The 56,130-nt window shown below is 68.9% G+C and carries 56 protein-coding genes and 1 pseudogene (2 of these 57 running past the window's edge); 8 read left to right on the top strand and 49 right to left on the bottom strand.

Annotated elements, in window-relative coordinates; translation table 11 throughout:
- The 3 genes from VS93_RS03915 to VS93_RS27630 form a co-directional block, all read right to left on the bottom strand.
- Positions 1 to 1,205, bottom strand: partial view of a geranylgeranyl reductase family protein gene (locus tag VS93_RS03915; RefSeq protein WP_046468639.1) — the 5' portion only. 100 nt of this gene lie to the left of the window's left edge; 1,205 of the gene's 1,305 nt are visible here — the first part of the coding sequence; the start codon lies at positions 1,203 to 1,205; its stop codon lies off the left edge, out of view.
- Positions 1,206 to 1,531: 326 nt separating this feature from the next.
- Positions 1,532 to 2,242: a demethylmenaquinone methyltransferase gene (locus tag VS93_RS03910; protein ID WP_046468638.1), complete on the bottom strand. Its 711-nt coding sequence runs from the start codon at positions 2,240 to 2,242 to the stop codon at positions 1,532 to 1,534.
- 48 nt (positions 2,243 to 2,290) lie between these two features.
- Positions 2,291 to 2,674 carry a DUF4229 domain-containing protein gene (locus VS93_RS27630; RefSeq protein WP_046468637.1) on the bottom strand — a complete coding sequence of 128 codons (384 nt, stop codon included), beginning with the start codon at positions 2,672 to 2,674 and terminating at the stop codon, positions 2,291 to 2,293.
- A gap of 404 nt (positions 2,675 to 3,078) precedes the next feature.
- Between VS93_RS27630 and VS93_RS27625 the strand changes: the two genes are divergently transcribed.
- Complete coding sequence (locus VS93_RS27625; protein WP_046468636.1) at positions 3,079 to 3,279, top strand: BldC family transcriptional regulator; 201 nt, start codon at positions 3,079 to 3,081, stop codon at positions 3,277 to 3,279.
- Positions 3,280 to 3,389: 110 nt separating this feature from the next.
- Positions 3,390 to 3,739: pseudogene (locus VS93_RS27620) on the top strand (PLD nuclease N-terminal domain-containing protein).
- 91 nt (positions 3,740 to 3,830) lie between these two features.
- Here VS93_RS27620 and ccsB read toward each other — a convergent pair.
- The 11 genes from ccsB to VS93_RS03845 all read right to left on the bottom strand — a co-directional run bounded on the left by ccsB (position 3,831) and on the right by VS93_RS03845 (position 14,419).
- Positions 3,831 to 4,865, bottom strand: a complete 1,035-nt coding sequence (ccsB, locus tag VS93_RS03895) for a c-type cytochrome biogenesis protein CcsB (protein ID WP_046468635.1) — start codon at positions 4,863 to 4,865, stop codon at positions 3,831 to 3,833.
- Between the two features lie 3 nt (positions 4,866 to 4,868).
- Entirely contained in the window at positions 4,869 to 6,503 is a 1,635-nt protein-coding gene (gene resB / locus VS93_RS03890; RefSeq protein WP_082126598.1) for a cytochrome c biogenesis protein ResB, read from the bottom strand.
- Positions 6,473 to 7,315 (bottom strand): cytochrome c biogenesis CcdA family protein, encoded by an 843-nt coding sequence (locus VS93_RS03885; protein WP_046468633.1) that lies wholly within the window; start codon positions 7,313 to 7,315, stop codon positions 6,473 to 6,475. Before VS93_RS03885 ends, resB begins: the two co-directional genes overlap by 31 nt.
- Positions 7,312 to 7,932 (bottom strand): TlpA family protein disulfide reductase, encoded by a 621-nt coding sequence (locus tag VS93_RS03880; RefSeq protein WP_173434250.1) that lies wholly within the window; start codon positions 7,930 to 7,932, stop codon positions 7,312 to 7,314. The genes VS93_RS03885 and VS93_RS03880 overlap by 4 nt, the downstream gene beginning before the upstream one ends.
- 435 nt (positions 7,933 to 8,367) lie before the next feature.
- Positions 8,368 to 8,571 carry a helix-turn-helix domain-containing protein gene (locus VS93_RS03875; protein WP_046468631.1) on the bottom strand — a complete coding sequence of 68 codons (204 nt, stop codon included), beginning with the start codon at positions 8,569 to 8,571 and terminating at the stop codon, positions 8,368 to 8,370.
- A 271-nt stretch (positions 8,572 to 8,842) separates the two neighbouring features.
- Positions 8,843 to 9,640, bottom strand: a complete 798-nt coding sequence (locus tag VS93_RS03870) for a phosphatase (RefSeq protein WP_046468630.1) — start codon at positions 9,638 to 9,640, stop codon at positions 8,843 to 8,845.
- 66 nt (positions 9,641 to 9,706) lie between these two features.
- On the bottom strand, positions 9,707 to 10,867 hold the full coding sequence (locus tag VS93_RS03865) for an acetoin utilization protein AcuC (RefSeq protein ID WP_046468629.1): 1,161 nt from the start codon (positions 10,865 to 10,867) through the stop codon (positions 9,707 to 9,709).
- A gap of 132 nt (positions 10,868 to 10,999) precedes the next feature.
- Positions 11,000 to 11,794 carry a pyrroline-5-carboxylate reductase gene (proC, locus tag VS93_RS03860; RefSeq protein WP_046468628.1) on the bottom strand — a complete coding sequence of 265 codons (795 nt, stop codon included), beginning with the start codon at positions 11,792 to 11,794 and terminating at the stop codon, positions 11,000 to 11,002.
- 65 nt (positions 11,795 to 11,859) lie between these two features.
- Complete coding sequence (locus tag VS93_RS03855) at positions 11,860 to 12,792, bottom strand: proline dehydrogenase family protein (protein ID WP_046468627.1); 933 nt, start codon at positions 12,790 to 12,792, stop codon at positions 11,860 to 11,862.
- A gap of 124 nt (positions 12,793 to 12,916) precedes the next feature.
- On the bottom strand, positions 12,917 to 13,495 hold the full coding sequence (locus VS93_RS03850) for a TetR/AcrR family transcriptional regulator (protein WP_046468626.1): 579 nt from the start codon (positions 13,493 to 13,495) through the stop codon (positions 12,917 to 12,919).
- 9 nt (positions 13,496 to 13,504) lie between these two features.
- Positions 13,505 to 14,419, bottom strand: a complete 915-nt coding sequence (locus tag VS93_RS03845; RefSeq protein WP_046468625.1) for a sugar phosphate isomerase/epimerase family protein — start codon at positions 14,417 to 14,419, stop codon at positions 13,505 to 13,507.
- A gap of 80 nt (positions 14,420 to 14,499) precedes the next feature.
- Between VS93_RS03845 and VS93_RS03840 the strand changes: the two genes are divergently transcribed.
- A complete protein-coding gene (locus tag VS93_RS03840) occupies positions 14,500 to 15,186 on the top strand; it encodes a class I SAM-dependent methyltransferase (protein ID WP_082126601.1) in 687 nt (228 codons plus the stop codon).
- 21 nt (positions 15,187 to 15,207) lie between these two features.
- On the opposite strand, the gene VS93_RS03835 is transcribed toward VS93_RS03840, so the two are convergent.
- From VS93_RS03835 to VS93_RS03825, 3 genes are all read right to left on the bottom strand, one after another.
- Positions 15,208 to 15,900, bottom strand: coding sequence for a hypothetical protein (locus VS93_RS03835; protein WP_046468624.1), 693 nt, complete (start codon positions 15,898 to 15,900; stop codon positions 15,208 to 15,210).
- Between the two features lie 440 nt (positions 15,901 to 16,340).
- Entirely contained in the window at positions 16,341 to 17,039 is a 699-nt protein-coding gene (locus VS93_RS03830; RefSeq protein ID WP_046468623.1) for a hypothetical protein, read from the bottom strand.
- A 260-nt stretch (positions 17,040 to 17,299) separates the two neighbouring features.
- Positions 17,300 to 18,226 (bottom strand): SGNH/GDSL hydrolase family protein, encoded by a 927-nt coding sequence (locus tag VS93_RS03825; RefSeq protein WP_052745504.1) that lies wholly within the window; start codon positions 18,224 to 18,226, stop codon positions 17,300 to 17,302.
- A gap of 220 nt (positions 18,227 to 18,446) precedes the next feature.
- Here VS93_RS03825 and radA point away from each other — a divergent pair, with 220 nt between their 5' ends.
- Positions 18,447 to 19,805 (top strand): DNA repair protein RadA, encoded by a 1,359-nt coding sequence (gene radA / locus VS93_RS03820; protein WP_046468622.1) that lies wholly within the window; start codon positions 18,447 to 18,449, stop codon positions 19,803 to 19,805.
- Between the two features lie 26 nt (positions 19,806 to 19,831).
- On the opposite strand, the gene VS93_RS03815 is transcribed toward radA, so the two are convergent.
- A complete protein-coding gene (locus tag VS93_RS03815) occupies positions 19,832 to 20,569 on the bottom strand; it encodes a hypothetical protein (RefSeq protein WP_173434249.1) in 738 nt (245 codons plus the stop codon).
- 97 nt (positions 20,570 to 20,666) lie between these two features.
- On the opposite strand from VS93_RS03815, the gene VS93_RS03810 reads away from it, so the two are divergent.
- Complete coding sequence (locus tag VS93_RS03810; protein ID WP_046468620.1) at positions 20,667 to 21,542, top strand: HhH-GPD family protein; 876 nt, start codon at positions 20,667 to 20,669, stop codon at positions 21,540 to 21,542.
- 75 nt (positions 21,543 to 21,617) lie between these two features.
- On the opposite strand, the gene VS93_RS03805 is transcribed toward VS93_RS03810, so the two are convergent.
- The 13 genes from VS93_RS03805 to VS93_RS03755 all read right to left on the bottom strand — a co-directional run bounded on the left by VS93_RS03805 (position 21,618) and on the right by VS93_RS03755 (position 37,986).
- Entirely contained in the window at positions 21,618 to 24,137 is a 2,520-nt protein-coding gene (locus VS93_RS03805; protein WP_046468619.1) for an ATP-dependent Clp protease ATP-binding subunit, read from the bottom strand.
- Between the two features lie 637 nt (positions 24,138 to 24,774).
- Positions 24,775 to 25,107 carry a histone-like nucleoid-structuring protein Lsr2 gene (locus VS93_RS03800; protein WP_046468618.1) on the bottom strand — a complete coding sequence of 111 codons (333 nt, stop codon included), beginning with the start codon at positions 25,105 to 25,107 and terminating at the stop codon, positions 24,775 to 24,777.
- A 218-nt stretch (positions 25,108 to 25,325) separates the two neighbouring features.
- On the bottom strand, positions 25,326 to 25,607 hold the full coding sequence (locus tag VS93_RS27615; RefSeq protein WP_082126599.1) for a hypothetical protein: 282 nt from the start codon (positions 25,605 to 25,607) through the stop codon (positions 25,326 to 25,328).
- Positions 25,608 to 26,647: 1,040 nt separating this feature from the next.
- Positions 26,648 to 27,178 (bottom strand): amino-acid N-acetyltransferase, encoded by a 531-nt coding sequence (locus VS93_RS03795; protein WP_046468617.1) that lies wholly within the window; start codon positions 27,176 to 27,178, stop codon positions 26,648 to 26,650.
- A 107-nt stretch (positions 27,179 to 27,285) separates the two neighbouring features.
- Positions 27,286 to 27,528, bottom strand: coding sequence for a LuxR family transcriptional regulator (locus VS93_RS03790; protein WP_236700331.1), 243 nt, complete (start codon positions 27,526 to 27,528; stop codon positions 27,286 to 27,288).
- Between the two features lie 718 nt (positions 27,529 to 28,246).
- The gene (lysX, locus tag VS93_RS03785) at positions 28,247 to 29,743 is read right to left on the bottom strand and encodes a bifunctional lysylphosphatidylglycerol synthetase/lysine--tRNA ligase LysX (RefSeq protein WP_046468615.1); all 1,497 of its coding nucleotides are present in this window, start codon (positions 29,741 to 29,743) and stop codon (positions 28,247 to 28,249) included.
- A 95-nt stretch (positions 29,744 to 29,838) separates the two neighbouring features.
- Positions 29,839 to 30,621: a type III pantothenate kinase gene (locus VS93_RS03780; protein WP_046468614.1), complete on the bottom strand. Its 783-nt coding sequence runs from the start codon at positions 30,619 to 30,621 to the stop codon at positions 29,839 to 29,841.
- Positions 30,622 to 30,668: 47 nt separating this feature from the next.
- Complete coding sequence (locus tag VS93_RS03775; RefSeq protein WP_046468613.1) at positions 30,669 to 33,263, bottom strand: L-aspartate oxidase; 2,595 nt, start codon at positions 33,261 to 33,263, stop codon at positions 30,669 to 30,671.
- Positions 33,264 to 33,300: 37 nt separating this feature from the next.
- Positions 33,301 to 34,173 (bottom strand): pantoate--beta-alanine ligase, encoded by an 873-nt coding sequence (gene panC, locus VS93_RS03770; RefSeq protein ID WP_046468612.1) that lies wholly within the window; start codon positions 34,171 to 34,173, stop codon positions 33,301 to 33,303.
- A gap of 29 nt (positions 34,174 to 34,202) precedes the next feature.
- Positions 34,203 to 35,096, bottom strand: a complete 894-nt coding sequence (locus tag VS93_RS03765; RefSeq protein WP_046468655.1) for a Rossmann-like and DUF2520 domain-containing protein — start codon at positions 35,094 to 35,096, stop codon at positions 34,203 to 34,205.
- A gap of 113 nt (positions 35,097 to 35,209) precedes the next feature.
- A complete protein-coding gene (locus tag VS93_RS33230; RefSeq protein WP_394298788.1) occupies positions 35,210 to 35,908 on the bottom strand; it encodes a PH domain-containing protein in 699 nt (232 codons plus the stop codon).
- Between the two features lie 32 nt (positions 35,909 to 35,940).
- Complete coding sequence (locus VS93_RS33225; protein WP_394298787.1) at positions 35,941 to 37,449, bottom strand: PH domain-containing protein; 1,509 nt, start codon at positions 37,447 to 37,449, stop codon at positions 35,941 to 35,943.
- A gap of 3 nt (positions 37,450 to 37,452) precedes the next feature.
- On the bottom strand, positions 37,453 to 37,986 hold the full coding sequence (locus VS93_RS03755; protein ID WP_236700329.1) for a PH domain-containing protein: 534 nt from the start codon (positions 37,984 to 37,986) through the stop codon (positions 37,453 to 37,455).
- 275 nt (positions 37,987 to 38,261) lie between these two features.
- On the opposite strand from VS93_RS03755, the gene VS93_RS03750 reads away from it, so the two are divergent.
- Entirely contained in the window at positions 38,262 to 38,816 is a 555-nt protein-coding gene (locus tag VS93_RS03750) for a CGNR zinc finger domain-containing protein (protein WP_046468654.1), read from the top strand.
- Between the two features lie 86 nt (positions 38,817 to 38,902).
- Here the strand turns inward: VS93_RS03750 and VS93_RS03745 are convergent, their stop codons facing one another.
- From VS93_RS03745 to dacB, 14 genes are all read right to left on the bottom strand, one after another.
- A complete protein-coding gene (locus VS93_RS03745; RefSeq protein ID WP_046468610.1) occupies positions 38,903 to 39,394 on the bottom strand; it encodes a DUF3180 domain-containing protein in 492 nt (163 codons plus the stop codon).
- A 30-nt stretch (positions 39,395 to 39,424) separates the two neighbouring features.
- Positions 39,425 to 39,946 carry a 2-amino-4-hydroxy-6-hydroxymethyldihydropteridine diphosphokinase gene (folK, locus tag VS93_RS03740; protein ID WP_046468609.1) on the bottom strand — a complete coding sequence of 174 codons (522 nt, stop codon included), beginning with the start codon at positions 39,944 to 39,946 and terminating at the stop codon, positions 39,425 to 39,427.
- Positions 39,943 to 40,332, bottom strand: a complete 390-nt coding sequence (folB, locus tag VS93_RS03735; RefSeq protein WP_236700328.1) for a dihydroneopterin aldolase — start codon at positions 40,330 to 40,332, stop codon at positions 39,943 to 39,945. Before folB ends, folK begins: the two co-directional genes overlap by 4 nt.
- A 1-nt stretch (position 40,333) precedes the next feature.
- Positions 40,334 to 40,771, bottom strand: coding sequence for a nuclear transport factor 2 family protein (locus VS93_RS03730; protein ID WP_046468608.1), 438 nt, complete (start codon positions 40,769 to 40,771; stop codon positions 40,334 to 40,336).
- Positions 40,768 to 41,673, bottom strand: a complete 906-nt coding sequence (gene folP / locus VS93_RS03725; protein ID WP_046468607.1) for a dihydropteroate synthase — start codon at positions 41,671 to 41,673, stop codon at positions 40,768 to 40,770. Before folP ends, VS93_RS03730 begins: the two co-directional genes overlap by 4 nt.
- 48 nt (positions 41,674 to 41,721) lie before the next feature.
- The gene (folE, locus tag VS93_RS03720; protein WP_046468652.1) at positions 41,722 to 42,309 is read right to left on the bottom strand and encodes a GTP cyclohydrolase I FolE; all 588 of its coding nucleotides are present in this window, start codon (positions 42,307 to 42,309) and stop codon (positions 41,722 to 41,724) included.
- A gap of 35 nt (positions 42,310 to 42,344) precedes the next feature.
- Positions 42,345 to 44,381: an ATP-dependent zinc metalloprotease FtsH gene (gene ftsH, locus VS93_RS03715; RefSeq protein WP_046468606.1), complete on the bottom strand. Its 2,037-nt coding sequence runs from the start codon at positions 44,379 to 44,381 to the stop codon at positions 42,345 to 42,347.
- Positions 44,382 to 44,734: 353 nt separating this feature from the next.
- On the bottom strand, positions 44,735 to 45,289 hold the full coding sequence (hpt, locus tag VS93_RS03710; protein WP_046468605.1) for a hypoxanthine phosphoribosyltransferase: 555 nt from the start codon (positions 45,287 to 45,289) through the stop codon (positions 44,735 to 44,737).
- Between the two features lie 101 nt (positions 45,290 to 45,390).
- Positions 45,391 to 46,362 (bottom strand): tRNA lysidine(34) synthetase TilS, encoded by a 972-nt coding sequence (tilS, locus tag VS93_RS03705; RefSeq protein ID WP_046468604.1) that lies wholly within the window; start codon positions 46,360 to 46,362, stop codon positions 45,391 to 45,393.
- A 46-nt stretch (positions 46,363 to 46,408) separates the two neighbouring features.
- Positions 46,409 to 47,542, bottom strand: coding sequence for a zinc-dependent metalloprotease (locus VS93_RS03700; protein ID WP_046468651.1), 1,134 nt, complete (start codon positions 47,540 to 47,542; stop codon positions 46,409 to 46,411).
- 92 nt (positions 47,543 to 47,634) lie between these two features.
- Positions 47,635 to 48,333: an anti-sigma factor gene (locus tag VS93_RS03695; RefSeq protein ID WP_046468603.1), complete on the bottom strand. Its 699-nt coding sequence runs from the start codon at positions 48,331 to 48,333 to the stop codon at positions 47,635 to 47,637.
- Complete coding sequence (locus tag VS93_RS03690) at positions 48,330 to 48,881, bottom strand: sigma-70 family RNA polymerase sigma factor (protein ID WP_046468602.1); 552 nt, start codon at positions 48,879 to 48,881, stop codon at positions 48,330 to 48,332. Before VS93_RS03690 ends, VS93_RS03695 begins: the two co-directional genes overlap by 4 nt.
- Before the next feature lie 380 nt (positions 48,882 to 49,261).
- Complete coding sequence (locus VS93_RS03685) at positions 49,262 to 50,590, bottom strand: hypothetical protein (RefSeq protein WP_082126597.1); 1,329 nt, start codon at positions 50,588 to 50,590, stop codon at positions 49,262 to 49,264.
- A gap of 172 nt (positions 50,591 to 50,762) precedes the next feature.
- The gene (dacB, locus tag VS93_RS03680; RefSeq protein WP_338022667.1) at positions 50,763 to 52,112 is read right to left on the bottom strand and encodes a D-alanyl-D-alanine carboxypeptidase/D-alanyl-D-alanine endopeptidase; all 1,350 of its coding nucleotides are present in this window, start codon (positions 52,110 to 52,112) and stop codon (positions 50,763 to 50,765) included.
- A gap of 95 nt (positions 52,113 to 52,207) precedes the next feature.
- Between dacB and VS93_RS03675 the strand changes: the two genes are divergently transcribed.
- Entirely contained in the window at positions 52,208 to 52,726 is a 519-nt protein-coding gene (locus VS93_RS03675; RefSeq protein ID WP_046468600.1) for an inorganic diphosphatase, read from the top strand.
- A gap of 128 nt (positions 52,727 to 52,854) precedes the next feature.
- Here the strand turns inward: VS93_RS03675 and VS93_RS03670 are convergent, their stop codons facing one another.
- Positions 52,855 to 53,457, bottom strand: coding sequence for an RNA polymerase sigma factor (locus VS93_RS03670; protein ID WP_046468599.1), 603 nt, complete (start codon positions 53,455 to 53,457; stop codon positions 52,855 to 52,857).
- A 171-nt stretch (positions 53,458 to 53,628) separates the two neighbouring features.
- Positions 53,629 to 54,291: a hypothetical protein gene (locus VS93_RS03665; RefSeq protein WP_236700327.1), complete on the bottom strand. Its 663-nt coding sequence runs from the start codon at positions 54,289 to 54,291 to the stop codon at positions 53,629 to 53,631.
- Positions 54,292 to 54,926: 635 nt separating this feature from the next.
- Between VS93_RS03665 and VS93_RS03660 the strand changes: the two genes are divergently transcribed.
- Positions 54,927 to 55,502, top strand: coding sequence for a hypothetical protein (locus VS93_RS03660; protein ID WP_236700326.1), 576 nt, complete (start codon positions 54,927 to 54,929; stop codon positions 55,500 to 55,502).
- A gap of 5 nt (positions 55,503 to 55,507) precedes the next feature.
- Here the strand turns inward: VS93_RS03660 and VS93_RS03655 are convergent, their stop codons facing one another.
- Positions 55,508 to 55,885, bottom strand: coding sequence for a hypothetical protein (locus VS93_RS03655; protein WP_046468598.1), 378 nt, complete (start codon positions 55,883 to 55,885; stop codon positions 55,508 to 55,510).
- A 154-nt stretch (positions 55,886 to 56,039) separates the two neighbouring features.
- Positions 56,040 to 56,130, bottom strand: the 3' portion of a protein-coding gene (locus VS93_RS03650; RefSeq protein ID WP_046468597.1) for a hypothetical protein. It continues 131 nt past the right edge of the window; 91 of the gene's 222 nt are visible here — the last part of the coding sequence; the start codon falls outside the window, past its right edge; its stop codon occupies positions 56,040 to 56,042.

Genomic DNA, 56,130 nt, shown 5'->3' with positions numbered 1-56,130 from the left:
TTCATGAGGGTGCGCTGCGGCAGCCCGTACTTGGTCGCGTACTTCATGAATTCCGGATTGCCGATCATCTTCACGAAGTAGCGGCCCATCGTGTAATAGCCGCCATAGGTGTCGGAGAGGATCTGCGGGTAGCGCAGCAGCACGCGCTCACGTTCCTGCTGGGTGGTCCGGGCGAGCGCCTGGGTGACGACGTCGGCGGCGATCTGTCCGGCCTCCATCGCATAGGCGATGCCCTCGCCGTTGAACGGGTTGATCATGCCGCCGGCGTCGCCGACCAGCATCAGCCCGCGCGAGTAGTGCGGTGTCCGGTTGAAGCCCATGGGCAGCGCCGCGCCCCGAATCGGACCGCGCTGGTTCTCCTCGGTGTAGCCCCATTCCGGGGGCATGCTCTCGGTCCAGCGCCGCAGCAGTTTGCGGTAGTCGACATCGCGGAACGACGAGGTGGAGTTCAGGATGCCCAGCCCGACGTTGCTGGTGCCGTCGCCCACCCCGAAGACCCAGCCGTACCCCGGGAGCAGCACGTTCCTGTCGCCGCTCCTGTCCCAGAGTTCCAGCCACGACTCCAGGTAGTCGTCGTCGTGCCGCGGACTCGTGAAATAGGTGCGTACCGCCACCCCCATGGGGCGGTCGTCGCGCTTGCGGATCCCCATGGCCACGGACAGCCGCGAGGAGTTGCCGTCGGCCGCGACCACCAGCGGCGCACGGTAGCTGACCGGTTCCCCGTCGGGATCCTTGGCGCGTACCCCGACGACGCGGTTGCTCCGCGGATCGATGATCGGCTCGGAGACGCTGGTGCGCTCCAGCAGCCGCGCCCCGGCCCGTATCGCCTGGTCGACGAGGATCTGGTCGAAGTCGTAGCGCGTGCGTACCAGGCCGAAACTCGGGTACTCGGCGAGGTCCGGCCAGGGAAGCTCCAACCGCACACCGCCCCCGATGATGCGCAGTCCGTGGTTGCGGATCCATCCCTCGTCCTCGAAGGAGATCCCCATGGCCGTGAGCTGTTTGACCGCGCGCGGGGTGAGACCGTCGCCGCAGACCTTCTCCCGGGGGAAGGAGGTCTTCTCCAGTAGCAGAACGTCGAGCCCTGCCTGGGCGAGGTAGTAGGCGGTCGTGGATCCGGACGGGCCGGCTCCGACGACGATGACGTCGGCCTCGTCTCGGGAACGCTCTTGGTCGGGCAGTGGGCTCGGTGCCGTCTCGCTCACGAGTGGTCCTTGTACTTCCGCGCGGCTCTGCGCTTGGGGGTGCGCCTTGTAGGCGCTTGTGCAGCTGGTTCCTGTAATACGTGCCTCGTACGCTTGTGAAGTCCTTCACAAGGTTCTATTCCGAAGTCTAGACCTTTCACGATGTAGGGGCGACCCCCGGGGGTGTCGTTCACCGTGGCCGCCGGCGCGCGCAACGACCAAGAATCCCATACACCACCTCTGCGACATGTCGAAACCCGCGAGAAACCAGGCTTCAGCGACCTGCAACGGCGACGGCCGCCAGTGCGCCGGACACGACGGCGGCCTCCGCACCGGCCGCCCGTACGCTAGGAGCGTCGCACACCGCGGTGCAGCGCGACCACCCCGAACGTGAGGTTGCGCCATTCGACACCGGCCCAGCCGGCCTCCTGCAGCCGCGCCCCGAGCGCCGCCTGACCGGGCCAGTCCATGATCGATTCGGAGAGGTACTCGTAGGCTCCGGTGTTCGACGTGAAGCAGCGCGCCATCCTCGGCAGCGCCGCCATGAGGTAGCGGCCGTAGAGCCTGTCCAGCTGTTCGACGGGGATATGGCTGAACTCGCAGATCACCAGCCGCCCACCGACCTTGGTGACCCGGTGCAGCTCCCGCAGGGCCTGGTCCACGTCGTTGACGTTGCGCAGACCGAAGGAGATGGTCACGGCGTCGAAGGTCTTGTCGGCGAAGGGCAGCGCCAGCGCGTCGCCGGCCGCGAACGTGACTCCGCCTCGCGAGGCACCCCCTCGGCGTTCGGCGCCGACCTTCAGCATGCCCTGGGAGAAATCGCAGGCGATGACGCGCGCACCCTTCCGGGTGAAGGACTCCGAGGAGGTTCCGGTTCCGGCCGCCAGGTCGAGCACGAGCTCGCCACTGTAGGCCTCGACCGCCCGCACCACGGCATGCCGCCACACGCGGTCCTGGCCGAGTGAGAGGACGTCGTTCAGCAGGTCGTAACGCCCGGCGATACCGTCGAACATGGCTGCGACATCTCGGGGCGACTTGTCGAGTTCGGCGCGGGTCATGCCCCAACCCTAAAGCTGCGGCCGTGCACGGCGGACCGGAGCGGGGCCTCAGCCCTGCTTCCGGAGCGCGGAACCGCTCTCCTCCGCGTTCTCGGCATCGAGGGCGTGGCCGGCCCGATCGTCCTCGTCTCCGGCCGACCGCTCCCCGTCTTCGCCGCTCGCCCCGGGCTCCCGGGGTTCCTGCGGCTCGTCCTCCTTGGCCGCGCCCGCCTCCAGGCGCTCGCCCATTCCCCGCCTGCGTTCCAGCCATGTGAAGAGAGAGGAGGAAACGGCGTCACGTTGCGCGGACAGCAGGATGTAGCTCGCCAGGCCGCTGATCACGAAAGCCAGGATGAGGCCGAGGGCACCGCGCGCACCCAGGAGGTAGAGAACGCCGAACGCGACCGCGAAGAGAAGGAGCCGGGACGCGGTATAGGCGATGACGTTACGCATGGAAACTGCCTCACAACGGATGACTCGCGGACTAGATTGGGGGAGTGCGCTGCGGCCGTTGCGGGCCACACCGTCACCGGCGGCTCCGTCGGCCTCCCAATGGCCCACCGAACGCCGTACCGCCTCCCTTTCCAGGGTAAGGGCCGGTCAGCGAAGACGTGCCCCGCCCCCGGAGGTCGGTACCAGCAGGTCATACCGGCACCGGAGCGCTGCGCATTCCGGTGATGGGATGTCTCTAATCCGACAACTCGAATGAAAGGTTACGTTCCGATCACACATCGCGCACTCGCCACCTGTTCCTCTCGGTTTTTACGAAAACTAGGGAGGAAACGGACTACCTCGTGCACACTAGGGGATCAAACGCCCGCCTCCCCCAGTCACCGGGGCGGGCCTGAAGGGGGATTGTGAAGGTGGAAAGAGGAAGCGAACGCTTGTTGACCCCCGGAGAGGTGGCCTCGCTCTTCCGGGTCGATCCCAAGACGGTCACCCGGTGGGCGGCATCAGGAAGGATCAGTAGCATCCGCACCCCTGGTGGCCACCGTCGGTTCCGCGAATCAGAAGTCCGCGCGCTGCTGCATGGGGAACCCACCGAGACCACGCCCTGAGCGGGGCTCGAACCCCCATGTGACTCGCGCCAACACCCGCGATGGCGCCTCGCCGACCGCACGGTACCGTTCCCCGCCCAGGCGGGGGCGATCGCAGATAGAGTGGAATTATGGTGTGGCTCGGTGGCCTTATCACGCTGGCAACGATCGTCCTCTGGGTGTACGCGTTCTTCGACGCACTCACCAGCCCTTCAGCAGAGGTACGGAACCTTCCCAAGGTCCTCTGGCTGATCGTCATCGTGCTCTTCACGCCGGTAGGCCCGCTCCTCTGGCTCTTCTCGGGCGCCCTCGGGTTCCAGCCACGGCGGAACAGTCGGTTTCGTCAACCCAGATCACGTCAACAGACGATCTCGACCCGTCCGACTTCAACACGCCGTCCGGGCGTTCCAACCCTCTTGGTCCGGACGACGACCCTGAGTTCCTGCGCCGACTGAACCGGCGCATCAATCCCGAAGAATGAGCGTTCCGCGCACGGCGCGCGTAGCACATCAGTGCGGGGGACATCCGGAGCCGGATGTCCCCCGCACACGTGCGGCCACTGGCCACCGCGCTCAGGCGTAGCTGTGCAAACCGCTGAACAGGTAGTTCACACCGAAGAAGTTGAACAGCAGGCAGGCGAAGCCCGCCAACGCGATCCAGGCGGCCCTGCTTCCCCTCCAGCCGGCGGTGGCTCGGGCGTGCAGGTAGGCGGCGTAGACGGTCCAGGTGATGAAGGACCACACCTCCTTGGGGTCCCAGCCCCAGTAGCGGCCCCACGCCTCGTCCGCCCAGATCGCCCCCGCGATGACCGCGAATGTCCACAGCGGGAACGCGAAGAGGATGAACCGGTGCGCGACACGGTCCAGCAGCTCCGAGCTGGGCAGCTTGCCGGCGATGCCGGTGACCGTCTCGCCGGCCGCGCGCTTGAGCTCGGTGCGGTGCGCGATCAGGTAGGTAACGGTCGCCGACCCCGCGACCATGAACGCGCCCGACGCGACGATCGCCGCGCTGACATGGATCGCGATCCAGTAGGAGTCCAGCGCCGGAATGACCGGCCCGGTCTCGGTGTACAGCCACTTCGCACCGATCCCCAGCAGTAGCACCACCGGGATCAGGACGAACAGTCCCAGGTAGCGGGCCTGGTACCGGTATGCGGCGTAGAGGAACGCGACCACACCGCACAGCGAGATCGCGACCACGAACTCGAACATGTTGCCCCACGGCCAGCGGTCGGCCGCGATACCGCGGGTAACAATCTGCCCGAGGTTGAGGAGACAGCCGGCAACAGTGACCGCCAGGGCCACATGTCCTACGGCGTGCTGGGAAGCGCGGGCTTCGGGTTCCGCGTGCCGGACGTTGACCGTCATGCCATCGTCGGCGCTCCTGGCGACGAAGTCGTCCCCGGCCGCACCGGCCGCCGGAGCGGAGACCTCCGCGGCCGGCACCAGCCGGTTGGCCTTCAGCGGTCGCCGCCGCCCGTACGCGGCCTCGATCGCGAAAAGGAACAGCGCGACCGCGTAGGCCACGATCATGGCGATGACCAGGCCGTCGCTGACCGAGGCCAGAGTCCCGTCGGCCGCCGCACTGGCGGCGAACGCGTGCGTCACCGGCTACTCCTTCGTGCCTGTGTCGGTAGCGGGGCCCTCCCGCAGCCGATCCCTCAGCCGGGTGGCGAGCGCGTGGAACTCCGCCGTCGACCCGGCTCCCTCGGTTTTGCTCAGCCCGGCGAGCTCGACCACCGTGCGCCCGTCCTCCCCGGGCCGCGCGCGCACCCACACCCGGCGGGGCCGGACGAACAGCGTCGCCAGAAGCCCCAGCACGGCGGCCGAGGCGGCCAGAAGCGCGGGAAGCCGCGCGGGGTCGCTGTTGACCTGCAAACTCGCGAAGTCGCGGTATCCGGTGAACGTGATCGCCCCGGAACCGTCGGGCAGCTCCCACGTGTCACCGGGTGAGAGCTCCGGCGACTCGCCGATCGGCTCCATGTTCTCGGTGTAGAGCTGGTAAACGGACTGCGACTGACCGCTGTCCATGCCCAGGTCGCCCTTGTGCCCCTCCAGGGTGACGACCGGGTTGCGCGCGCCCGGGAAGTCCGAGACCAGCTCCCCTTCGGCCGATTCGGCCGCCGACGGCAGGAACACCGCGGTGAAGCCGAGCTGTTCGTCGCCGGCGTCGGGCACCTTCACCACACCGTCGGAGGCGAAGGTGGTCTCCTCGCGGGGGAGGAACGGCACGGGCTGGTCGAACACCACGTCGCCGTCGGCGTTGGTCACCCGGAACTCGGGGGCGTAGCCGTGCCCGAGGAGGTACACCTGCACGCCGTCCGCCGACAGCGGATGGTTGACCTCCAGCAGGTGCTCCTTCTCGGGCGCCTCCGGGGCCTCCCGGTAGGTCAGCCGGGCCGCGTAGCGCTCGGCCTGCCCACCGAAGTTCCCCTCCTCGATGAAGCGCACGTCCATGTCGTCCAGCGTGAACGAGAAGGGTTCCAGTTCGCCGTCGTTCACGGCGAGCCCGGGTTCGAAGGAGTCGTAGGCCGGCAGCGTGTTCGCGAAGCCGTCTCCCTCCACCACGAGCATGTTGCCGCGGTAGCCGAAGAACGCGCCGGCGGCGAGCGCGAGGAGCAGGACGAGCAGCGCGAGGTGGAACACCACGTTCCCGGTCTCGCGCAGGTACCCCTTCTCCGCGGCCACGGATTCGGTGCCCGTATCGGTCCGGTACCCCTTGAGCAGGGCGCGGGCCTCGGCCAGGGCGGCCTCCGGTGCCGCGTCGGAGGTGAAACGCGCTGAGTACGGCATCCGGTCGAGGTTGTGCGGGGTCTTGGGCGGGCGCGCCCGCATCGCGCGGTAGTGCGCGAAGGCCCTGGGAACCACGCACCCGGTGAGCGAGACGAAGAGCAGCAGGTAGATCGCCGCGTACCACGGTGACGAGTACACGTCGAACAGGTAGAAGCGGTCCAGCCACGGCGCGAGTTCCGGATAGTCCAGGTAGAAGTTGCGCACCTGCTCCTGGCTGACCGAGGTCTGCGGCAGCATCGATCCGGGGATGGCGCCCACCGCGAGCAGGAAGAGCAGGATGAGCGCGGTGCGCATCGAGGTGAGGACCCGCCACACCCAGCGCGCCCAGCCCAGAGCGGAGAGCTGGGGAGCGGAGTCGGCGCCGCCCGCGCCCGGGTTCCCGGGCGCCGGGGCCCGTCCGGTGTCCTTGACTGACGCCACTGCTATATCACCGTCGTGAAGTCCGCGGCCCATCGTTGCATGCCGGCCGTCATATCGGTCCACAGGCCGGTGACCAGGAGCAGCCCCACGACCACCAGCATCGCTCCCCCGATCACCATGACAGCGCGGTAGTGGCCCTTGACCCGGTCGAACGCGCCCAGTGCGCGGCGGTAGAGCAGGGATGCCGCCACGAACGGCAGCCCCAGGCCCACACAGTAAAAGAGGGACAGCAGCGCTCCGCGGCCTGCGCTCCCCTCCTGGAAGGCCAGGGTCTGCACAGCGGCCAGCGTCGGGCCGATGCACGGGGTCCAGCCGAGCCCGAACAGCACGCCGAGCAGAGGCGCCCCTGCCAGGCCGGCCCCCGCGGACACCCGGTGGAACCGGAGCTCGCGCTGGAAGCCCGGGATGACCCCCATGAACGCCAGCCCCAACAGGATGGTCAGCGCCCCCAGGACCCGGGTGATGGGGTCCGAGTAGTCCAGCAGCAGTCCGCCGATCCCGCCGACGAACGTCCCGACCGAGACGAACACGGCGGTGAACCCCGCGACGAACAGCATGCTGCCGGCGAGCATGGTCCAGCGGCGCCCCGCCAGCGCCTCGTCCGCCGGCACGGTGGTGGTGGCGGTGCCGCCGCGGTGCGCCGCCGTCTCCTCCTCCCGGACAGGCGCCGATTCGGCGGTGCGCCTGCGAGCGGCCATGTCAGCGCCGCTCATCCCGGTCACGTAGGAGAGGTAACCGGGGACCAGCGGGAGGACGCACGGCGACAGGAAGGAGACCAGCCCGGCGGCCAGGGCCAGCGGGACAGCGAGGAGGAGCGATCCCGAGAGGACGGTATCGGCGATCACGCCGGATCAGAGCCCCCGCCGTTCCCGCCTTCCTCGTCGAGTACCGGTTCGACCAGTTCCGTCAACTGGTTGTACGTGGCCGGACCGATCACCCGGGCGGCGATGCGGCCTTCGCGGTCGATGACGAGCGTGCTGGGGATGGCCTTGGGCGGCACGGTCTCGCGGAACGCCTGGGGGACGTTACCGGGCTGGTCGTAGAGGCTCGGGTACTCGACCTCGTAGTTCTTCGCGAACGCCTTGGCGGCGGTCCTGTCGTCCTTGATGTTGACGCCGAGGAACTCCAGTCCGTCGTCCTGGTACTCCTCGTACACCTCCCCCAGGACCGGCTTCTCCCCGCGGCAGGGGCCGCACCAGCTCGCCCAGATGTTCATGACCAGAACATCGCCCTGGTAGTCCGCCAGACTCACCTGGTCGCCGTCCAGCGTCTCGCCGCTCACCTCCGGCGCGGGTTCGCGCTCCTCCGGGGCGAAGGAGGAGCTGGAGCCGTCCCCTTCGATGAAGCGCTCGTCCTCGTTGTTCCCGGCGGCCTCGGTCTCCCCTCCGCCGGCGCAGCCGGTGAGGACCGCCAGCACTGCCGCGGCGGCGACGGCATGCGCGAACACGGAGTGCCGACGCATACCAGTTCTGTCACAGGACATCGATGAAAACCTCAAAGAGCAAGGCGGAGCAGGCGAAACATCTACGACGACAAAGTGTAGTACTTACATCCCCGGACGGAGATCCGCCCCCGGAAGAGCCCTCGATGGCGCCGCGCTTCCTCCCGCGGCGGTCGTGCTGCCGTGGCCCTATCAGCCCACCGGAGCATGGGCAGCGCAGCAGACCGTTCCATCGCCTCGTCGGCAGTGTGCTGCTGCTGGTCCGGGCCGTGATGAGCGCTACGGGGGTGGCAGGGGGCCGCGGTCAGCGCTACACGGTACGGCTGTTCCCCGGAGGCTGCCGGGGACTCCACTGGAATCGACCAAGGGCCCGAAGAATCGGACAACCCCCGCCGCATCCACCCGCAGGCGGTGGGCGGGGGAAGGCGCCGCCCTCTCAGGGCGCGACGCCGTTGGTTAACCGGCCTCTACGAACGCTTCGCGGAGGTAATCGTGCACGGCGCGCTCCGGTACCCGATAGGAACGCCCCACGCGGATGGCGGGCAGCGCACCGCTGTGCACCATCCGGTAGACGGTCATCTTGGAAACGCGCATAATCGTGGCGACCTCGGCCACGGTCAAGAACCTGACCTCATCCAGAGGAGCCTTACTCCCGTTCATCTTCCGACGCCCTCATTTCCGGACGTGAGCGTGCTCGTCCCTGCCTCTGCCGACCGGTGCGGGCGCTTGTGGCCACGCGGAAGGGGGCGCTCGGCCACCACCTCCATCGCCGCACCGACATGTCTCTGACGTAACTCCTGACTACTGACACGTCCGGTTTCAGGGTAGATCCCGGCCGCACGCAGGGAAAGGTCGGTTTTGCTGTCCCTGCGGCTACATGCGCTCACCGGGTCTCGTGAGGTTTAGGGGATGGGTATAAACAGTGCCCGTCTCACCACAACCCGGCTCCGTGCAGCACATAGGCCGACAGCGGCCGGTAGTCCTCGGTGAGGTATCCGTCGTCCAGAGGCACGGTCGTGTGCACTTTTCCTTCGTACTCGGCGAGGAAGAGCGCCGGATCGTTGCAATCGGCCAGGCCGATGGTGGGGACCCCCGCTTCGCCCGCCGCACCGGCGAAACCATGATCAGCGATGACCAACTGCGGCCACGCCTCTCCCCGCTCCGTGAGGTCCTGTAGTGCCGCTCGCATCGCGAACGGATGGTGGCTGTGCCGCGGATGGCTGCCGTCGACGACCAGCCCGACCCCCTCGTGCCAAACCAGCACCCGGCGATACGGCGGGTGCTCGTTCATCACCTTGTAGGAGTATCCCGCGGCCGCGGTGACGACCTCGCACCCGCGCTCGACCAGGGCGTCCTTCCACTCCTGGTAGGTCTCCAGCAGGTTCTTGGGGTGCCCGGTGGCGAACATGACCCGCTCGCGCCGGCTCGCGGCAGAGGCCAGCCGGTCGGCCACGGATTCCAGGGCGTCGACCGTGCGATCGGGATCGATGGTGTCGATCCCCCACTGGTGCTCCTCATCGGCCACCACCCCGCAGCGCTTCGCCATGACGGCGAGGACCTCGGAGAACGACCACTCGTGGCCGAAGGTGAGTCCGAACTGGTAGTAGGGGTCCTTATGGCACAGCCGCCGATAATGCCTGAGATTGCTCTGGCGGGGCGTGTTGACGTGTCCCGCGATACCCGTGCGCACCAGGTGCGCCACAAGCTCCGCACGCGACGGCGGTGTCACCGGCGATCCTCCCTTTTCCTCCCGGCCGGTGATCCGCACCGGCGCCACAGTCGGAGTCGACCGTGCTCACAGACTCGGGTCGATACCGTGACTGGGAAACACCGCCTTCCGTGTGGCCTGAATGGCACGGTCCACCGCGTCGTCGGGATCGAACCCGTCATCGAACGCGGCGAACTCGTGGTCCCGTCCATCGGTCATGTACAGAGGAGCGACCTGGCCGGTGCGGGTACGGACGAACTCCCTCCACTCCGCCGGAGTCTCCGCCCCGGGGTCGATCTCGATCCCCGCGGCCTCGGCCAGCAGGTGGGTCCAGGCGCGCGGGACCACCTGGACGAGTTCGTAGCCACCGCCGCCGAGCACCACCCAGCGTCCCCCCGCGGTCTCCTTGGCCAGCTGGTGCAGCACACGATAGGTCCGGCGCTGGCCGTCGACGCTGAGGGTGAGGTTGGCGAGGGGGTCGAGGGCGTGCGTGTCACTGCCCTGCTGGGTGACCAGCACCTCCGGCTGGAACTCGCGCAGCAGCGGCGGAACGGTGGCGTCGAACGCCCGCAGCCACCGGGCGTCATCGGTCCCGGCGGGCAGGGCCACGTTCACTGAGTAGCCCTCGGCGGCGCCCTCCCCGATCTCACCTGGACGGCCGGTGCCGGGGAAAAGGGTCAAGGGGGACTCGTGCAGGCTGACGGTGAGCACGCGCGGATCGCCATAGAACATCCGCTGGACGCCGTCGCCGTGGTGAACGTCGACGTCGACGTAGGCCACGCGTTTCGCCCCCTGCTCCAGCAGCCAGGCGATGGCCAGCGACGCATCGTTGTAGACGCAGAACCCCCACGCGTGGTTCGGCATGGCGTGGTGCAGCCCGCCCGCGATGTTGGCGCCGTGCTCGGCCTCGCCGTTCCATACAGTGCGGGCGGCCGCCACCGAGGCACCGGCGACGAGCGCGGACGCCTCGTGCATCTGCGGAAACACCGGGTTGTCCGGGGTGCCGAGGCAGAACGCCTCGTCCGGTTCGAGGGTCTCGCCCGCCCGCTTGACGGCCTCGATGTAACCGGGATCGTGGATCAGTTTCAGCAGCTCGTCGGAGGCCGCTTCGACGCCGGTGAACGACATCCCGGGCGCGTCGAACACGCCGAACTCACGGCAGAGCGCCATGGTGAGCTCCACCCGCACCGGTGCGAGCGGATGGTTCGGCCCGAAGTTGTACGCGGTCAGGCCGTCGTCCCAGGCCATTCGAAGTGAGGAGCCCATGCGCCCTCCAAGCCGACGGAATTCGTGTGCTGAAGCACACAGTAGTCAAGTGCGACAAGCCGGGGACGTGCCGGGGGCGGCGAACAGCCGCAACACGGCGCCGCCTTCCGGAGCTCATCCTTCGGACAGCTCGCGGCTGCGGTTCCGGGCGGCCTCGATGGCCTCGGTGAAGGCGGTACGCACGCCGTGGCGCTCCAGCTCGCGGAGCGCGGCGGCCGTGGTGCCACCGGGTGAGGTGACGTTCTCCCGCAGCACGACCGGGTGCTCCCCGGAATCGTCCAGCATCGCCGCCGCCCCCGTGATCGTCCGGCGGGCCAGCTTCTCGGCGGTCCCCCTGGGCATCCCCATGGCGACCCCCGCCTCGATCATGGTCTCGGTGATGAAGTAGAAGTAGGCCGGACCGCTGCCGGATATGGCGGTGACGGTGTCCATGTGGCCCTCCGGCACTCGGATCACCTGCCCCACCGAGCTCAGCAGCCGCTCGGCGTGGTCGAGCTGTTCCAGGGTGGTGTGCCGGCCGCCGGAGATGGCGGTCATGCCCTTGCCGACCAGCGCAGGGGTGTTGGGCATGGCGCGCACCACGGAGACCCCGCCGGACAGGTGCTTCTCCAGGACGGACGTCGTGATGCCGGCCGCGACGGAGATGACCAGGCTGTCCGCCGCGAGATCGTCGGCGATGTCGTTCAGCACCTCGACCATGTCCTGCGGCTTGATCGCAAGGACCAGCGTCCGGGCACGCTTCGCGGCTTCCGCCGCCGGGACCACCACGGCGTCGTAACGCTCTCGCACTTCGTCCGCGCGTTCCTGAACGGGCTCGGAGACGAGCACGTCGCTACGGTCATACCCGGTTGCCAGCAACCCGGCGAGCAGGGCCTCGCCCATCTTGCCGGCGCCAATAATCGCGATCATTCACCCCACACCTTTCGGACTCTTTCAACGGTATAGGGCGGACGCACCGGCACGCACCCGCGCTCTCAATCCCTGGACGCCACGGCGCGCGCGGCGAACACCAGGTTGGCCGGCCGCTCGGCTATACGGCGCAGCAGGTAGCCGTACCAGTCGCGCCCGTAGGGAAGGTAGACGCGGACCCGTGCACCGAGTCCGGCCAGCCTCCGCTGCTCGGCCGGGCGGGCCCCGTAGATCATCTGGTACTCGAAGTCGGAGTACGTGCGCCCGTGCACCTCGGCGAGCATGCCGGCGATGTCCACCAGCCGGGGGTCGTGCGTGGCGATCATCGGATAGGCCTCGCTCGCGAACAGCCTGCGCAGCGAACGCGCATAAGCCGCGTCGACGTCCCGTTTCGCTGTGTAGGCGGTGGCGGGGTCGGGTGTGTAGGCGCCCTTGCACAACCGGATCCGGGCGCCGGGAACGGCCATGGCGGCGACGTCGCCCTCGGTCCGGCGCAGATAGGACTGGAGCACACAGCCGACCCACGGGTAGCCGCGCCGCAGCGAGGCGACCGCGCGCAGTGTCGCCGACACGGTGTCCTCCGCCTCCATGTCAACGGTGACGGTGGTCCCGGCCGCTTCGGCCGCGGCGCAGATGCGGCCGATGTTCTCGGTCGCCAGCGACTCCCCCTCGGCCCCCAATGCCAGCCCCACTGCGGTCGGCTTCACCGAAACCTCGGCCCACCGGGTGAGACCGGCGTCGGACAGCCGATCCAGCAGGTGCAGGTAGCCGCGCGTGACCTCGGTGGCCTGCGACGGGTGGAAGGTGTTCTCGCCGAGGTGGTCGATCGTGGAGCGTACACCGTGCCCGGCGAGTTCGGCGGCCGCCCGGACCGCGTCTTCGGCACTCTCCCCGGCGACGAACCGGTCGATCACCCCCCGGGTGAGGCGCGTTCCCGCGAGGAACGCGCGCAGCCGCTCGTTTCCGGAGGCCGCAATGAGGACGTTCCGCAGGACCATCTCGCCGCTCCTCGCATACCGTGGGGCTCCACGAGCCTGTGCCGACCGGGTCCCGGCCGGCCCGGGCGACGCACCCGATCCGGCCATGGGCGGATAAGGGGCCGCCCCGTGACTATTCCCGCGTTTACTCCGGTTTCCCGAGGACCGCGCGAATGGCCGGGGCATAGATCCGGACGATATCGTCTGAGTCGGCCGAGGCGACCGCGTCGACACCGACCACGTACCGCACCATGGCTATACCGAAGAGCTGCGACCCCACCATCCCCGCGCGCATCGGGGGCACACCGAGCTCCGCGGCGATGTGTTCGACCAGGACATCGTCGATGAAGCCCCGGATCGCCGCGGCCGCTTTGTCGTTCGTGGTGGCCGAACGGAAGAACGCCAGCAATGGGGCGCGGGTCTCGGGGTTCTCCCACACACCCAGGAAGAACCGGAGAATGCCCTCGGCGAGGTCGCGCTCCGGGTCGGCCACGATGTCGTGGACCACCTCGGCCGGGTTGAACGGCAGCCGCATCGCCGCGACGAAGATCTGCTCCTTGCTCCCGAAGAAGTGGTGCACGAGGGCGGGATCGACACCCGCGCGGCGCGCGATCTCGCGAATGGTCGCGCCGTCGTAGCCGGCCTCCGCGAACTGTTCCCGCGCCGCTTTCAGAATCTGCTCCCGGGTCCGCGTCGCCCCGGGCCGCCGCCCCGTTCTCGCCATAGCGTCAGGTTACGACTGGCTGACGATCGTGCCGTCGCTCGCGACCGAGAACACGCGCGGAGGGGCATCGGAGGGGCGCCGGCGCATCGATACCCGCTCCCGCCGGTCCTCGGCCTCCCTGGGCGGGCCCGCGAAGTGCAGCCGGGTGAACGCCAGTGCCTCGGCGAGTTCGAGCCGGCGCGCCTCGCGGTCGACGGACTTGCGGGTGTTCACCTCCAGCACTAGCTGGCCTTCGTAGCCGGAGACGGCGAGGTGCTCCAGCAGCTCGGCGCAGGGCTGGTTACCGCGTCCGGGAATCAGGTGCTCATCGAGATTCTGCCCGCCGACACCGTCGGCGAGGTGCACATGGGAGAGCCTGCCGCCCAGCCGCTTGGCCATGTCCATCGCGTCGGAGCCGGACATCGCCGTGTGCGACAGGTCGAGGGTGACGTCGGGGTAGTCCCGCTCCACCGGGTTCCAGCCCGGGGCGTAGGGCACGACCTCCCTGTCCCTCATGCGCACCGGGTACATGTTCTCGACGGCGAAGATGACATCGGTCTCCTCCTGCATGCGCTGGATCCCGGTGTCGAACTCCTTTGCGTAATCGCGCTGCCAGCGAAAGGCGGGGTGCACCACGATGGTGTGGGCGCCGAGCGCCTCCGCCATCTCCTTCGAACGGACGAGCTTGCCCCACGGGTCGCGCCCCCATACCCGCTGGGTGAAGATCAGGCACGGTGCGTGCACGGCCAGGATCGGGACCCGGTGGTAATCCGACAGCCGGCGCAGCATATCGATGTCCTGGCTCATCGGTTCCGAGGTGACCATCACCTCAACGCCGTCGTAGCCGAGCTGCGCGGCGATCTCGAAGGCTACCGGGGTCTTCTCCGGGTAGACCGACGCCGTCGAGAGAACAACGGGCGCGTCTGGGACCTGGATAGCGCTCACCCGAACAACACTATGCGGTGTGGCCGCGAATTGGCTCACCTCCGACGGGAGTCGCTATCGTCCACCGGGTGAGCGCCGTGATGCCGGGGGCCGTCCCGAGCCCCAACATCTGGAACAGTCCCCGCGTCTATGAGCTGGAGAACAACGCGGTCGACCCCGACCAGGTCATCGACGCCGCCATGCGCGGCATCCGCACCATGGAGGACGCCCACGTCCTGGACATCGGCTGCGGCACCGGCTATCACCTGCCCCGCTTCGCCGTCCGGGCACGGCGCGTCACGGGGGTCGAGCCCCACACGGAGCTCGCCGCCGCCGCCCGGTCCCGGGCCGACAGGCTGGCCAACATCACCGTGTACAACGCTGTCGCGCAGCGGCTCCCGCTCCCCGACGCCTCCGTGGAGGTCGCGCACGCGCGCTGGGCCTACTTCTTCGGCCGGGGCTGCGAACCCGGACTGGCGGAACTGCGGCGCGTCATGCGGCGCGGCGGTGTCGCGTTCGTCATCGACAACGACGCCACGCGCAGCACCTTCGGCGGCTGGTTCCGGCGCTTCCTGCCGGGGTACGACCCCCACGGCATCGAGCGCTTCTGGTCGGCTCAGGGGTTCCAGCGCGAGCCGCTCACCATGCGCTGGCTGTTCGAACGGCGCGCCGACTTCGAGGCGGTGGTGCGTATCGAGTTCCCTCCGGACCTCGCCGAAGAGATCATCGCGTCGCACCCCGGCCTCGAAGTCGACTATGCCGTCAACCTGTGGTGGCGGGAGTACTGAGAGCGCGGGAAAGCCAGCTCCTCAGTACACGCGGCTGAGATAGATCGAGCCGTAGGCGCTGACGCTGACCGTGTACTCGTCGGGGTCGTCCTTGGCGTGGCAGGTCAGGTCGGGGATGTCCTCCCCGACGGGGACGAGCTGGAACTCGTCCATGGTGCAGCGGACCGACTCGTTTCCGGTGTGGTACCGCGTCTCGTCCTCCAGCGCGTCGCGGGAGGCCACCATGCCCTCGACCGGATCGGGGGTGTAGCTGAAGACGGACTCCCCGCCGCTGATCTCCACCTCGAACGGGACGTCGATGCCCTGGAAGGTGACGTTGCAGTCCACTACGGAGTCCGCCGAGCTGTCGAAGCCGTCGCAGGCGGCGTCCGTGGAGGGATCCTCCGTCATCGCGAACTCCTGGACCACGTTCGCCAGCTCGCCCTCGACCTGCTCGGCCGGGTCAGTGGAGTCGACCTCGGGAAGATCGTCGAAGTCCGCGCTCCCGTTCGGGACCGGGCCGGTCCGGAACTCGCCCTCCTCAGCGGCCGGCCCAGCCTGGTCCGCCTGCTCCTCCGCCGAGTCGTCCCGCGGCGCGTCGCCTCTCTCCTCCGCCACGTCGGGCAACCCCGGCAAGGGGAGCGGCAGTCCGCAGGAGGACAGCGAGAGGACCGCACCGAGGGACATCAGGCCCGTAGCCACACGGGTCGTCCAGAGGTGATGGGGGATCGTCATGTGCAACCTTTCGATACACCTGGAGAGCCCATCAAGGGCTCTTCTGGTAAGGGATCGCTCCGAGGCTCGGCGGGGGCCGGAGCCGGAGGACCTGGAGTCCGGCGGAGCGCCAAGGGCGGGCCGGCTGATCGGGCCCGCTGGAATCGCGGGAGGCCGCCGCAGGTGAAACCCTCGGGCGAGGACGTCAGGGATCGCCGTTCGGGCACGCCGACGCGCGTACGGCGTACAGGCGTATCTCGGTAGCAGCGGATTCCACGGCGTTCTCTTCTTCCGGGCTCTTCTCTCTGCGAATCTCTGCGAATCTCTGCGAAGGTCAGCAGATCAGACTCCCGGCGGAGCATCCCGGTTCCCCGTTTTTCGGAAGGAAGGGAATCCGGGTGTTCTCAGGGCCGAAATCGCCGTTGAGGATCTAGGGCGCCAGGACCGGCAGCGGTTCGGCGCTAGGAGAGCTCGGTGTCCTCGTCGAGGAACGAGGGGGAACCGCTGACCGTCGGCAGGATCACGTAGCTGACCACGGTCCCGCGCTCCTCGTCCAGTGCCCGGCACTCGATACCGGAGTCCTCGTTCGGTGTGACCAGCTCGATCTCGTCCATCTCGCACACCGTGTACTCGGAGTCCTCGTAGCTGCGCAGACCCGCCTCCATGACGTCACGCAGCAACGGCATGCCGTTGGCCGTGGCGTCGTAGCGGAGCAGCGACCCGTTCTCCTCGATGTCGATCCGGTACTCGATCTCCGCACCGAAATAGCTGACCTCGCAGGTGACCGACTCACCGCTCTCGCCCTCGATCTCCGGGCAGGCCACCGTGGCGCCGGGGTCCGCCTTTCCGGCGAACTCGGAGATCTCCTTGAGCGCCGCCCAGGCCATGCGATCGCTCAGCGGAGCATCGGGCTCCGGCTCCTCCGGCAGGTCCGCCTCGTCGACCTCGGGATGCCGCTCATCGGGGACGGGCCCCTGGCGGAACCCGCTCGTATCGCCCTCCGCCCCGGCCTCGTCCGGGACTCCGCCCCGCTCGGCGGCGACCCCCGCGCCCGGCTCCGCCCCGCCCGCGCTGCAGGCGGAGAGGAGGAGTACGGCACCGGCCGACACCAGGCAGAAGGACGGGAGGCCGGTGCGCCACGGACGAGGGGAGGCAGGCATACGAGTCCTCTCAGCGAAGCGGAAGCGCATGGATTCCACGGCTTCGCACTAATCACTCCGATTAATGGCGAAGATCCTATGTGGTTCGGGATACATCACTGTTAACGCGAACGGGATCCGCGGAACCGGGGCGCCGGTTCCGCGGATCCCGTGCCGCCCGCGCCCGGAAGCCCGGACTCCGCACAGGAGCCGCGCATCTCCCCTGCCTGGTCGGCTGCGTTCCGGCCCGTACCAGAGGGGCCCCGAGGCGGCTTCCGGTGTCATGCGATTGGGGCCCCCTCGCTGTCGCTGAGGGCCGTGCTGACGCGCGCGCCCGCCTCCGCCATGCCCGTCTCGTTGGGGTGGACGGGGGCGGCCGGCTTGTCCGGGAAGATGCCCTCGACCCATCGGTCCGGGGAATCGGCGCATATATCGTGGCCGCGCTCGAAGACGTCGACGAAGTGCGCCCCGGCGCCGGCGGCCCGCTTCTCGATCTCCGCGTTCAGGGCGCTCTGCGCCGCATCCAGATACCGGGTGTCCCCCGCGGCGAGCGGCACCCTCGGCCAGCACCCCTCGTGCTCGGGAAGGATCTGCAGGTAGCCGACGACGGCGATGGTCGCGTCCGGGCTGCGATCGCGGATACCGTTCAGCACTGCGGCCACCTTCTCGCCGACCTCCGGCAGGCGCTCCCGGAGCTCGTCGCCGTCCTCGCCGGCGTAGTGGTTCCGGCAGGGCGAGCCCTGCGGGTCGGTGGCGCTCAGCACGGCGCACCTCAGCAGGATCTCGGTGAAGCCGAAGTCGTTGCCCCCGATCCCCAGTGTCACCAGCGTGGTGTCCTCACTGAGCGCGTCGAACTGGGCCGGGTTGTCGACACCGAACCCGAGGGACTGCGGCTCGGTCATGTGCTCGGTCCGCGCCATCGCGCAGCTCGCGTCGTGGAACTCACCCACCCCCAGGGCTTCGGCCACGACATTGGGGTAGTTGTTCCCGGAGCGCAGGCACATGAGAGGCCCCTCCCCCGAAGGGGAGACGAACGGTCCCGCCGTGAACGAGTCCCCCAGAGCCACGTAGCGCTCCGTGAGAGCGGTCTCGGCCGGGGCGGCGTGGGCGTCGGCCGCGCCCGAGGCGGCGGGAGGCACGGTGACGGTCAGCGCACCGGCCAGCCCCAGAACGATGGCGGGACGGCGGCCGGGATTCTTAGCTGGCACTCGGCTCTCCTCAGGGTAGGCGGGCCGCGGATACCGGGGGCGAGCAGCGCGCCGAACCGGCAGCGCACCCACATGAAAAACAATGTGAAGTTACTTGAGTACGGAAAGTAATGCTTCGAGGTCGGGGAGTCCATTTGGCCGCGCCGGATCCTCCTCGAATCCATGCCGCTCCGTGCGGCGGGTGGCCGGGAATGTCACCGGCGGGCGCTAGCGTGCATCCATGGCCAAGGCTGCGAAGAGCACGTTCCGGTGCACCGAATGCGGGTGGACCACCCTCAAATGGGTGGGGCGCTGCGGCGAATGCCACGCGTGGGGCACGGTCGAGGAAGGCGGCGCCCCCACCTCGACCGTGATCCCCCCGGCGCGCGTGTCCGCTCCCGCCCGGCCCATCACCGAGATCGACGTCGAGAGCGCGCACGCCGAACTCACCGGACTCGAGGAACTCGACCGGGTACTTGGCGGGGGCATCGTCCCGGGAGGGGTGATGCTCATGGCCGGCGAGCCCGGGGTGGGCAAGTCCACCCTGCTCCTGGAGGTCGCGGCACTGCGCGCCGACTCCGGTCCCGTGCTGTACGTGACGGGCGAGGAGTCCACCGGTCAGGTACGGCTGCGGGCCGAGCGCCTGGGGGCGCTCTCCGCCAAGCTGTACCTGGCCGCCGAGACCTCGGTCGGTTCGGTGATCAGCCACGTCGACTCGGTGGCACCCGGTCTGCTCATCGTCGACTCGGTGCAGACCATGACCTCCCCCGACGCCGCCGGCGCCCCCGGCGGGGTGACCCAGGTCCGCGAGGTCGCGGGGGCGCTGATCCGGCTCGCCAAGGAGCACGGGATCGCCACCATCCTGGTCGGCCATGTCACGAAGGACGGCACCATCGCCGGCCCGCGGTTGCTGGAACACCTGGTGGACGTCGTCCTGCAGTTCGAAGGCGACCGGCACTCCCAGCTGCGCATGCTGCGCGCGACCAAGAACCGCTACGGCCCCACCGACGAGATCGGCTGCTTCGAGCTCACCGACGCCGGGATCATAGGCCTGCCCGACCCCAGCGGCCTGTTCCTGACCCGCCGAAACGAGCCCGTACCCGGCACCTGCGTGACGGTAACCCTCGAAGGGCGGCGCCCCCTCATCGCCGAGGTTCAGGCCCTCGTGGCGTCCTCGAACCTGCCGCAGCCGCGCCGGGCCACCTCCGGCCTGGACAACGCGCGGGTGAACATGGTCATGGCGGTCCTGGAGCGCCGGGCGCGCATCCACATCGCCAGCGCCGACGTCTACGCGTCCACCGTCGGCGGGGTGCGGCTGGGCGAGCCGTCAGTGGACCTCGCCCTGGCGCTGGCGGTCGCCAGCTCGAACCGGGACGTCGCGCTCCCCAGAGGACTGGCCGCCATAGGGGAGGTCGGCCTGGCCGGCGAGGTACGGGCGGTCACCGGCATCTCCCGGCGGCTGATCGAGGCGCAGCGGCTCGGATTCGACCGTGCCATCGTGCCCAAGGACAGCATGGAGTCGATCGACGGCATCGAGGTCATCGGCGTCGCGGACCTCGGCGAGGCGCTCCAGGCCGCCCTCCCCGCCAAGCGGCGCTGACCCCGCCGGAGGGAGGGCCGGCATGCTCAGTTGAGCCGGAACACCTGTTTCTCGGCCCCCTCGGAGTAGTCGCCGTGCAGGCTCGCGACGTAAGTGCCGGACGAGGCGTTGGCGTCGCGGTCGCGGCAGTCCTTCCAGGAGCGCTTGCGGTCCCAGGTGACGGTCGTGGTGTGGGGGACCCCGCGGCTCAACCGCTCGTTGTCGGCCCCGCTGCCCTTGACGCAGTCGGCGGTCGAGAAGACGCGGTCGTCGCCGGAGGTGATCCGCACCTCCATGCTCTTCGGGCCGGTGTCGACTGTGCAGGCCCGGTCACCGGTGTTGACGACGGTGAGCTCGATCTCGGGCTTGTCGTCCCAGGCGTAGTCCTCCTCGTCGGTCTTCATGGTCACCACGACGTCCTGCGGCCGGCACGGGTCCGCCGGCTCCTCCTGGGCGGCCGCGGCGCCGCCGCCACCGCTGCCGCCCGCTCCCCCGGAGCCGCCGCTCCCGCTTCCGCCGCCTCCGGTGCCCTCGTCCTCGGCAGCCGCGTCCTCGTCCTCCTCTTGGTCCTCCTCCTCATCGTCGTCCGGACTCGCATCAGCAGTGGGGGACGGCGAGGGTGGGACACTGGGTGACGGAGAGGACTCCGGTGACGAATCGGTATCATCGTTGGCGGCCTGTTCGGTACCGTCGGCGAGGTTGCACGCATAGGCGCTCAGCGCCACCACAAGGAGCAATCCCGCCAGCACGAAGACACGCCGCTTCCAATACGTCTCGGGACTCACAGGTCCAGGGTGTCCAGCACTTGACGCCATGGGCGTAGTATTCCGGTTCTGCGGACGCAGCACCTACTCAACCCGCCGATTCCCGCATTGAACCCATATGGACGAGAACCCCTACAGTACAGCGATTCTGGCCTGGTATCAGGCGAACGCCCGCGACCTTCCCTGGCGCCGATCCGACGCCACCCCGTGGTCCATCCTGGTCAGCGAGATCATGCTGCAGCAGACCCCCGTCGCGCGGGTACTGCCCGCCTGGGAGGCCTGGACGCGGCGCTGGCCGACCCCGGCGGACCTGGCGGCCGAGCCCTCTGGTGAGGCCGTGCGCATGTGGAACCGGTTGGGCTACCCGCGCCGCGCGCTGAACCTGCACGCGTGCGCCCGGACGATCGTGGAACACCACGGCGGCGAGGTACCCAGCGGATACGAGGAGCTGCGCGCGCTTCCCGGCGTCGGCTCCTACACGGCCGCCGCGGTGGCGAGCTTCGCCTTCGGCGGGCGGCACGCGATCCTGGACACCAACGTCCGCAGGGTCCTGGCCCGAGCGCACACAGGGGTGGAGTACCCGCCGAAAGCCCCGACCAAAGCCGAGACCGCCCTGGCCGAATCGCTGCTCCCCGCAGACGCCTCCGTGGCGGTGCGCTGGGGTGTGGCGATCATGGAACTCGGCGCCCTGGTGTGCACGGCACGCTCCCCCGCCTGCGCCGACTGCCCCGTCGCCGACCAGTGCGCGTGGCGGCTGGCCGGCAAGCCGGCCCACGACGGCCCGCCGCGGCGCGGCCAGACCTACGCCGGAACCGACCGCCAGGTGCGGGGCCGGCTGCTGGCGGTACTCCGCGACGCGGACGGCCCGGTGCCGAAGTCGGCTCTGGACGCTGTGTGGGACGACGCCGTCCAGCGCGAACGTGCGCTGGACGCCCTTGTCTCCGACGGCCTCGTGGACCCTCTGGAGGAGGGTGTCTACGCCCTTCCGGGCTAGCTTCACGCACAGACGAGAGGGAAAAGGGCGGCCCGTTCGGGCCGCCCTTTCACTGCCGTATGCGTCGTACCGGTTCTACTCCGGCTGCCTGGAGGAGGATCCCGCGGTCTCACCGACGTGGGGAGTGTCCGGCACGGATTCGGGCTTGGGAACGCCGCGGAAGGTGAACCGGGCGTCGGCCCCCTCTCCTTCGGCGTCGATGACGACGATCTGGCCGGGCTTCAGGTCGCCGAAGAGGATCTTCTCCGACAACTGGTCCTCGACCTCCCGCTGGATCGTCCGGCGCAGCGGTCGGGCGCCCAGAACGGGGTCGTAACCGCGCGTGGCCAGCACCTTCTTCGCGGCGGGCCGCAGCTCCAGCCCCATGTCGCGGTCCTTGAGGCGTTCGTCCAGCGCCGAGACCATCAGGTCGACGATGTCGACGATCTGCTGCTCGGTGAGCTGGTGGAAGACGATGACGTCGTCCACACGGTTCAGGAACTCCGGCCGGAAGTGCTGCTTGAGCTCCTCCTGGACCTTCGCCTTCATCCGGTCGTAGTTCGTCTGCTCGTCGTCCTCCTTGGCGAAGCCCATGGCCTGGCCCTTGGAGATGTCCCGGGTACCCAGGTTCGTCGTCATGATGATGACGGTGTTCTTGAAGTCGACGTTGCGACCCTGGGCATCGGTGAGGCGGCCCTCTTCGAGCACCTGCAGCAACGAGTTGAAGATGTCGTTGTGGGCCTTCTCGATCTCGTCGAAGAGGATCACCGAGAACGGCTTGCGGCGCACCTTCTCGGTGAGCTGACCGCCCTCCTCGTAGCCGACGTAGCCAGGGGGCGAACCGAACAGCCGCGAGACCGTGTGCTTCTCCATGAACTCGCTCATGTCGAGCTGGATCAGCGCCTCTTCGTCACCGAACAGGAACTCCGCAAGCGTCTTGGACAGCTCGGTCTTGCCGACACCGGAGGGGCCGGCGAAGATGAACGACCCGCCGGGACGCTTGGGGTCCTTCAGCCCGGCGCGGGTACGCCGGATCGCCTGCGAGAGGGCCTTGATGGCGTCCTCCTGGCCGATGACCCGCTTGTGCAGTTCCTCCTCCATGCGGAGCAGCCGGGAGCTCTCCTCCTCGGTGAGCCGGAAGACCGGGATGCCGGTGGCCGTGGCGAGAACCTCCGCGATGAGCTCCTCGGTGACCTCGGCGACGACGTCCATGTCGCCGGCCTTCCACTCCTTCTCCCGCTGCGTCTTCTTGGAGAGGAGCTGCTTCTCGTCGTCGCGCAGCGACGCGGCCTTCTCGAAGTCCTGCGCGTCGATGGCGGACTCCTTGTCGCGCCGCACATCGGCGATCTTGTCGTCGTACTCGCGCAGATCCGGCGGGGCGGTCATGCGGCGGATCCGCATGCGCGATCCCGCCTCGTCGATCAGGTCGATCGCCTTGTCCGGCAGGAAGCGGTCGCTGATGTAGCGGTCGGCGAGCTGCGCAGCGGCGACCAGCGCGCTGTCGGTGATGGACACACGGTGGTGCGCCTCGTAGCGGTCACGCAGGCCCTTCAGGATCTCGATCGAGTGCGAGATCGTGGGCTCGTCGACCTGGATCGGCTGGAAGCGGCGCTCCAGCGCGGCGTCCTTCTCCAGGTGCTTCCGGTACTCGTCCAGCGTCGTGGCGCCAATGGTCTGCAGCTCACCCCGGGCCAGCATCGGCTTCAGGATCGAGGCCGCGTCTATGGCGCCCTCGGCCGCGCCCGCTCCCACCAGCGTGTGCAGCTCATCGATGAACAGGATGATGTCGCCGCGGGTACGGATCTCCTTGAGCACCTTCTTCAGGCGCTCTTCGAAGTCACCGCGGTACCGGCTGCCAGCGACCAGCGCACCCAGGTCCAGCGTGTAAAGCTGCTTGTCCTTCAGCGTCTCGGGAATCTCGCCTTTGACGATCTTCTGCGCCAGGCCCTCGACGACAGCGGTCTTCCCGACCCCGGGTTCGCCGATGAGAACCGGGTTGTTCTTGGTCCGGCGGGACAGCACCTGCATCACACGCTCGATCTCGGTGTCCCGGCCGATCACCGGGTCGAGCTTGCTCTCGCGCGCGGCTTGGGTCAGGTTGCGGCCGAACTGGTCCAGGACCAGGGAGGTGGAGGGGGTGGACTCCGACGAAGCACCGGTGGCCTGCGGTTCCTTGCCCTGGTAGCCGTGGAGCAGCTGGATGACCTGCTGGCGCACGCGGTTCAGGTCGGCGCCGAGCTTCACCAGCACCTGGGCGGCCACGCCCTCGCCCTCGCGGATGAGGCCGAGCAGGATGTGCTCCGTACCGATGTAGTTGTGCCCAAGCTGCAGGGCCTCCCGGAGGGACAGCTCCAGGACCTTCTTCGCGCGCGGGGTAAAGGGGATGTGGCCGGAGGGCGCCTGCTGGCCCTGGCCGATGATCTCCTCTACTTGCTGCCGAACCGCTTCGAGGCTGATTCCCAGGCTCTCCAGGGCCTTCGCAGCGACGCCCTCTCCCTCGTGGATGAGGCCGAGCAGGATGTGCTCCGTACCAATGTAGTTGTGGTTGAGCATCCTGGCCTCTTCCTGGGCCAGGACCACCACGCGCCGTGCGCGGTCGGTAAACCTCTCGAACATGTCTCGTCGCTCCTCACAGAGCGGTCAGGCAGGGACGGAAGTTCCGACCCTCACTTTCCGCATTCCGGCCCCTCAGGGGAAGCCCCTGGAGGGCGCTACCGCACCCGTCCACCAAGCCGCCCGGCTCCGCGGACCGGCCCGACGAACACATCCGCACGATGACCATTCCCCTAGCCATCCGTGCAAGAGACTTTCCCCGACGATAGGGCGTTCACCCTCATCCAACTACCCATCGGGCCTCCGGTGTTCCAAGTACGCCGCAAGCGAACGGCCCGTGCGCCCCCAACTGGGAGGGCACACGGGCCAGACTGCTTATTCGTTCGATTAATTTGCTCTAAGCGAACGCACCTCGCGGGGATTTTCCGAGACTTCGAGGACCGTTCAACTCGGCTGGTACTGGGGCACGCTCCGCTCTCGTCCGGTGGATCGCCGCAGTGCCGCGGATCCGATCGCAGCGCGATCCCTCGAGGGGCATGATCTCGCGGGGACCTCCCTCGTCCGAGAACCCCGCGAAACCACGCAGGGGACCGCCCCTGCCTGCCTCACACAGAGGGTAAACCCGGCTCCGGGGCGCGCTTTCCCAGCATGGCGCACCCTGCGGTTACACAGCGTGGGGAATCCTGTGCGGAGTGCGTTCTCAGCGCTGAGCGGCCTCGTACTCGGCCACAATGGCGGCCGGGATACGACCACGCTCGTTGACCTGCTTTCCCGCGGCCTTGGCCCACGCACGGATCTCGGCACTGCGCTCACGGCTGGGAGCGCTGCGCTGCTGGCGCTTGCCCCGACCGGTCTTCTGCGGCGCCTTGCGGGCGACCTCAACGTAGGGAGCCAGCGCTTCACGCAGCTTGGAGGCATTGTTGGCGCTGAGGTCGATTTCGTAAGAGGTCCCATCCACCCCGAACGAAACCGTCTCTTCCGCCTCGCCGCCGTCGAGATCGTCGACGAGAAGCACTTGAACCTTTTGTGCCATGGATACGAACCTTTCACATAGCGGTGCGACGGCACCTAAATATAAAGCTATCGGGAGCGATGGCGAAAGACAATTCCCAGACCGGCAAAATCATCTTGGCTATCCCGGCACCGTCATCGCCGAAAGCTCGACACTACAGCCATAGGGCGCCGGCCCCATGGCGGAGGCCAGATCTGGTTAACACTAGGGTGGAGCATCCCATTCCCGCACGTTGCCGGTTAGCGGTCAGTGGAGCCGGGTTCGGGACCGCGGACTTCCGTGGAAGACCTCTCCGCCCCCTTTGCCCCCTCTTCCGCTGTAACAGCATCGCTCTTCGCCTGAGAGACCGTTTCGGCATCGGCGGCTTCGGCACTCGATGCGGTGTTTGCGTCTGCTCCCTTGACGAGCCGCCCATCCGACGTTCTCGGAGCCATCTCCTTACGGAGCAGCTTGATGATGAACGTGCAGAAGACCGTCGCGACAACAGCAGGCGGGAGCAGCGCCGACAAAACATCCACCATCGAACGCACACCCCTTCCTTGTTGTTACTTTATGCAGCAATTACCCCACGTAGGGGTGTAGCTGACTCGCGCTCCGGGACCGGGCCGCTCAGCTGGCCACGACCGCGGACCCCGACATCATAGACACCGCACGAGCCCGACCCGACCCCTCGTGGGGCGGAACGGCATTCGGACGACGCTAAACCGCCGCCTTGCAGGGCCGGCCCGCCCGAGACTTCACGAACTCCCTTAAGACACGGGGCTCAATCCGGGATGAAATGACAACTCTTAGTAGCCGCTGGTGAACGATTCGGCTCACCTCCGGACGAGAAGAGGTATATCCGCCCGGCTCCGCGCCCACAACCGGGAACCGGCCCGAGAGGCCGTCCGAAGCGTTCTCGGTCACAAACTACAGATTACCCGCCCTTATCCCTCCGACTCACACCGGTGGCCATAACCCCCGAAGGGGATCTATAAGTTGCGAGATCGTTGCAACACGGTTTGAACCAAGATCGGCCTTCCACAGGCGCCCGCGGCACGACTTCCGACAAGCCGGTCGCTACGGGCTTTGGACGGGTCTGCACGGAGAGTTCCACAGATACGCATATCCGTACTTGCAGTCCTGCGGAGATTGCGACGGTCTCGAACCCTGCGGAGGCGCCACCCGGGAGGGGATTGCCCCTCTTGTACCGGTGATTTCACTCACCTCGCATGGCAGGGGAAGAGTGGACCAATCCGATGCCGACCCGGCCGGGTCTGTTCCGCTTGCGGCCCGAAAACGAGGCGAAGATCCTTCACTCCTTCCCGCCCCGTGACGGAAAGTTTCGGGTCGTCCGCTTCGCTCGGAGATCTCTACCGTCGATAAACAGGGAGAACGCCCCTGATTAGCACGTCATTCCGGGTAAGGGCCGAAGAAGGCCAAGGGGAGGCTATCATGGCGGATTCACCGGGACCTCAAGAATCCCGTCCCCTTCTTCCCCGCCGCGCGAGCGAAGAGGCACCGGAGCGGTAAGGCCGCGGGCGTCCGGGAAGGGCCGTGCCCTGCAGGGGCCGCGACCGCCTCAGCCGCCCTCGTCCAGGTAGAGCAGCATCCTCGTATTGTCAAGGGTGTTGGGCTTGACGCGTTCCAGGTCGAGGAATTCCGCAACGCCTTCGTCATAGGAGCACAGCAGTTCCTCGTACACGCGGTGCGATACCGGGGTGCCTCGGATGGGCTCGAAGCCGTGCTTCCCGAAGAACCCGGTCTCGAATGTCAGGCAGAACACACGGCGCACGCCCAGTTCCCGGGCGGCACTCAGCAGTTCGGCGACAAGGCGGTGGCCGATGCCGTGCCCCTGCATGACCGGGTCCACGGCGACCGTCCGCACTTCGGCGAGGTCCTCCCAGAGAACGTGGAGGGCGCCGCAACCGACGACGGTGCGCTGCACACCGTCGTCGGCCTCCGCCACCCAGAACTCCTGGACATCCTCGTAGAGGTTGACCGTGTTCTTGGAGAGCACACGCCGCTCCCCACTGAACGTGTCGATAAGGCGGCGGATATGAACGACATCGCGTGTCCGCGCGCGGCGGACGGTGATCTGCATAACCGGCATTACCGATCCAGATTACTCGTCTGCGCCAACGCGCGGCGCGGTCAATGGCGGCTTCCCTCCACGGCTATCCGGCCCGCGGAGGCCATGCCGCCTCCCCTTTCACTCCGTCAGATCAGCTGCCTGCGTGCGGCCCAGACGACCGCCTCTATCGGGGTGTTCACCCCGAGTTGGTCGCAGATGGCACGGAGCCTGCGGCGCAGCGTGCGCGCGCTGAGTTCCAGTCGGCGTGCGGCGACGTCCGTGGTGACCCCGGTAGCGATCTCCGCCAGCAGCTGGAGCTCGTCGTCGGCCAGGTCCACCGGCACGTTCGGGATCCCCTCGCGCGACGGCGTAGGAACCGACGGCACCATGCCATCACGCAACGGTGCGATACCCGGTTCCTTGACGGCACGACGTACGAGTGTGGCCTGTTCCACTCCGTCCTCCCTCATCCGTGGTGAGTGCGGAACATCAACTCGTCGCCGCAGAGACCTCGGTCGAGCAGAGGCCAAAGCCCCTTGACACGCGCGCAAGGGATGTTCCCCGAATGGGACGTCGGCCGCCTGGGCCCTCGTTCCCCTGGCACAGAAACGAGATTCCAGGGCCGGCGAGAATCCGGGGCCCGGTCGCGCCGATCTGGGACGGACAGATCGCTGCGACAGCGCACTCGGCAAAGGACGGCCGACACCGCCGGAGCCGTGTTCAGCCATCCTTACTCACCGTCATATAGATCCACTACGGCAATCACGCGGAATCTCCGCTCGTTTCGAAACCTAAGCGGACGCGAACAGGGCGTCAAGGTCTATATTGCAACCGTAAGCATACTCTTTACTACAAACAGTTACTTGAGATCAAAACAAGAATCTACAGCGACAGCGTTGACCTGCGAAAATAACCTTCACTCAGACGGCGGTTCGCCCCCGCCCCACAAACCGAAGAGTATTCTGAAAGTGACGCTTAAGACACCTGGGTTGGCCAGGGGTTTTACCCCTGCGCAGGCGACCGTCGGCCACCTGGTGTGTCGCCTGCCACATACCGGCCCTGCCCGGCGCCGATCGTCTGGGGGGAGCGAACCGCGCAACGCGCGGGTCAGCTGGGGCGCACCAAGGGGAAAAGCACCGTTTCCCGAATGTTCTTCCCGGTGAACGCCATGAGCAGCCGGTCGATGCCGACACCGACCCCACCGGAGGGCGGCATCCCATACTCCAACGCCTGTAGGAAATCCTCGTCGAGCTGCATGGCCTCGGCGTCGCCGCCGGCCGCCAGCAGGGACTGCTCGGTGAGCCTGCGTCGCTGCTCGACGGGGTCGACGAGCTCGGAATAACCGGTGCCCAGTTCCATCCCGAACCCGATGAGGTCCCACTTCTCGGTGAGCAGCGGCTCCTCGCGGTGCCGGCGGGTCAACGGGCTCGTCTCCAGCGGGAAGTCCCGGACGAACGTGGGCTGGATCAGGGTGTGCTCGACGAGCTCCTCGAAGAGGTGCTCGACCAGCTTGCCCTGGCCCCAGTCGGGGCTCCACTCGATCCCCCGGGCGTCGGACAGCTTGCGTACCGCCTCGATGGGCGTACGCGGGGTGATCTCCTCGCCCAGCGCCTCCGACACCGCGCCGTACAGCGTGATCTGCGGCCACCGGCCCCCGAGGTCGTACTCCTCGCCGCGGCGCTCGACCACCGCCGTGCCGAACACCGCGCGGGCCGCCTCCTGGAACAGCTCGCGGGTGATGTCGGCCATCACGTTGTAGTCGGCGTAGGCCTGGTAGAACTCCAGCATCGTGAACTCGGGGTTGTGCGTGGAGTCGGCCCCCTCGTTCCGGAAGTTCCGGTTGATCTCGAAGACCTTCTCGATCCCGCCGACGACAAGCCGCTTGAGGTAGAGCTCCGGCGCGATGCGCAGGTAGAGATCAAGGTCGTAGGCGTTGATGTGCGTGGTGAACGGCCGCGCCGTCGCACCGCCGTGCACCGGCTGCAGCATCGGGGTCTCGACCTCGGTGTAACCGCGGCTGTTCAGTCCCTCGCGCAGGGCGCGGACCGCGTCGGAACGCCGCCGTACCATCTCCCGCGACTCGGGGTTGACGATCAGGTCGACGTAGCGCTGCCGGACGCGCGCCTCGGGGTCGGTGAGCCCCTTGTGCTTCTCCGGCAACGGGCGCAGGCACTTGGCGGTCAGCTTCCAACTGTCGGCCATGATCGACAGCTCGCCGCGCCGCGAGGTGACGACCTCGCCCTCGACACCGACATGATCCCCGAGGTCGATGTCGCTCTTCCAGGCCGCCAGCGACTCCTCGCCCAACTTGTCCAGCGACATCATCACCTGGATGTCGGCGGAGTCGTCGCGCACGGTCGCGAAGCACAGCTTGCCCCCGGTGCGATACAGCATGACCCGGCCGACGATCCCGACCCGCTCACCGGTCCCGGTATCCAGGGGGAGATCACCGTGGTTCTCCCGCACCTCCGCGATGGAGGTGGTCCTGGGGAAACCGACGGGGAAGGGGTCGACCCCCTCCTCCTGCAGCCGGTCCAGCTTCTCCCGCCGGACGCGCATCTGTTCGGGCAGGTCGTCGTAGGAATCGTCCAGCACGTCACTCACGCGCCTGATCCTATCGGCCCTATCCGGGTGCCCTGGCTGGACGACCGCAGCAGTCTTCCGCGGACCGGCCGGATCCCCCCCGGAAACGGGGTAGACTACTCGACGTTGCGCTGGAATACCAGGCGCAGACCGATGAGGGTCAGCCACGGCTCGTGCACGTCCACGGTCTCGCACTCGTCCACGACCAGCGGGGCGAGCCCTCCGGTGGCCACCACAGTGACCTCGTCGGCGTCGTGCGTGAGCTCCTGGACCATACGGTCCACGATCCCGTCCACCTGACCGGCGAATCCGAATACGATGCCGGAGCGCAGCGCCTCCGTGGTGTTCTTGGCCACGACGGCACGCGGCTTCACGATCTCCACCATGTGCAGCTGTGCCCCGCGCCGCGACAGCGCCTCCACCGATATGTCGATGCCCGGCGCTATGGAACCTCCCACGTACTCGCCCTTGGCGCTGATGGCGTCGAAGGTGGTCGCGGTACCGAAGTCCACCACCACACTGGGGCCGCCGTAGAGCCGCACAGCGGCGAGCGCGTTGATGATCCGGTCGCTGCCGACCTCCTTCGGGTTGTCCATCCGGATCGGCACCCCGGTCTTCACGCCGGGTTCCACGATGACCGCGGGCAGATCGCCGAAGTGCCGCCGGAACATCTCCCGCATCTCGTGCTGCACCGACGGGACCGAGCAGCACATGGCGAGGCCGTCGACGTCACCGCGATCCAGCAGGGAGCTGCTCCCGAGGAGCCCTTGCAGCACCACGGCCCACTCGTCAGCGGTGCGCCGCTGGTCCGTTCCCACCCGCCAGTGCTCCAGCAGGTGGTCGGCCTCGAAGAGACCGAGAACCGTGTGCGAGTTGCCCACATCGATCGCGAGCAGCATCGAGGCCCCATTTCGCGGTTGCGTCGGAGATCAGGTGAGATGAGAGGTCAGTCACTGTCGTGGAGATCGAGCGCGATATCCAGCGCCGGGCTTGAGTGGGTCAGGGCCCCGACCGCGAGGTAGTCCACTCCGGTTGCCGCCACCTGGGAGGCGGTCGGCAACGCCAGGCCGCCGCTGGCCTCCAGCCGGGCGCGTCCCGCGACAAGGGCCACGGCCTCCCGAAGTTCCGCAACCGTGAAATTGTCCAACAGGATCTCCTCGGCACCGGCTTTCAGCGCGGGCTCGATCTGGTCGATCCGGTCTACCTCGACCTCCAGCGGGACGCCGGGAAAAGCGTCCCGGACCGCGCGGACCGCCTCCGCGACACCCCCCGCGGCGAGGACATGGTTGTCCTTGACCAGGACGGCGTCACTCAGCCCGTAGCGGTGGTTCACCCCGCCGCCGCAGCGGACCGCGTACTTCTCAAGGGTCCGCAGGCCGGGGTGCGTTTTGCGGGTGTCGCGGATCCGGGCTCCGCTGCCGGCGACCGCGTCCACCCAGCTCCGCGTGGCGGTGGCGATACCGGAAAGGTGGGTCAGGAAGTTCAGCGCGGTGCGCTCGGCGGTGAGCAGGTCGCGGGTGCGCGCGGTCACGGTCATCAGTACGTCTCCGCGCTCGACCTCGTCACCGTCGGCGACCCTGCGGCGGAGTTCGACGATCCCCTCGGTCACGCTCCAGAACACGAATTCGGCCACCGGCAGGCCGGCCACCACCCCACCGGCGCGGGCGACGACGTCCGCGGCCCGGATCTGGGTATCCGGGATGGTGGCGGCGCTGGTGATATCGGTCCCGGTGCCGCAGGGAAGCGGATCGCCGCCGGCGCCGGAACCGAGGTCCTCGTGCAGCGCCTCCAGCACCGTTCGCCACACGGGCCCGCCGATTTCGTCGCGCAGCTCGGCGAACACCGGGCTGGACCGCGGATCGGCGCCCCGTCTGCCCGAGTAGCCGGCCAACCGCCCGGAACGCAGGTCCAGACAAACGTACTCGTAGGGCCCCGCGGCCGTTCGCGGGTGATCGGCCCGCCAGTGCGATCCCCGCGTCTCCTCGCGCCGCGCCGCGGCGTGCACGAGCGCGGTGGCGACAGTGAGCAGGTTGGTGGCCTCCCACGCCGGTACTCCCGGCTCGACGGACGCGCCGCTCCGCTCCGCGAACTCCGCCAGTCTCGCCGCGGCGGCGCTGAGCCCCCGGCCGTCGCGCCGCACCCCGGCGTACCGCGACATGATGGCCCGCAGTTCCGGGACGATGGCGGGATCGACCAGCCCGCTCTCGCCGCCCGGCTCCGCCGGCCCGCACCGGGCCGGCGGCTCGGCGGCGAGCGTCCCGGCGATCCGGTCGGCGAACACCACCCCTTCCAGCAGCGAGTTGGAGGCGAGCCGGTTGGCGCCGTGCACACCCGTACGGGCCACCTCGCCCACCGCGTAGAGCCCGCGGACATCGGTGCGGCCGTGCAGGTCGACGGCGACTCCGCCGGAGGCGTAGTGCGCAGCGGGCACAACCGGAACCAGGTCGCGCACCGGGTCGATGCCGTGCTCGGTGCAGCTGGCCAAGATCGTGGGAAAGCGTCGTTGCCACTTCTCAGCGCCGAAGTGCCGGGCGTCCAGGTAGACGTGCGAGGCGCCGGTCTCGGTCATGGCCTGTGCGATGGCTTTGGCGACCACGTTGCGCGGCGCCAGGTCGGCGAGCTCGTGCTCGCCGGACATGAAGCGGCGTCCGGCGGTGTCGACGAGGAAGGCTCCTTCGCCGCGAAGCGCCTCGGAGATCAGCGGCTGCTGGCCGCGCGCCTCGGGCCCCAGCCAGAGCACAGTGGGGTGGAACTGCACGAACTCCAGGTCCTGAACCGCGGCGCCGGCCCGCAGCGCCAGGGCGAGACCGTCACCGGTGGAGACAGCGGGGTTGGTCGTCGCCGCGAAGACCTGGCCCATTCCGCCCGTGGCCAGTACCACCGCCAGGGCGCGCACGGCTCCGACCCCGTCACACTGGCCCTCCCCCATGACATGCACGGTGACCCCGCAGACGATGCTGGGCGGCGCCTCCCGCAGAGGGTGCTCGGAATCCACGCCGAAAAGCAGGTCGGGGACGAAGGCGTGCTCGATCACCTCGATCCGCGGCTCGGCGCGAACCGCCGACACCAGTGCCCGTTGGATCTCGGCTCCGGTGGCGTCCCCGCCGGCGTGCGCGATCCGGTTCGCCCGGTGCCCGCCCTCCCGGGTCAGCGCCAGCTCGCCGTTGTCGGCGCGGTCGAAAGCGGTACCGAGCTCGACGAGCCAGCGCAGCGCTTCGGGGCCCTCGTTCACCAGGGTGCGCACGGCCTCGGCGTCGCACGCTCCCGCGCCCGCCGCCATGGTGTCCACCATGTGCGCGATCGGTGCGTCGACCGGGTCGACGGCGGCGGCGATCCCGCCCTGGGCCCACCGCGTGGAACTGTTGGAGACCACGTCCTTGGTGACGACCACCACCCTGCCACTGGGGTTCCGCCGGGTGTAGCGCAGTGCGGTGCTCAGCCCCGCGATCCCGGAGCCGACGACGACGACGTCGGTCTCGATCCTCCAGCCGGCCCGGGGCGCGGTCTGCCGAAGAGGTAACGCAACGGGCGTCTCACTCACCGGACTATCTCCTTGTTCCAGACAGGACGAGCAGGGTTCACAGGGTGAGCGGCACGTTATCGATCAGCCGGGTACGCCCCACCCGTGCGGCCACCGCCAGGACCGCGTCTCCGCGGTAGTCCCCGGGGACTTCGGTGAATGTCTGCGGATCCACCAGAGCAAGATAATCCACGACGACGGGAGCCTCGGCCACGGCCGCCTCATCCAGCACGGCCCGGGCGGCGCTGAGGATGCCGACCGGCCCCGTTACGGAGGCGTCGGCACCGGCCAGCAGGGCCCGGGAGAGGGCCAGCGCGCTCTCGCGCTCCTCGGCGCTGAGGTAGGCGTTGCGGCTGGACGTGGCCAACCCGTCCTGATCGCGCACGGTGGCGGAGGCGACGATCGTCACCGGCATGCACAGGTCACGCACCATGCGCCGGACCACGGCGAGCTGCTGGGCGTCCTTCTGCCCGAACACGGCGATATCCGGGCGGACCAGGTTGAACAGCTTGCCGACGACCGTGAGCACCCCCTCGAAGAAGCCCGGCCGGAACTCGCCCTCGAACACCTGGCCCATCTGTCCGGAGTTCACGGTGACGATCTGCTCCCCCGGGTACATCATCTCGACACCAGGGGCGAAAACCGCGTCGACCCCCTCCTCAGCGCAGGCCGCCAGGTCGGCGTCGAGGTCTCGCGGGTAGCGGTCGTAGTCCTCGTTCGGCCCGAACTGCAGGGGGTTGACGAAGACGCTGACCATGACCGAGTCGGCGTGCTCCCGCGCGGTGGCGATGAGCCGGCGGTGCCCGTCGTGCAGCGCCCCCATTGTCGGGACCAGGGCCAGCCGGCCCAGTCCCGCGCGCAGCCGGGTGAGCTCCTCTGGTGTGCGGGCGACGACCGGGACCGATCGGGGGGCGGTGGTCGACTTGTTCATGCCTGTCCTCCGTCGATGGGGTTATCGGCTCACGCCTGGAGGACGTCCAGCAGGCGTTCGGCGTCGTACGGCTTGAGCAGCCCGGCGTCGAGGGCCCGATCAGCGGTGAGGCGGGCCAGGGCAACGTAGCTCGGCACGCTTTCGGGGAAGTGCGTACGCAGTTCCGCGATGTGCCCGGCGACGGTCTCGGCGTCACCGCGCAGGACCGGGCCGCTGAGCCCGTCGATCCCGAGCCGCAGCGCATTGTCCAGGGCCGCGCCGAGGAGGGGGCCGAGCATCCGCCCCGGGTGCTCGACTCCCGCCCTGCCGAGCAGGCCCGCGCTTTCGGCCACCAGTGTGACCAGGTGGTTGGCTCCGCCGGCGAGCGCGGTGTGGTACAGGGTGCGGTATTCCTCGGCGATCCACACCGGTTCGGCGCCCATCTCGACAACGAGCGCCTCGGCGATGGGCCGCAGCGTTTCGGGGGCGGTAACGCCGAAAGTGCAGTTGGTCAGGCGGTGCAGGTCCTCCTCGCGCCCCGTGAAGGTCATCACCGGATGCAGCGCAAGGGGCAGTGCGCCCGCCGAGGTGGCACTGGAGAGCACACCGTAGCCGTGGCTGCCGCTGGTATGGACGAGGAGTTTGCCTTCGACACGGACACCGGTGTCGACGAGGCCGCCCACCAGCGGCCCCAGGGCGCTGTCAGGGACCGTGACCAGCACCAGATCGGCGGCTTCGACAACCTCCGCCGGTTCGCACACGCGGGCCCCGGGCAGCCGCCGCTCAACGCGTCCGCGGGACGCCTCGGACACGGCGGAGGCCGCGATGACACTGTGGCCGGCGCGTTCCAGCGCGGCACCGAGCACCGAGCCGACGCGGCCGGGGCCGATGACCCCGATCGCCAGCCGGGCCGGTCGCTGTCGTATGACTTCCGTGGGGTTCATGTCCTCGTTCCAGTCCACCCGGGGTACCGGACGTCGTGCGCACAGCCTACTGGGCGGATCCCGCTCCCCGAGCGCTGACCGGACCTTGCGGGCCGGACGTTGCGGGCCCTCACTCAGACCGTGTTCCCGGGGGGCTCGCTGCGTGTCGCCCAGCGTTCCGGACCCGCGCTGGTCATCCGGGCCAAATGTCCCCGCTCGGCGATGCCGTCGACGACCCTGCGGGCCTCCACTATGTCGCGTCCCGCGGCGTGTGCCCTGATCGGCCCGGGCGGGGTGTCAACGTGCACGGCGGCGGTCCCGCGCCGCCTGTCGAGCGGCCCGGCGGTCACCCGGACGGTCTGCACCCGCGCCTCTGGGATGATCTCGATGACGTGGCAGAAGATCCCGCGGCGCGTGACGATCAGGCTCTCGTCCACGCCCAGCCCTTCGTTGCGGGAGCGGCCGCGTTTGGCCGGATGCAGCGCGACGCGTGAGGCGTCCGTCTCCGGGAAAAGTTCGTTGACCAGGGAGAACGCAAGCTTACGCGGGACCACCGGGAGCAGGGTCGAGGAGTCCATCTGGCGCTCGCCCACGTACCCCGCGACGTTGGCCTCGACCCGGGCGACCCCCAGGGAACGCCAGAGCAGGGGCTCGACGATACGGACCGCCTGCACCCGGCCCGGCGGCACCGTCTGCATCCGCGCCTGGAAGATGCCGTACCGCAGGCGGAGGCCGTCGGGAGAGAGCGAGGCGTAGAAGTCCGTGTACCGCATCAGCGGGCCGAGGAAGCCGCGCATCAGCCCCAGCAGCAGTGGGACGGCACCGCCGAGCACGCCGAACTCGAAGAACGCGAAGCCGGTGACGATCAGAGCCAGGAACAGCAGGAAGCTCCGAGTACCGGAAGCCGGAACGCGAGCGCCCCGAGCAGCAGGCCGAACGGCAGCCGGTAGAACGGCCACTCCGGTGCCTCGGGTGTCTTCCCGGACAGCCCGGCCGCATGCGCCAGCAGCGACGCCCGCAGCCGCTCGGCCGTCCCGCGGCCCAGGTAGCGCAGCCTGATCTCGCTGGAGTCACCACCGGCCAGCTCGACCCGCAGCTCCGCCAGCCCGAGGATCTGCATCAGCAGCGGGCGCACCACGTCCACGGCCTGCAGCCGGCTCAGCGGGATCTCCCGGGAGAGCTGCCGCACCAGACCGGTGTGCACGATGAGGTGGTCATCGTTCAGCTCGAACGACGACTTCCACCAGGACAGCAGCGCATAGACCGCCGTTCCCAGAGCGGCGGCGAGCGTGAGCAGGAGGAACCAGCCGAGGCCGGCCTGCATGAGCACGGGCCCCGGCAACGCGAGGAACACCACGGTGATCAGCAGCACCTGGAACGGGACCGTCGACCAGTGCAGCCTGTGGCGTCCCCGGGTGATGTCGGTCTCCGGCTGGGGCGGCGGTGGAGGCGAGGAGGGCGAAGGCGGGGGCGAGGCCCACTCGCCGCCGTTCCCGGGCGGCGGGGGCGGCAGGAAGCGCACGTAACCGCCGGGAGCCGGAGGGTGCGCACCGCCCACCGGAGGATGGCCGGGCGGAGGGGGGCCGGGAGGGGGTGCGGCTCCCCGCGGCGGGGAGCCCGGTGGCGGCGGAGTTCCGTACGGGGGCGGAGCAGCGTGAGGCGGTGCCGCACCGGGGGGCGACGCAGGCGGGCTGGGCGGTGACTGCTGTACCGGCGGCAGGGCCGGAGCGTAGTGCCCCGGCTGAACGAGCGCAGGCCGGGCCCCGTACCCCTGCCAGGGCTCGTCCCCCCGGGCGGCGGGCGGAGCGAAAGTGGGAGCGGAACGTCTTCTGTCACCGCCGGCGGGCCGCTCCCGCCCGGCCTCAGCGGCGCTCTCCTCCGCTTCCTCGTCGATATGCGGCCAAAGAGGCGTCACCGGTCCGGGCGCGGCAGAGTGGGCCGGCCGTTCCGGGGGCGTGCGCGCACCGCCGCCCTCAGCGCCGGGCTCTTCCGGTTCCGCCTCGCGCCCGCCGCCCTCGATCCGCGCCGGGTGGGCTCCCCCGTTCGGGGGGTCGTTGCGCGCACCTTCGATGTGGTGCCCCGAGTCCTCTCCGGGCCCCGAGGCGGCGTGCGCCTCGAAACCGACGGCCGGCGGCGCCACCTGTTCGGCGATGTGCGTATCCGTCGGGGCGGTGACCTCGCGGAGCGCCGGGAGGTCCGGTTGGGAGAGCGGCCCGGAGAACCATTCGGCCCCGCCGCGCCCGCCGGGCGGCTCCTCGGCTCGGGGACCGGTACTGAACCAGCCCTCGCTCTGCCGGACCGGCCTCCCGCCGAGCCCGGTTATGGAGGGATTGGGCGGGTCGGGAGTCAACGGTTCCTCGTTCGCTTCGCTCACGCGTTACAGCCCCGTAGAGAACGTTTCGCTTCGTGCGGCCAACTGGTCACGCAGGAGGACGGCGTCGTCGAACCGGAGCCCCGGGATCCGGGTGTCGGCCGTGGTGGCCGCCGTCCGCACGCGCACCGTCGCGATCCCCAGTGCCTGCTCCAGCAGGTTCGAGGTGACATCCACCACCTGCATCCGACCGTAGGGCACGACGACAAGCTGCCGCACGACGACACCGTAGGTCAGGTAGAAGTCCGTGGGCCCTTCGGCGTACCCCCAGGATCGCGCCTCCGGTTTCGCGGCCAGCCAGCCGATCACAGCGGCGAGCACGGCCAGGGCGACCAGGATGCCTCCCGAGAACCAGCCCCACCACAGTCCGATGGCCACACCCCCGAACGCCGCGCCCGGCAGCAGGGCGGCGAGTATGAGCAGCCTGCGGTACCACGCGAGAAGCGGGGAGACCCTGCTCCACGACGTCCCCGCGGGTGCGGCGAACGCCTCCTCCACCCGCGAGGCCGGGGTGGGCGACGAAGGGCTGGAGCCCGTCACCGCTGGTTCCGCACCGGCGGCCTCCGAAGCCTCCCCGGACTCCGAATCGGTCCCGGCCGGTCGGGTTGATTGGTCAGACGCGGCAAACTCCACGATTCCAGTCAATCATCCCCGCGCCACTCCCGTGGAGACGCGGACCACAGGGGAGGTTCCAGCTTATCCGGGAGGTCCCCGCTTCCCGGGAACGGCGTTTCCGGCCACGCCGGCCGTGCGCGCTCGGTGGCACTTCATTCAGTTACCGCCGCAAGGATACTGGCAGTAACATCTGAGGAGTGGTGACCTATGACCGCCCGACGGCTCCGGGCCCGCTCGATGAGATCGAGGCGTTCTGCAACTCAGCGCGGTTCCTGTACGGCGAGGAGTCCCTCAGCGACGTGGCCGGTGCTCGGGCATGGCTGCGTGGACAGGGCTATCCGGAGGCCGCGGCCGAGCTGGACGAGGCGACCCGCCAGGACCTCGTGGCCGTGCGCGAGGCGATTCGTGACCACGTGAGCGGCAGTGGCCGCGAACGGGATCGCGCACGGGGCCTCCTGAACGACTACGCCGAGGGCACTCTCTCAGCGCCGCGCTGGTCGGCGGGGGGCCGTCCGGAGATCCCGGTGGCGGACACCGACCCGGTCCACGCGCTGATCGGGCGCATGCTCGGTGTGCTCGCGGCCGAGGAGCTGGCGGGCCGGAGGGACCGGCTGAAAGCATGCCGGTCCGCGGAATGCCGCTGGCTCTACTACGACCGCTCAGCGGCGAACAACAGCGTGTGGTGCAGTATGAGCATCTGCGGCGCCCGGCACAAGATGCGCTCCTACCGTTCCCGGCGGCGCGGCGGCTCCTGATCCGGCCGCACGCGGCCGTTGCGCGGCGGGAGGCGATCCGCCGGCGCCCGCGATCAGGGGACGGGGGCGATCGGCCCCGTCGGGGCCTACTCCGACCGGGGCGGATCTTCGTCCTCTGCCTCCTCGGGGACCCGGCAGGCGTGCTCCAGGAACAGGGCCGCCGCCAGGAGCAGGGCCGCCGCGAGCAGCGTCCCGCCCGCCGTGAACGCGTCGGCGCGGGAAGCGGGGGCGTTCAGCCTGCTCAGCAAGGCCAGCACCGTGCCGCCGAACGCACCGATCATCAGCGCCGCGAAGAGCGCGCTGGCCTTGGCCAGCGCGACCAGCCGCGCGGCGCTCAAGGGCTCCATCGACACCGTCCCGGGGACCCGCCGGATCCGGCGACGGGTGTGCACCGCAGCGATCCCCTCCCCCAGCGCGAGCAGGGCGAGGGTCGGGATCGCCGTCCACGGCAGCAGGGGGAAGGCTCCGTACGCCTGGTCCACGACAACGAAGGCGACCATCGTGCTGAACAGGATGATCCCTAACAGCAGCTGCCAGCCGGTCGGCTGCACGCTGCCCTGGTGCGGGTGCTTGTCCATGTGCTCCTTGCCGGTCGGTCCTCGCGTTCCTCAGTACGGTGTCCGCAGCACGAGATCGTCGCGCCGGCGCAGTTTCTGGTCCGCGACATCGCCGATAAGCGTCCGCACCGCTCCCACCCCGGGGATGGCGGCCTCGGAATCGACGTCGGCCCAAGGACGTAGCACGAAGGCGCGCTCGTGTGCACGCGGGTGCGGTAGGACGAGTGCGGGATCGTCGCGGATCTCGTCGCCGTAGGCGATGATGTCGACGTCCAGGGTGCGCGGCCCCCAGCGCTCCTCGCGGACGCGGTGCAGCGCCTCCTCCACGTTCTGCGTGCGCTCCAGCAGGGTCTCGGGGGCCAGTGCGCTGTCGGCCAGCACGACCGCGTTGAGATAGGACCCCTGCTCCGGTCCGCCTACCGGCGCGGTCTCATACACGGGGGACAGCGCCACCAGCGTCAGGCCGTGGGGGTCGAACAGGGCGTCGACCGCGCCCTGCAGGTTGTCCATCCGCTCGCCGAGGTTGCTGCCCAACGACAGCACCACCCGCCGGACGCCGACGGGCGAGGTCATTGGCGCCTCCGCAGGATCGTGACGGTGACATCGGCGAACTCGTAGGGAATCGGGGCTTCCGGCTTGTGCACGGTGACCTCCGCCTCGTGCACCGCCGGGTCGGCCAGGCAGACCTCCGCGAGCCTGCCGGCCAGCGTCTCGATCAGATCCACCGGCTCGCCCTCGACCACCTCGACCAGGCGTTCGCTGAGGACACCGTAGTGGACGGTGTGCGCGAGGTCGTCGGTGCGCGCCGCTTCGCGGGTGTCCACCCCGAGGACGACGTCGACCAGGAACTCCTGTCCCTTGCGGCGCTCCTCCTCGAACACACCGTGGTGTCCCCGGGCGCGCAACCCGCGCACCGCGATCCGGTCCAGCCGATCCAACCGCTGCGGCTCCCCGGTCACCTCAGGCCTCGTCCTCGTCCTCGTCGAGCAGCACCGGCGACGCGTGGTGCGACCACATCCGCCAGCCCTGCGCGGTGTGCACGAACAGGTTCGTGGTGACCACCTGGCCGCCCGCGATGAAGCCGGGAGTGTCCTCCTCGGCCGTGAGGACGTTCTCCTCGCAGGTGACCATCGCGGTGTCGCCGCTCACCCCGATCTTGGTCTCGGTCAGCACGTACTGGATGTAGGGAACGTTGGCCATGATCAGCGCCCACGCGCGCATGATCTCGGCGCGGCCGCGCAGCAGCGGCCAGCCCGGGTTCACACAGACGAGATCCGGGGCCTCGTCCTCCTCGGCCCAGACCCGGCGCATGAGATCGATGTCGCCGTTCTCGATCGCCCCGTAGAACTGGGTGTTAGCTTCGGCCACGCGCTCTATGACCTCGTGGCGGGATTTCACAGGCCGCTCCGGCCGATAGGGTCGGCACGCCCTTCGTCGAGCTCGGTTCCTCCGGTACGCCACGCGGCCGCCACCCGCACCGCGTCGGCGTTGGGCCGGACGTCGTGCACTCGCACGCACCAGGCTCCCCGGTCGGCGGACAGCGTGGTGAGCGCGACGGTGGCGTCGTCGCACCCGGTGAAGACGCGCTCGTGGCCTTCGGCGTCACTGAGCAGTCGGCCGAGGAAGCGTTTCCGTGAACCCGCCACCAGCAGCGGATGCCCCAGCTCGTGGAAGGTGTCGAGGTGGGAGAGCAGGGCCCAGTTGTGGGCGTGCTCGGGTCGCTTGGCGAAGCCCAATCCGGGGTCGAGGATGATCTGCCGGGGGTCGACCCCCTCGTCGACCACCGAGTCCAGGCGTTGCCGCAACTCCTCGTGAACCTCTTTGACGACGTCGGTGTAGACCGCGCGGTTCTGCATGTCGTGGCTGTACCCGCGCCAGTGCATCAGCACGTATGCCACTCCGCTCCCGGCGACCAGCCGCGCCATGGAGGGATCGGCGAGTCCCCCGCTTACGTCGTTCACCAGCCGTGCGCCCGCCTGTACGGCGTGGTCGGCCACCTCTGCGCGCATGGTGTCGATGCTGACGGGAACGCCCTGTCGCACCAACTCCCGGACGACCGGGTCGACCCGGCGGATCTCCTCGTCGCGTGATACCCGCTGCGCTCCGGGCCGGGTGGACTCCCCGCCGACGTCGATGATGTCGGCCCCCTCCTCGACGAGGCGCAGCCCGTGCTCGATCGCCCGCCCTGGATCGAACCACGCCCCACCATCGGAGAACGAGTCCGGGGTGACATTCACAACCCCCATGACCAGGCAGCGGTCCCGGTCGGGAAGCCCCGGCGGCTTGTTCATCGGCGTCATGCCGTCACCCTATGAGACTCAGGGCTACCGCTGCGACCCCACTTCTCGCTAGTGCCCCAGGATGAGGCTCATGGCCTCCGCGCGGGTGCGATCGCGGTTGCGGAAGTCCCCGCGCACCGCGGAGGTGACCGTCTTGGCCCCGGGCTTGCGCACGCCGCGCATGGTCATGCAGAGATGTTCGGCCTCGATCACCACGATCACGCCCCGGGGCTCCAGGGACGTCATGACCGCGTCGGCCACCTCGGAGGTGAGGCGCTCCTGGATCTGCGGCCGGCGGGCGTAGACGTCGACCAGCCGGGCCAGCTTGGACAGCCCGGTGATCTGCCCCCTGTTGTTCGGAATGTAGCCGACATGCGCGCTCCCGTAGAAGGGCACCAGGTGATGCTCGCAGGTCGAGTACAGCTCGATGTCCTTGACCAGCACCATCTCTTCGTGGCCGGCCTCGAAGACGGTGGTGAGCACGTCCTTGGGGTTCTGCGAGAGCCCGGCGAACTGCTCCTCGTAGGCCCGCGCCACCCGTGCGGGCGTCTCCCGCAGGCCTTCGCGGTCCGGATCCTCGCCAATGGCGAGGAGGATCTCCCGGACCGCCTTCTCGATCCGCGGCTGGTCGACGCCCCCGCTGGTGGGAGTCACCAGCGGGAGGTCGAGTTCCGGTTCCTCCGCGTAACCGCTCACGACTGATCCCTGGAGGCGCCGCCTCTGTCGGAGTCGCCCCGCCAGGCGTCACCGCCCGACCACTCTCCCTGGCCGTTGCCGCCGGAACTGAGCCCCTCGACGTCCTTGGGCCCCATAACCGCCAGTTCCTTGGGGGTCCGCACAGGCGGCTGGGCGGAGGGCTGCCGCTTGCCGTACCCCTTGTAGGATCCCCGCGACGGGCGTTTCACGATCGGCGCGAAGATCTTCAGAACCTGCCCCTTGGAGAGGGTCTCCTTCTCCAGCAGGTTGAGCACCAGATCGTCCAGGACGTCCCGGTACTCGACCAGGATCTCCCACGCCTCGTCGTGCGCGGACTCGATCAGCCTGCGCACCTCCTCGTCGATGAGGGAAGCGATCTCCTCCGAGTACTCGCGGGCGTGCGACATCTCACGGCCCAGGAACGGCTCGCTGTTGCCGCTGCCGAACTTGCGTGCGCCGAGCCGCTCACTCATCCCGTACTCGGTGACCATGTTGCGGGCCAGGCTGGTGGCCTTGTCGATATCGTTCGCCGCACCCGTGGTGGGCTCGTGGAACACGAGCTCCTCGGCGGCACGCCCACCCAGCATCATCGCGAGCTGGTCCATCATCTCCGAGCGCGAGGTGAGGAACTTGTCCTCCAGCGGCACCGACATCGTGTAGCCGAGCGCACGGCCGCGCGGGAGGATGGTGATCTTGTGGACGGGGTCGGCGTTGGGCAGCGCGTGGCCCACGAGCGCGTGCCCGCCCTCGTGGTAGGCGATGACCTTCTTCTCCGCGTCCGACATCACCCGGGTCTTCTTCTCGGGCCCGGCCATGACGCGGTCGATGGCCTCCTCGAGCGTGGCCATGTCGATCTCGTTCCGGCCGGCCCGCGCCGAGAGCAGCGCGCCCTCGTTCACGACGTTCTGCAGGTCGGCGCCGGTCATGCCCGAGGTCCGCCGCGCGATGACGTCGAAGTCGACGTCGTCGGCGACGGGCTTGCCCTTGGCATGGACCTGCAGGATGCCCTTGCGGCCCTCCATGTCCGGCCGGTCCACGACGATCTGCCGGTCGAAACGGCCCGGGCGGAGCAGCGCGGGGTCGAGGATGTCGGGGCGGTTGGTCGCTGCGATGAGGATCACACCGCTCTTGACGTCGAAGCCGTCCATCTCGACGAGCATCTGGTTGAGGGTCTGCTCGCGCTCGTCGTGCCCTCCGCCCATGCCGGCGCCCCGATGGCGACCCACAGCGTCGATCTCGTCGACGAAGATGATCGCGGGAGCGTTCGCCTTGGCCTGCTCGAAGAGGTCGCGCACCCGAGAGGCGCCGACACCGACGAACATCTCGACGAAGTCCGATCCGGAGATGGAGTAGAACGGCACCCCGGCCTCGCCCGCGACGGCGCGCGCCAGCAGCGTCTTGCCGGTTCCGGGTGGGCCGAAGAGCAGAACGCCCTTGGGGATCTTGGCTCCCATGGACTGGAACTTGGCCGGGTTCTGCAGGAACTCCTTGATCTCGTGGAGCTCCTCGATCGCCTCATCCGAGCCGGCAACATCGGCGAACGTGCTCTTGGGGGTGTCCTTGGTGATCAGCTTGGCCTTGGACTTGCCGAAGTTCATCACCCGGGAGCCGCCGCCCTGCATCTGGTTCATGATGAACAGGAAGATGGCGATGATGATGATCAGCGGCAGGAAGCTGAACATCAAGGAGGCGAACATGCTGTCCTGGGGAACCTCGACGTCGTAGGAGCTGAGGTTCCCGCCCCCCTCTTCCAGGCTCTGGAGCTCCTTCGCGAGGTCGTACCCCTGCCCCTCGACCCAGTACGCTTCGTAGACCTCACCATCGGTGGTGGTCAGCTCGATGCGCTGTTCCTTGTCGATGAGTTGGGCATTGTCGACCTGGTCGTTCTCGATCAGGTCGAAGACCCGCGAGGTGTCGACCTTTTCCGGGTCGGCCCCGCCGCCCAGGTTGGTGAACTGGAAGACAGCAATGAGAATGAGGCCGATGGCCAGGATCCACGGCCACGGCCCACGGTACAAGCGCTTGAGATTCATCTATACGGAACCCCGCTGGGTCCGTCCCTCCTGACCAGGCGGCCCGCCCCGAACAGCACGGAAGCCCCGGACCGGTGCGGGCAGGCGAGCGGTGCGAACGCGTTCGTCACGGCCGTGTTCTCCTGCTCCACCGGTGAGCCTTATGGCCGCTGGAAGCGGGACCTATCGGACATGTATTCCCCTATGATGCTGCGGGATAATCGACGGTACACCCCCTCATGACCGAGCGCGTTCACACGTCGGGTCGTCCGCAGCAGTACTACTCCATCAAGACACCAACGCGCATGGGCGGTCCGGTTGTTCCCGCCCCCGGACACAGGGGGAACCCGCACCCTCGTGCGTACCGCGCCGACTCAACTCCGATACACGTGCGGCGCGAGCGTACCGATGAACGGCAGGTTCCGGTACTTCTCGGCGTAGTCCAGCCCGTAGCCGACGATGAACTCGCTCGGAAGGTCGAAGCCGATGTACTTGACCTTCAGATCGACGTCGAAGGCGAGCGGCTTGCGCACCATGGTGCAGATCTCGACGGAGGCGGGCCCCCGCGACCTCAGGTTACCCACCAGCCAGGACAACGTGAGCCCGGAGTCGATGACGTCCTCGACGATCAGGACATTGCGGTCCTTGATGTCCGTGTCGAGGTCCTTCAGGATACGCACCACGCCGGACGACGTTGTTCCCGCCCCGTAGGACGATACCGCCATCCAGTCCATGGCGCAGGGGTGGTGCAGGTCGCGGGCGAGGTCGGCCATCACCATGACGGCGCCCTTCAAAACACCGACGAGCAGCAGGTCCCTGTCCGCGTAGTCGACGTCGATCTCGGCGGCCAGCTCTCGGGTCCGGGCTTTGATCTGGTCCTCGGTGACCAGGACCTTCTCAAGGTCATCGCCCACATCTTTGGCGTCCACGCTTCACTGCCTCGCTGCTCGGCTCGCGGTTGTTCGACGCCAACCAGAATAAAGGGGGCGAACTCTCCGCCACGGGCCGCCCGTCCTCTGGACACCCCGGATCACGGGGCGATCGCGATCCGGCCGGCGACACGCCGCCCGCGCAGCGCTCCGGGCAGGTCCACATGCGATTGTCCGCGCCACTCGCAGACCAGCCGGTCCAGCTCGGCGACGTGCCGGGCCGTAAGCGCGCCTGCCGGGCTGCCGGCCGCGATCGCCGTGCGGCGCAGTACCCGGGTCCGGACGGCGCGCGGCAGTCCGGCGAGTGTGGGCACATCCAGTTCTCCGGGGCCGCAAAGGGCGTCCTTCTCCGCGCGATCGGCCCAGGTGTCCAGGGCGTCGGCATCGTCGCGCAGCAGCCCGGCGGTGCGGGCGAGGGCGTCGGCGATGCCCGGGCCGAGCACGCCTTCGAGGGCGGGCAGCGCCTCGTGCCGGACCCGGGAACGGGCGTAGGCGGGGTCGGTGTTGTGCGGGTCCTTCCAGGGGGAGAGCCCCATCAGCTCGCAGGCGGCGTGCACGGTGGCACGGTCGAGACCGAGCAGCGGCCGCAGGTAGCGGCCGGCGGACGGGGACATCCCGGCCAGTGACCGGGCACCAGAGCCGCGGGCGAGTCGCAGCAGCACCGTCTCGGCCTGGTCGTCACGGGTGTGGCCGAGCAGGATCGCGCTCGCGCCCGTCTGGTCGGCGATCTCGTCGAGCGCGGCGTAGCGGGCCCTGCGCGCGGCTCCCTCGGGGCCGCCCGCACGGCCCACGGCCACGGCAACGCTGCGGACGGGATCGAGCCCGAGCCCGCGGAGTGTGTCGCGGACCTCCGCGGCATGCTCCGCCGAGCCGTCCTGGAGACCGTGGTCGATCGTGGCACCGGCGGCGCGCAGCCCCATACGCGGAGCGGTGAACGCGGTGGCTCCGGCCAGCGCGAGTGAATCGGCTCCTCCGCTGCACGCCACGACGACCAGGCCGCCCGCCTCCACGCCTTTGAGCGCCTTCCGAACGGCGGACCGCACGTCGGCCACGGCGGCTGGAGGTCCGGTCATACCTGCACGATAGTGCCGGATACCGCGCTTCCCGCCCGCCGCGGGATCACTCCTCCGGCGCGCCCCCCTGGATGTCCGGCCTGCCCAGCATCTGGCCGTTGCTCCCGGGCAGCGGCATGGGACGCACCACGCGGTTCACCCAGGCATCGGGGTTGCGGATCTCCTCCATGGTCGGGAGGGTCTCGCGGGACTCCCACACCCGGTTGAAGTCGTCCATGCCGATCCTGGCGACGACCTCGCGCACGAACGCGGCGCCTTCCTCGTACTGCTTCATCTTCAGATCGAGACCGAGGAGCTGCCGGATGATCTTGTCGATCCGGTTCGCCCCCTCGCGGCGGCGCTGGAAGCGGCGGCGGATCTCGGCGACGGACGGCACGACCTCGGGCCCCACGGCGTCCATCACGTAGTCGCCGTGCCCTTCGGCCAACGTCATGACAGCGGTGATCCGGTCCAGGATCTCCCCCTGCCCCTCACTCTGGAACGCGTCGATGAGGTTCCCCTCGCCGCCGCGCATGACCTCCGCGACGGCCTCCCCCGCGGCGCGCAGCCGGTCGAGGAACGCCGCGGCGTCCATGTCGGAGGCGAGCAGGAACTCCTGCATCTGCTCCTGCACGTAGTCGCGCAGCCAGGGTGTCGAGGTGAACTGGGTGCGATGGGTCTCCTCGTGCAGACACACCCAGAGCCGGAAGTCGCGCGGATCGACGTCGAGCTCGCGCTCGGCGTGCACGATGTTCGGCGCCACCAGGGTCAGACGGCCGGCGGGAGCGGTGCCATCTGGATCGGGCGGCAGGAACAGCTCGTACTGGCCGAGCACGCGCCCGGCCAGGTAGGAGAGCACCGCGCCGAGCTGCATCCCGGTGACCCGGGACCCCACCGCCGTGGTGATGGTGCCGGCCGCGGACCCGTTCAGCCGGCCCGCGGCGAGGCGGTCGACAATAGGCTCCAGTACCACGCGAAACCCGTCGACATTGGCCCTGATCCAACCGGGGCGGTCAACGATGACTGCTGGTCCGGCCGGTTCCAGGGAATTCATTCCAGTGAACTCGCGTACGTGGCCCTGCGCCGTGACGGAGAGCTCGCGAAGATGCGCCACTGCCTCCCGGGCCTCGGCGAGACCTATTTGGGGGCCGGGTCGCACAAGGCGGGTACCGGTGTTGACGGCTACGTCCCAGTCGATCAAACTCACGCCCTCACAGTACCCATTGGGATGGTGTTTCACCGGTATCCGGCAGGAATTCCGGGTCCTATCAGGGCTTTCCCTTGGGGGAGTCGTCAGAACGGGACCGTGACGAACTCCGTGTCATTGACGTTGCGCACCATCACCGAAGCGACCTCCTCCGGAGGAATGACCACGGATCCGCCCGGTTCGCTGGCCTTCGACGCCGCCTCGGCGGAGACGATCCAGCTCGTCGCGACCTCGCTGCTTCCGTCCTTGGAGACCACGACGACCTCGCACTGCTCGCCTTCCGGAATGCCCGTGACGACCGAGTCGACCTGCACACTCTCAGCGTCGCCGGCGGGCTGGAGCATTACCGTGGCGCGCGCCCCGGTCTCCGGATTCTCCTCGGAGGCGAGGACGCCTTCCGACGCCAGTTCGACGACCTCCGGTTCCTCGGAGGAAGGAAGCACGGCCTGCCCGGCCACGAATCCACCCCCCGCCAGAACAGCAGCGGCCAAGGCCGCGGCACCGACCAGGACCAGCCCTCGCCGCCTCCGCATCGATGTCCGTTCCGAGCGCACCTGACGCAGTGTGCGTTGCAGTGCCAAATCAGAGCCTTCGGGCGGCCCGTCGAGCAGAGCTTCGGGCGGCAGATCACCGAGGCTCTCCTTCATCGCCCGCAGTTCCTCCAGTTCATTTCGGCACTCCGGGCACGTCACAACATGGGCATCCACCGCCGTAACTTCTCGGGGCTCAAGGGTGCCGAGAACATAGGCACCGAGCATTTGGACGTCATGCCATGCGGTGTTCATCCCGCCACCCCCTTCAACGCGACCTTGCGGCCACCGAACGCCCGGCGCAGAGCCCGTAGAGCGTAGTGCGACCGGGATTTGACCGTGCCGGGCGGCACGCCCAGAACCTCTGCGGCCTCACCCACGCTGCGTCCATGGAAATAAACCTCAACCAACACATCACGATGGTCCTCGGAGAGACTGTCGAGCGCCTCCATGACGACCACCATGTCCACCACGGAGTCCGCGTGGTCCCGGGCCACCGGAGTGTTCGCCGGTGTTTCGGCGACCTCCGTCGGCCGGGCCCGTTTGGCACGTACGCGGTCGGTCACGATGTTGCGTGCCACAGTGAGCAGCCATCCGCGGACCGATCCTTTTCCGTTCACGAGGACATCAGGGTTACGCCAAGCCCGGATGAGGGTTTCCTGCAGCACGTCCTCTGCCGCTGCTCGATCCCCGGTCAGCCTGGTGGCGTAGGCCAGCAGTGCACGCCCGTGTTCGTTGTACAGCGACCTGATCAGTGCTTCGTCGCCGGTCGAGCGCCGGCCGCGCGACCCCACACCCGCCATCCATCTACTCCCTCCTAACTGGCGCTTTCGGCGGCGCCAGCGGAGCCACGATGACTCGCGCCCCACACACGGTTCCGGGAAGTGACCGGTTCACTTACGAACACGGACAGCGAATCCCGGTTACGGCGCTTTAGCCTGGCGTTATTCGCGCGAACGCGCAACACCCCGGAATAAATTCGCATTTCGGGAGGATCCGCACTCATAGCGACTTGTGGGGCATTGGGGCTTGTAACGGGCCACGGTGGTGGGAATCCCACGGACGGGCGGGAACACCGTGGCCCGTCTCTCTACCGGTTGTCAGGCACATCAGGTTCGGCGGTTCACCGCGGGCGGAGGGGAGCAGGGCGCCCGCGGGACCTTCGGTCGTCGCGGCGTCAGGCTCAGTAGCCTCCGCCGCCGCCAGACGGCTCGCCACCACCGTTGCCGTCCTCGGCGGCCTCGCCGCCTCCGCCTCCTTCTGCCTTCGCACCGGTAGGAGTCACCGCGAACCACGTACCCTGTGCGCCGTGCCCGTTGGTGTCTCCGGGCGCGGTGTCCTCCGCGTAGCGGTACAGTGGCCAACCGTCGAGGGTCACCTGGTCAAGGCCGCCATCACGGGTGACGCCGTCGAACAGTGAGGAGTCCGTCCCCTCTTCGAAGGTGAACTCGTCCATGTCGAGAACCGGGGGCCAGGCCTCGGCGCAGTCACCGTCACAGTTCGACTGCGGCGGATCAGCCGAATCATCGTCGAACCGGTACAACGTGAAACCCTCGTTGTCCACCAGAATCTCGCCGAGCTCCGGATCGTCGTGCACCCGGAACCCTGCCGGGCAGTAGCCCTCGGTCCAGCCCTCGTCCTGCGCCTTCGATCCGACGGGGCTCACGGCGAACCAGGTGCCCTGGACGCCCTCGCCATTGGTGTCGCCCGGGGCGCTGTCCTCGGCGTAGCGGTACAACGGCCAGCCGTCGAGGGTCACCTGCTCGGTACCGTCGGAACGCGTCACACTCCCGAGCAGCGATTCGTCGCCGTTGAACGAGATCTCGTCGGCGCTCTCAACGGGCGGCCAGGCCTCGGCGCAGTCACCGTCGCAGTTCGACTGCGGCGGATCAGCCGAGTCATCGTCGAACCGGTACAACGTGAAACCCTCAGCGTCGGTGACGATCTCGCCGAGCTCACTGTCGCCCGTGACGGTCAGCGAGATTCCCTTGGCGCTCGCGCCACCACCGGACTCCTCGGCCGCCTTCGCCCCGGTGGGGCTCACGGTGTACCAGGTGTCCTGGACACCCTCACCGTTGATGTCGCCGGGAGCGCTGTCCTCGGCGTAGCGGTACAACGGCCACCCGCCAAGGGTCGCCTGCTCGGTACCGTCGGAACGCGTCACACTCCCGAGACCGGAGGCGTCGGCGCCCTCAATAGTGGTATCTTCGGTAAGCTCAACGGGCGGCCAGGCCTCGGCGCAGTCACCGTCGCAGTTCGACTGCGGCGGATCAGCCGAGTCATCGTCGAACCGGTACAACGTGAAACCCTCAGCGTCGGTGACGATCTCGCCGAATTCCTCGTTCTCGACTACCTTGAGCGCACCGCCGCCAGCCTCATCGGCAGCCTGTTCTTCCTCACCCGAGTCGTAGGGGGCGCCACTATCCGAGAAAGCGGCACCAGCACAGCCGGCGGCCAGGGCAAGGCCGAGCACCCCTGCGGCTAACGAATAAATCCTGTTCTCGCGTCGCATCCAAGCGTCCTCTCCAGTGCGGCCGCGCCGCGGACCTACGACTGGGGAATCAGCTTCCTGGTCGCTGTGTCCGCTTTCTGCTTGCTCGCTGTCAGCCCGTTACACGAAGCCGGGGCCAAGGCGGTTCGACAGAATTTGCGGAAAGGTGTCAGCCGACAGCCGGTGCTATCGGTTACGCGCAGCCGCATTCCGCGATCGCGCTGGCGAAGACATCGATGGCCCTGCCCGTGGCCCCTGGGTCATTGGCCATGAACGCGAAGAGCAGCAGTCGGCCGTCGGAGTCGTAGACGGTGCCGGCCAGCGTGCTGACACCGCTCAACGTTCCGGTCTTGCCGCGGACCACACCCGCACCGGCGGAGGAGTCGCTGCCGCGGGCGTAGCGGTCGTCCAGGGTTCCGGTAAAACGGGCGGTCGGCAGGCCGGTGAGCGCGTAGTGCAGGTCGGGATGCTCGGGCTCGGCCGAGAGCAGCAGCAGATCGACCAGCGCCTTCGCCGTGACCTGGTTGTTCACCGAGAGGCCGCTGCCGTCCTCAATGTGCACACCGTCGATGCCGAGTTCGTCCAGCACCGCACGGGCCGCATCGCCGGCGCCCTCGAACGATGCCTCCTCGCCCTTGGCGATCGCGACCTGTCGGAGCAGCGCCTCGGCGATGTTGTTGTCGCTCTCCAGCAGCATCTTCTCCACCAGCGCGGAGATCGGCGCCGAGGGCACGCTCGCGACAGGGGCCGCTCCGCCGCCGGCCTCAGCGGGCTCAGGCTCCCCGGTGACGTCCACGCCGGCCTCCCGGAGCCGGTCCGCGAAGGCGTCGGCGGCGGCCCGGGGCGGGTCGCCCACGCGTTCGCTGTAGTGCTGGTCCGGGTGGACACGCCCGCCGTCGAGCATCAGGGCGTGTACAGGGGCGGTGCTGCCCTCGTTGATGTAGTTGGGTTTCCAGCCGGGCCCGGTGTCAGGGCCCGGATAGAGGGAATTGTCATAACCGAGGCTGACGGATTCCGTCCCGGACTCACGCAGTTCGGCCGCCGTCTGGTCGGCGAGTTCTTCCAGCGTCGCGACACGGGGATAGGTATCGGAGTCGGCGCTCTCCGTCAGCGTGGGGTCGCCGGCGCCGACCAGGATGATCCGATCGTCCTCCTGGACCACACGGGTGTGCATACGTTCGTCGGGACCGACGGAGTGCAGTGCGGTAACGGCGGTGACGATCTTCGTCGTCGACGCGGGGACCGCGGACTCCGCGGCGTCCCTGTCGTAGAGAGTCCGGCCGCTCCGGGCGTCGGCGACATAAGCGGAGAGCCCGTCATCAAACCCGGAATCCGACATGGGATCATCAAGCTTGTCCGCGAGCCGGTCAGGATTGATCGGAGCGGCGTCCGGCGGCGCCATGTCCGGTCCGTCCTCGGCGAAGGCGGCGGGGTACGGCGTTGTCGCCGGTGGGCGGGACTCGATGACATCCAGAGCGACCACGCCTGCCACGAGCACGAATATGTTGAGCGTGGCCAAGGTAAGCAGCGCTCGGGCCCGCACCTGCCGCACCCCGGTACCTGCCTTCCGTTGGCATTCGGAAAAACTACGAAAGAACTACGTAGCGACAGTATGTCGTAAGGGGAGCCGAGAACAGCATGGAATTCGACGTCACGATCGAGATCCCTAAGGGCGAGCGCAACAAGTATGAGATGGATCACGAGAGCGGTCGGATCCGCCTGGACCGGATGCTGTTCACTTCGACCAGTTACCCCGCCGACTACGGCTTCATCGAGGGGACGCTCGGTGACGACGGCGACCCTCTCGACGCCCTCGTCCTGCTGAAGCACCCCACCTTTCCCGGCTGCCTGATCCGCTGCCGGGTCGTGGGGATGTTCCGGATGCGCGACGAGGCCGGCGGCGACGACAAGCTGCTGTGCGTCCCCGCCACCGACCCGCGCATGGAACACCTGCGCGACATCCACCACGTGAGCGAGTTCGAGCGCCTGGAGATCGAGCACTTCTTCAGCGTGTACAAGGACCTGGAGCCCGGTAAATCGGTGGAGGGCGCCACCTGGACCGGTCGGCACGAGGCCGAGCAGGAGATCGCCGCCTCGGTGAAGCGCGCCGAGGCCGCCGGCTTCCACGGGGATACCTCGCACATAAGGCTGAGCTGACCAAGTCGGACTCAAGCGCTTATTGCGGCCCGGCGCGGAGAATGGCCCCATACCTCCCATGGTCTACGCCGGGCCGCCGTGTCTACCGGGTTCCCGGGTTCCCGGGAGTGTCGCCCCTCCGGCCCTGATCAACGGTCGCTGCCCTGCACACTCGGGTCGATGATCCACGAGGTGGTGTCCTCGGGTGCTTGCCTCGTGAACACGTAGAACGCCAGCACCACGATGAGCAGCGCGCACGCGGCCATGACGAACCCCGGAAGTACACGCGAGACCGGGCCGTCCGACCGTCTCGCCGAGGGCGGAACCGGGAACCCCTTCCGGTCGAAGGAGTCGGCTCGCTGGGCGATGTGCGCGCGGTACCCGGACAGGTCGGGACCGGTCACTCCACTGAGCACCCGCACCCGAAGGCACGGGGGGTACCGCACTCCGGAGTCCGGTACCTCCTGGAGAGTGGAACCGGCCTCGATGACCCGCAGGTGACGCTCGCATTCGGCTTCCGCCACGGCGAACAGCCAATCGCGGAGCCTCCGTTCGTTGGGAAGCCGGTCGATGTGCGCCCGGACGACGATGAAGGTGTCGCGCAGCACCGTCTGCGCGACATCGGCATCCTCCAACAACGACCAGCACAGCTCGTAGAGCTCTTCCCCGTAGGCGTCGAACAGCCGCGCGTAGGCCTCGGAGGGGCGCACGCGGTTGGAGCGCAGAGCATGTAACAGGTCCCGGTCGGTCATATCCCAAGAATCTACGGTTTCCCGGGCAGGCGGAACATCACCTTTGCCGAAATACGTGGCGATCTCGCACCTTTTCCGTGATTCAGTGCGTGAGCACGACAAAGTCACCCGGAACAGCGCCTCGGACCCGGCGCTGCCGTCCGAGCCGCAGGACAGGCGGCGAGAGCCGCTTCAGCGCGCGCGGAGGCGCTCGACTCCGTCGGCGAACTCCTCGATCTCCACCGGCTCCAGGATCTCCGGTTGCTGCAGAAGGTAGCGAACGGCGTCCCGGGGGCGGGCGATGATTCCCCGCCCCGCGCGCATCACCGGCTCCGGCAGCCGACCGACCACCATGATGACCGGCACGATCCGCAGCGCGGTCGCCCGGTCCGGCGGACCCGCGGCCTGTTCCAGCCGTGTCGCGTACTCGACCATCCGGTCCACCACACGAGAGGCGGGACGCTCCCCGATCCGCCAGTCGCGCGGACCACGGGACACCGCGTGCTGCCAAACGCGCGTATCCAGCAGGTAACCCCCTCCCGGGCCCACCACGAGGTAGCGGGAGGCGTCGTCGGGCACCACCCGGTAGCCGTGCCGCCGCAGCTCGCATAGCAGGCGGTGGCGCCCATACAGGGCCGGGAGCCACGAGGTCCGAGGCGCGGGCACGACTGTGAGCAGCACGAAGCTGAACGCGGTCAGCCCCGCGACCAGCGCCCCTGCACGCCAGTCGAAGAAGCCGGCCGCCATGACCCCGGCGGAGCAGCTGACCAGCGCGCGTACGGCGAGGCGTGCCCACATCGCCCCGTTCGCCCCGGACACGGCGGCGGAGCCCCCGATGCTCCGCGAGTCCGCCAACAGTCACCTCCGGTGTGCCCGGCTCGATGCGCGTGGGCGCGGGCTTCCCGCTTTCCTGCTGTTCCGAGTCGCTCGCGGGAACCGGGGTGCGGCACGCCCGCCTCCCGCGGCGTCCCCTTGCGGTACCGGTCTCAGCCGCTCCCTGCTCCTGCGGCTTCCGATTCTCCCTCCGGCCGCTTCGAGATTCTCAGCCATACCCTGCTGCACTGCAACGCATCCGGCACAAATTCCGGCCAGGCGAAGAATGGTATTCCGGACATAGGCGGCCCGGCTACCGGCGTCGTGAGGAATTCAACATCGCGGCGCGCCCTCTCAGCTTGACATCGCCACCCGGGGTTGGTCTGCTTACGGACATGCATCCGCGTACGCACCTGGCAGCCATGGCCCGCAAGGTCCCCGGGACCTCTCGCCGTGTGGCCGGTGCGTCGTGTCCGGCTTCGTGTCGCCTCCACTGAGCCAGGCCGAGCGCCACGCGCCTCCTCGTTCTCCGCGAACCCACATCCCCGGCCGCCGCCGGAGCCCCTGAGACTCTCCGCGGCCTCTTCCCGGTGATCCGTTCCGGGCGGCCGGACGAGCCCAGTACTCAAGCGCCGATGCCTCTGACCAGGCGCACCATCCACGAAGGACCGCCAGCAATGCCGCACGACGTCTCGACCTCCACCCGCCCACGCCTCCGTGCCACGCCCTGGACGGAGTACCCCTGGGCGGACGTTCCCGCCCAGGATCCCGCTCCCACCGCCGCGCCGCCGTTCCCCGAGGGAATCGGCGATATCGCGCTCGCCGGCCAGCCCACCGGCTACGCCCATCTGGCGGCCCGCGGCACGCCCACGGTCGGGCAGTTCACCGCCACCGCGCGCGAGGCGTCCGCTGTCCTGGCCCGCCCGGCGTTCTGGCCCCGCCGCCGCGGCCACTGGCAGCCCGCTCCGCGCCCCGCCCGCCGCCGGGCGACCGGACGCATGCGGATCGCCGCTGTGGCGCTGGAGCCGAACGAGTTCGTCGCGCTTCCCGCACTCGGCGGCGCGGCCTCCGGATCAGGCGTGCTCTACCTGGCGCACGGCCGGGCGCACATGGTGACGTCCGCCCCGGACGGCGAGATGCTGGCGGTCCAGGAGCTCGACACCGACCGCGCCCGCGTGCTCGCCGCCGGCGACCGGCACCGGCTCGTCAACACCGGCACCGAGACCGCTGTGGTGGTCCGCGTCGCCGGGTGAGGACCTCAGACACCGCCGGCCTGCTGGGCGGCCGCGGCGCGCAATGCGTCGTCGAGGGCCTCGACGGCGCGCAGGACCGACGCCATACGCCGCCCCTCGGTCAGATAGGCATCCATGACCTGGTCAATGGCGTGTGGGGGCAGAACGTCGCGGAGTTCGACCCGCGCGGTGCGGTACCCCTGGCGCGCTCCCTCCAGGGAGGAGGCGACGTGCTGGCGGGCCAGTCGCGAGAGCGCGACCGGATGCCGGCTCAGCACGCCGTGCATCCGGTAGTCCGCCGGGACGTGGTCGAGCAGCCAGCCCACCGCGGTCCGCTCGAAGGACTCCGAACCGGGCGGGTGCACACCGGCCGGCCACGCCGCGGGCAGCTGCTGTTCTGACATGCTTCCAGGATACCCCGCCTCTAGAACGCGAGTTCGATACCGATCTGCGGGGTACCGCCGTCCGGCGCAGCACCGCGAAGCGGGAACCCACCGAAACCGCGGCCTCCACCCGCACGGCAGAGAGGAACCGCCCTCACTCAGGAGGACAGGGAGGTTACCCCCGCGACTCCTCCTCTTCTTCCTCTGCCGTTTCGGTCTCCTCCCGCCGCCGCTCCAACTCCACACGGATCGCGTACTCCGCCGCG

It is taken from the genome of Allosalinactinospora lopnorensis (genome assembly GCF_000981225.1).
In the GTDB taxonomy this organism is placed as follows: domain Bacteria; phylum Actinomycetota; class Actinomycetes; order Streptosporangiales; family Streptosporangiaceae; genus Allosalinactinospora; species Allosalinactinospora lopnorensis.
Note: the sequence above shows the minus strand (reverse complement) of the source record. Positions and strands in the feature narration are given on the sequence as shown.

Excerpts from the sequence above, each read along its gene's own strand:
- resB (WP_082126598.1), bottom strand. The coding sequence starts at position 6,503 with ATGGGCCGCGGACTTCACGACGGTGATATAGCAGTGGCGTCAGTCAAG.
- VS93_RS03780 (WP_046468614.1), bottom strand. The coding sequence starts at position 30,621 with ATGCTGCTCGCGATCGATGTGGGCAACTCGCACACGGTTCTCGGTCTC.
- VS93_RS03875 (WP_046468631.1), bottom strand. The coding sequence starts at position 8,571 with ATGAACGGGAGTAAGGCTCCTCTGGATGAGGTCAGGTTCTTGACCGTG.
- panC (WP_046468612.1), bottom strand. The coding sequence starts at position 34,173 with ATGAACAAGTCGACCACCGCCCCCCGATCGGTCCCGGTCGTCGCCCGC.
- VS93_RS03880 (WP_173434250.1), bottom strand. The coding sequence starts at position 7,932 with ATGCGTCGGCACTCCGTGTTCGCGCATGCCGTCGCCGCCGCGGCAGTG.
- radA (WP_046468622.1), top strand. The coding sequence starts at position 18,447 with ATGGCCAAGGCTGCGAAGAGCACGTTCCGGTGCACCGAATGCGGGTGG.
- proC (WP_046468628.1), bottom strand. The coding sequence starts at position 11,794 with ATGATCGCGATTATTGGCGCCGGCAAGATGGGCGAGGCCCTGCTCGCC.
- VS93_RS03695 (WP_046468603.1), bottom strand. The coding sequence starts at position 48,333 with ATGAACACCGCATGGCATGACGTCCAAATGCTCGGTGCCTATGTTCTC.
- VS93_RS03840 (WP_082126601.1), top strand. The coding sequence starts at position 14,500 with ATGCCGGGGGCCGTCCCGAGCCCCAACATCTGGAACAGTCCCCGCGTC.
- VS93_RS03865 (WP_046468629.1), bottom strand. The coding sequence starts at position 10,867 with ATGGCCTGGGACGACGGCCTGACCGCGTACAACTTCGGGCCGAACCAT.
- VS93_RS03685 (WP_082126597.1), bottom strand. The coding sequence starts at position 50,590 with ATGCGACGCGAGAACAGGATTTATTCGTTAGCCGCAGGGGTGCTCGGC.
- VS93_RS03795 (WP_046468617.1), bottom strand. The coding sequence starts at position 27,178 with ATGCCGGTTATGCAGATCACCGTCCGCCGCGCGCGGACACGCGATGTC.
- VS93_RS03800 (WP_046468618.1), bottom strand. The coding sequence starts at position 25,107 with ATGGCACAAAAGGTTCAAGTGCTTCTCGTCGACGATCTCGACGGCGGC.
- VS93_RS03790 (WP_236700331.1), bottom strand. The coding sequence starts at position 27,528 with ATGGTGCCGTCGGTTCCTACGCCGTCGCGCGAGGGGATCCCGAACGTG.
- VS93_RS03745 (WP_046468610.1), bottom strand. The coding sequence starts at position 39,394 with ATGGACAAGCACCCGCACCAGGGCAGCGTGCAGCCGACCGGCTGGCAG.
- VS93_RS27615 (WP_082126599.1), bottom strand. The coding sequence starts at position 25,607 with ATGGTGGATGTTTTGTCGGCGCTGCTCCCGCCTGCTGTTGTCGCGACG.
- VS93_RS03655 (WP_046468598.1), bottom strand. The coding sequence starts at position 55,885 with ATGTCAGAACAGCAGCTGCCCGCGGCGTGGCCGGCCGGTGTGCACCCG.
- VS93_RS03855 (WP_046468627.1), bottom strand. The coding sequence starts at position 12,792 with ATGGTCCTGCGGAACGTCCTCATTGCGGCCTCCGGAAACGAGCGGCTG.
- VS93_RS03670 (WP_046468599.1), bottom strand. The coding sequence starts at position 53,457 with ATGACCGACCGGGACCTGTTACATGCTCTGCGCTCCAACCGCGTGCGC.
- VS93_RS03830 (WP_046468623.1), bottom strand. The coding sequence starts at position 17,039 with ATGCCTGCCTCCCCTCGTCCGTGGCGCACCGGCCTCCCGTCCTTCTGC.
- VS93_RS03660 (WP_236700326.1), top strand. The coding sequence starts at position 54,927 with ATGCCGCACGACGTCTCGACCTCCACCCGCCCACGCCTCCGTGCCACG.
- VS93_RS03675 (WP_046468600.1), top strand. The coding sequence starts at position 52,208 with ATGGAATTCGACGTCACGATCGAGATCCCTAAGGGCGAGCGCAACAAG.
- folK (WP_046468609.1), bottom strand. The coding sequence starts at position 39,946 with ATGACCTCGCCCGTCGGCGTCCGGCGGGTGGTGCTGTCGTTGGGCAGC.
- VS93_RS27630 (WP_046468637.1), bottom strand. The coding sequence starts at position 2,674 with ATGCGTAACGTCATCGCCTATACCGCGTCCCGGCTCCTTCTCTTCGCG.
- VS93_RS03690 (WP_046468602.1), bottom strand. The coding sequence starts at position 48,881 with ATGGCGGGTGTGGGGTCGCGCGGCCGGCGCTCGACCGGCGACGAAGCA.
- VS93_RS03810 (WP_046468620.1), top strand. The coding sequence starts at position 20,667 with ATGGACGAGAACCCCTACAGTACAGCGATTCTGGCCTGGTATCAGGCG.
- VS93_RS03850 (WP_046468626.1), bottom strand. The coding sequence starts at position 13,495 with ATGGCGAGAACGGGGCGGCGGCCCGGGGCGACGCGGACCCGGGAGCAG.
- folP (WP_046468607.1), bottom strand. The coding sequence starts at position 41,673 with ATGACGCCGATGAACAAGCCGCCGGGGCTTCCCGACCGGGACCGCTGC.
- ftsH (WP_046468606.1), bottom strand. The coding sequence starts at position 44,381 with ATGAATCTCAAGCGCTTGTACCGTGGGCCGTGGCCGTGGATCCTGGCC.
- VS93_RS03805 (WP_046468619.1), bottom strand. The coding sequence starts at position 24,137 with ATGTTCGAGAGGTTTACCGACCGCGCACGGCGCGTGGTGGTCCTGGCC.
- VS93_RS03910 (WP_046468638.1), bottom strand. The coding sequence starts at position 2,242 with ATGACCCGCGCCGAACTCGACAAGTCGCCCCGAGATGTCGCAGCCATG.
- tilS (WP_046468604.1), bottom strand. The coding sequence starts at position 46,362 with ATGACCGGACCTCCAGCCGCCGTGGCCGACGTGCGGTCCGCCGTTCGG.
- VS93_RS03765 (WP_046468655.1), bottom strand. The coding sequence starts at position 35,096 with ATGAACCCCACGGAAGTCATACGACAGCGACCGGCCCGGCTGGCGATC.
- VS93_RS03835 (WP_046468624.1), bottom strand. The coding sequence starts at position 15,900 with ATGACGATCCCCCATCACCTCTGGACGACCCGTGTGGCTACGGGCCTG.